This window comes from Streptomyces sp. NPDC038213, from assembly GCF_055600495.1.
The window spans coordinates 57317-108750 of the sequence record NZ_JBVJYM010000027.1 but is presented as its reverse complement, the minus strand read 5'-3'; the positions used below and the strand labels follow the sequence as shown (position 1 = coordinate 108750).

Below are 51434 nucleotides of genomic sequence, written 5' to 3'. Positions count from 1 at the left end.
TGCCCGGTCAGCGCGGCCCTGACCGGTACGACCATCACGCTGGACGCGAAGCTGGTCTGACGGTCCGTCCGGCCGCCGGGGGAACCCGGAGGCCGGAGGCCCGTTCCCGGCGGTCCGTCAGATACCGCACACCCGCGGCCGTCTGACGGATCGCCGTACGACATCCGAGGCACTGTGGCCGATCCGCACCGTTCCGTGTGCCGTGCACGCGTGGTACCAAGGCGGGTCACATTTCCTGTCCCCCAACAGGGAGTTGCCTCATGTCCGCAACACGACGTCAGATCCTCGCCGGTACGGGCGCGGCCGCCGCCATCGCCTTCACGGGATCGCTGGGCGAGCTGTTCACCGGCTCCGCGAGCGCCGCGGGCCGGCTGCGGCCCGCAGGCCCGGGCGGGTACGGGGGCGGCGGGTACGGGCCCCTGGTCCCCGACCCCGCCGGACTGCTCGACCTGCCCCGGGGGTTCCGTTACCGGGTGCTCTCCCGGACGGGCGACCCGATGCGCTCGGGCGAGGGCCCGGTCCCGCAGAACTGCGACGGCATGGCGGCCTTCGGGGCGCCGGGCCGCCGGATCCGGCTGGTGCGCAACCACGAGAACCGCCCGAGCGCCGAGCTGCGCGTCCCCGCCGTCCCCGGGCTCACCTACGACCCGGCCGCCCGCGGCGGCTGCACGGTCCTGGAACTGGGCCCGCGCGGCGAGGTCACCGGCGAGCGGGTGGGCGTGGCCGGTACGGCCGTGAACTGCGCGGGCGGCCCCACCCCCTGGCGCACCTGGCTGACCTGCGAGGAGACCGAGGACAAGGCGGGCACCGGCGGATACGCGAAGGACCACGGCTTCGTCTTCGAGGTGGACCCCGCCGATCCGCACCGCACGGGCGCCGTCCCGCTGACCGCCCTGGGCCGCTTCGCCCACGAGGCCGTGGCCGTGGACCCGTACACCGGGGTCGTGTACGAGACCGAGGACGCCTTCGTACGGCCCTTCGGCCTCTTCTTCCGCTTCCTGCCCGCCCGGCCGCTCGGCGGGCCGGGTTCGCTGCGGGCGGGCGGTGTCCTGGAGGCCATGCGGGTGCCGGGGGTGCCCGACCTGTCGGCGGTGGCCGAGCCGGGCGCGCAGTTCCCCGTCGAGTGGGTGCCGGTGCCGGACCCGCAGGCCGCCGGCACCCCGATCCGGCTCCAGGACTTCGGCCCGCGCGGGATCACCCACGCCCAGAAGCTGGAGGGCTGCTACTGGAGCAGCGCCCGGTCCGGGGGCGCGGTGTACTTCGTCTCCAGCTTCGCGCGCAGCCGGGAGGGCTCGGCGGCGGACCACCGGGGCCAGGTGTGGCGCTACGAGCCTCGGCGCTCCCGGCTGACGCTGGTGGTCGCCTTCGGCCCGGCGTCGGGCGTGGACCTGCCCGGGGAGTCCCCGGACAACATCTGCCTGGCCCCCGGGGGCGGGCTGATGGTCTGCGAGGACGGCGACGGCGCGCAGCACGTGTACGGGGTCGACCGGCGCGGCGGGGTGTACCCGGTGGCGCGCAACGCGCAGGACATCGGCGCGCCCGGGGCCCCGGAGTGGGGGGAGTTCGCGGGGGTGGCGTTCTCCCCGGACGGGTCCGTGATGTACGTCAACTGCTACTCCCCGGGGACCACGTTCGCGGTCACCGGGCCCTGGCGCCACTGAGTCGCGCGCACGTCCGTTCCGTCGGAGGATCGTACGGAGTCGAGACGGGCGGAAGGGGTGCGCGATGGCGGAGCAGGGCGGCAGGGGCCGCGAACCGGGCAGGCAGGGCGGGGCGGCCGGGAAGGGCGGCGGCCGGGGACGGCGGGACGGGCGGGGGCGGCCGGAGGGCGTGGGCGGGGAGCCCTCCCTGCGCAGTGTGCTGGCGGTCGGGGGCGGCCGGCGCGTGGACCTGTCCGCCCTCGACCCGGCCGCCGTCCCGGCGGGGCCCGCCGACAAGGAGGCGGGCCTGGCCGCGACCGCCGCGCTGGGCGCCCGGCTGGCCGGGCTCCAGGAGCGGCTGTACGCGGCGGGCACGGGCGGGGACCGCCGGCGGGTGCTGCTGGTGCTCCAGGGGATGGACACCAGCGGCAAGGGCGGCACGGTCAAGCACGTGATCGGCCTGTTCAACCCCTCCGGCTGCCGGATCACGGCCTTCAAGGCCCCCACCCCGCAGGAGCGCGACCACCCCTTCCTCTGGCGGATCATGAAGGCGCTCCCCCGGCCGGGCGAGATCGGCATCTTCGACCGCTCGCACTACGAGGACGTGCTCATCGCCCGGGTCCGCGGGCTGGCCCCGCGCCCCGTCCTGCGGGGGCGCTACGGGGAGATCAACCGCTTCGAACAGAGCCTCGCCGACGACGGGGTCACGGTGGTGAAGGTCTTCCTGCACATCGGGTACGGGCAGCAGCGGCGCCGGCTGCTGGAGCGGCTGGACGATCCGGACAAGCACTGGAAGTTCAACGAGGGCGACATCGCGGAGCGCGCGCTGTGGCCGGCGTACCAGCAGGCGTACGAGAAGGCGCTGGAGCGCTGCTCCACGGAGGCGGCCCCCTGGTACGTGGTGCCCGCGGACCGCAAGTGGTACCGCAACTGGGCCGTCAGCACCCTGCTGCTGGAGCACCTGGAGGAGCTGGACCCGCAGTACCCGGCGGCGGGGTTCGACGTGGAGGAGTGCCGTAAACGTCTGCTTGCCACATAGTCATATATGTTTCCCGCGTGACCATTTCCGTACGAAACGTAGTCGCCGCGGCTACTCTCTGTGCCGCTCTCGCGGGCTGCGGGGGCGGCGCCGGTTCCACGCCTGCCGCCCCTCCCGCGCCGCCCGTCGGCACCGGGCCCGCCCCGTCCGGGGCCCCGTCGGGCGCTGCGTCGGGCGCTGCGTCCACGGCCGGGTCCGCGTCCGGGTCCGCGTCCGGGTCCGCAGCGGGGGCCTCCGGCCGGTCCGCGGCCCCGCAGCCCGCCGCTCCCGCCCCGGGGCGCGCCGCCGGCCGGGCGCCGGTACTGCCGCCCGGGCCCGGCGGGCTCACCCCCGTCTTCGAGCGGGCCCGCGGCTCCGCGGGCCCGGGCGGCGCCGCCGACAAGACGGTCGCCCTGACCTTCGACGCCGATATGACGGCCGACCAGGGACCGCGCGCCGCCCGCGGCGAGCGCTTCGACAACCCGCAGCTCATCGCGGCCCTGCGCGCCCTCAAGGTGCCGTCGACGGTGTTCATGACGGGCCGCTGGGCGGAGGAGTACCCCGACCAGGCCCGCTCCATCGGCACGGACCCCGGCTTCGAGATCGCGAACCACTCGTACAGCCACCACGCCTTCAAGAGCCCCTGCTACGGGCTCCCCGCCCTGGACCCGGCCGCCGCCCGCGCCGATGTCGACCGGGCCTTCGAGGCCTTCCGCAGGACCGGGGCGCGCAACATCGTGCCGTACTTCCGCTTCCCCGGCGGCTGCTACGACGACGCGGCCCTGCGCGCGCTGTCCACCGCCCGGGTCACGGCCGTGCAGTGGGACGTGGTCAGCGGGGACGCCTTCGCGAAGGACCCGGACGCGGTCGCCGAGCAGGTCGTCGACGGGGTGCGCCCGGGGTCCGTCGTGGTGCTGCACTGCACCCGCAGCGCGGCCCCCGTCACCGAGCAGGCGGTCCGGCGGATCGTGCCGGAGCTGCGGGCCCGCGGGTACCGGTTCGTGAAGGTGTCCGAGCTCGTCGGGCGGTGACGCGGGCCCCGGCGGGGCGCCCGCCCGCACCCGCCGGGGGGCTGGCACCCGTACCCGCCGGATCCGGCCGTCAGCCGGAGGCGTGCCGCTCGACCAGCTCGCTGGGCCGGACGATCACGAAGCCCTCGCCCTCCAGCTTGAGCTGCACCGCCTCGCCGGAGCCGCCGCGCAGCATCGATCCCACGGACTGGGAGCGCTGGAGCCCGGTGCGCAGGGCGGCGCTCCAGCCGACGACGGCGTCGGTGTCCACGTACACCGGCGCCTGCGGGCCGACCGGGATGACGAGCGGGGTGCCGTCGCAGACCAGGGCGAGCTTGCCGTGGCCGGTGAAGACGCTGTTGAAGAGCCCGCCGCCGGTCATACCGGCGCCCTTCACGGTCTTTATCTCGTACGACAGCGTGGGGTCGAAGCAGAGCACGTTGCGCCCGTTGACGGTGAGGGCGTCGCCCGGCTCGATCTCCAGGATGAAGCAGTTGCCGGCCTCGTGCGCGAACCAGGCCTCGCCGCGGCCGCGCACGGTCATCAGCGCCAGGCCCTCGCCGGTGACCGCGCGCTTGAGCAGCCCGCCGATGCCCTGGCTCTTGTGCTCGAAGGCCAGTTCGCCGCGGTAGGCGACCATCGCGCCCTGGCGGGCGAACATCTCCCCGTCGACGGCGTACTTGACGGACTTGGCGTTCTGGAGGGTCATGCCGGGCGCGGTGGCCGGGCGGGCGGTGTTCTCGGCGGAAAAGAGATCGCTCTTCATGCCTCCGATCCTCCCGCGGCCCGCCGGCGGTTTCGTCATCCTCACGCACCCCTGGGCTCTCATCCTCCGGTCGGACACTGGCATCCTTGGCCGGATGAGCACCCCGATCAGCAGCCCCGCCGACAGCCCCTCCCCCGACCCCGCGGAGGACACCGCGGGCAGCCAGGACATGCGGGCCGCGCACCGCGACGAGGCCCCGCAGTTCGTCCTGCCGCTGGTGGTGCGGATCGAGAAGGCGGAGCCCCCGGCGCGCACGGACGCGCTGGAGACGGCCGCGCGGGCGGTGCTGGTGCTGCTCGCGGACGAGCGGGCGGCGGGCGAGGGCGAATGGGCCGGGGCCGTGAGCGCCTGGCAGGACGCCCGGATCCGCAAGGTCGTGCGGCGGGCGCGCGGCGCGGAGTGGCGCAAGGCGGGCACCCTGCCGGGGATCACCGTGGCGGGGCCCGGCGCGCCGGGCCCGGCGGCCGAGGTGCGCGTGTTCCCGCCGGTCCCGCTGGACGGCTGGCCCAAGGAGCTGGCGAAGCTCCAGGTGTCCGGAACCGACCTGGCCGACCCGGAGCCCGCGGGTCCGGCGGCGCCCGGGCTGCCGGTGCTGTGGCTCAACCCGGAGCTGGACATGTCCGCGGGCAAGGCCATGGCGCAGGCCGGCCACGGGGCGCAGCTCGCCTGGTGGCAGCTGACCGGGCCCGAGCGGGAGCGCTGGCGGGAGTCGGGCTTCGCGCTGGCCGTACGGACGGCTCCGGCCGCGGACTGGGCGGCGCTGGCGGGCAGCGGGCTGCCGGTGGTGCGCGACGCCGGGTTCACGGAGATCGCCCCGGGTTCGTGCACGGTGGTCGCCGACCACCCGGCGCTGCGGGGGCGGCTGGGCTGAGGCCGGGGCCGGGGGGCGGGGGGCGGGGGGCGGGGGCTGCATCGGGTCCGCGGTGGTGCGGGCGAAACCTCAAATGTTCCTCTGAACGTCCCCTGCCGTGGATTGGCCGTGCGGCTTCGGGGCCAACACTTCGGCAACGGGGAATCACGGCTGCACGGCAACGGCGCCGGTACAGCGCACACACGCGTACGTACGACACGGCAATCGGGGGAGGTACGGCATGGAGCCCATGGCACGCCTGGGGGTGGGGATCGGCTGGCGGCCGGAGATCGCGGAGGCGGTCGAGAGGCTGCCCGGCCTGGACTGGGTCGAGGCGGTGGCGGAGAACCTCTGCCCCGGGCATCTGCCCGAGTCCCTGGAGCGGCTGCGCGCCCGGGGCGTCACCGTGGTCCCGCACGGGGTCTCGCTGGGCCTCGGCGGGGCGGACCGCCCGGACCCGGGGCGGCTGGCCGACCTGGCCGAGCGGGCGGTGGCCCTGGGGGCGCCGCTGGTCACGGAGCACATCGCGTTCGTCCGCGCGGGCGGGGAGCTGACGGCCTCGCCGCGGCTGGAGGCCGGGCACCTGCTGCCGGTACCGCGGACCCGCGACGCCCTGGACGTCCTGTGCGAGAACGTCCGCATCGCGCAGGAGGCCCTGCCGGTGCCGCTGGCGCTGGAGAACATCGCGGCCCTGGTGTCCTGGCCCGGGGAGGAGCTGACGGAGGGGCAGTTCCTCGCGGAGCTGGTGGAGCGGACCGGTGTACGGCTGCTCATCGACGTGGCGAACCTGCACACGAACCGCGTCAACCGGGGGGAGGACCCCCTCGCCGTACTGGCCGCACTGCCCCCGCAGTCGCTGGCGTACGTGCACGTGGCGGGCGGGGTCGAGCGGGACGGGGTGTGGCACGACACGCACGCGCACCCGGTGCCGGACGAGGTCCTCGGGCTGCTCTCCGAGCTGGCCGGGCGGACCGAACCGCCCGGGGTGCTGCTGGAGCGCGACGACGCGTTCCCGCCGGAGGCGGAACTGGCCGCCGAGTTCGAGGCCATCCGCACGGCGGCCTTCGGCGCCCCGGCGGCCGCCGTCACCGCCACCCGGCCCGCCGCCTCCGGCGCCTGGCCGGGCGGGACCCAGGGGATTGCGACCGCGGGTGGGCCCGGGGGCCGACCCGCGGCCCTGGCTCCGGCTGCGGGCAGCGTCCCGCGCTCCGGCGCCCCGGGTGGTGGGGGCCCGGCTGCCGCCGCGCGACCGGCCGCGGGCGGACCGTCCGCCCCGGAGGGGGCCGGGGACCCGGATGCTCCCGGTACGGCGGCCCCGGCCGGGGCCCGGGAGCGGGTCGGGGTGGCGCAGGCCGCGCTGCTGTCGGCGCTGGTGGCCGGGACGCCCGTACCGGAGGGGTTCGACCCGCAGCGGATCCGGGTGCAGGCGCGGGCGCTGGCCGCCAAGCGGGCCGACGTGGTGCGCAAGGTGGCGCCGGAGCTGCCCGGGTTCCTCGGCGACGGGTACCGCGAGGCGTTCCTCGGGTACGCCCGGACCCGGCCCATGACGGGCGGCTACCGCCGCGACGCCCTGGACTTCGCCGAACACCTGCTGGTCAACGGCCTTCCGGAGGACCCGGCGGCCCGCCGCGCCCTGACCTACTGGTGGGAGGACCGCACCGGTCCCCGGCCGCCCGGGGCCCTGCGCCGGATGCAGCGCCGGGCGCGGACGCTCGTGGGGCGGTGGGCGGCATGATCTCCGAGGCCTTCCCCGCCTGGACGGTCACGACCGTCCTCGTGATCTGGGGTTCCGTCGCCCTCGCCACCGTGCTGCTGGGCACCGGGCTGGCCCGGTCCCGCCGGGGCCCGGGGCCCGCGGGCCCGCTGCACGACCCGGTCGAGGCGGCGTTCCTCTCCGGCGGACCGCGCCGGGTCGTGGACACCGCACTCGTCGGGCTCTGCCAGGACGGCCGGATGATGATCGGCGGACCCGGCATCGTGCAGGTCCGCTCCGGCGCCCGCGCCCAGGACCCCGCCGAGCGGGTCCTCCTGCGCGCCCACGCCGACGGGCCGAACGGCTCGCTGGACCAGCTGCGCGCCGCCGCCATGGCGGACCCCGTGGTCCAGGAGACCGGCGAGGTGCTGGCCGACCGCGGGCTGCTGGCCCGTCCCGGCAGCGCGGACCGCTACCGGCGCCTGGCGACGGTGCAGATCGTGCTGTGCATGCTGCTGCTCCCGGTGGCCTTCGTCGGGTTCGTGGTCGTGGCCGCCTCCGCGGAGGACCTGCCGGCGGGCGCCGTACTGTGCTTCGTCCTGACCCTCCCGGCCGCGTTCGCCGGAGCGGTGGCCGGCGGGATCGTACGGGCCTCGGCGGGACGCCGCGTGACGGCCGCCGGCCAGCTCGCACTGCTGCGGTACCGGCAGGCCGCCCAGGGGACCACCGACCCGCGGCTGCTGGTCGCCCTGCACGGACCGGGCCGGGTGCCGGACCCGCTCCTGCGGGCGTACCTGATGCGGCCGCCGACCCGCCCGTCCGGATCCCCGTCCGGCTCCCGCACGGGCCGCAGGCACGACCACGACGGCGCGGACGGCGACGACGGCACGGCGCCCGCGGTGGTGTGGTGCGCAACGAGCGACTCCGGGCAGAGCTGCGGAGGCTCTTCGGGCTCGGGCTGCGCAGGCTCCTCCGGCTCGGGCTGCGGCAGCTCCTCGGGCTCCAGCTGCGGCAGCTCCTCGGGCTCGGGCTCCAGCTGCGGCAGCTCGTCCAGCTCGAGCTCCAGCTGCGGCAGCAGCAGCTCCTGACAGCACGGCCAGCCGGGGCCCGGGCGGCCGGCCGAACCGGGCCCGGGGCGGCCGGGGCGCCGATGGCCGAACCCGGGCGCCCTGAGCCCGGCCGCGCCCCCGCACCGACCACGTGCGGGGGCGATCACCCGCCGCCAAGAGCCATCTGCGCCTATAGGCCGCAGGCCGCCAGGCCCGGCGGTGTGCCCCGGTGAGGACGGTCCGGGTGCCCGGTGTCGGTGGTCCGGATCCGGCGGGCGGGTGCGGTGCGGCGGGTGGGGGAAAGCGGTCCGGCGAGGGGGTTGTCGGGGGGCGACACCACGCGGGCCTCCTTTACTTCCGTACCTGCGCCGCCGAGCATCCCTCCACGATCCCCGTTCCCGGATCATCCGATGAACGCCGACGAGAGGGCCGGGATGCGGAAGTCCGTACGGCGCCGTTCCAGCTTCGCGCTGCTGTCGCTGCCCGTCTCCCTCGCCCTGACGCTGGGGCTGCCGGGTCCCGCCCCCGCCGCGGGCGCTCCCGCCGCGGCCGCCCCCGGTGCCGCCGAAGCCGTCGGGGCGGAGGCCGCCGCGCGGCGGGCCGCTGCCGCGGGGCTGGTGTTCGGGAGGTGTCCGGCCGTCGAGGAGCTGCCCGCACGGGTCGGCTGCGCCCGGCTCCGGGTCCCGCTCGACTACGCCCGCCCCGACGGCCCGCAGATCTCCCTCACCGTCAGCCGGCTGCCCGCCACCGGCCCGCGCGGCTCCCGCCAGGGCTCCCTGGTCTACAACCCCGGCGGGCCGGGCGGCTCCGGCATGTACTTCCCGGCCCTTGCGGGCTACCCCGAGTGGGAGCGGACGGCGAGGGCGTACGACCTGGTGGGCTACGCCCCCCGCGGGGTCGGCCGGTCCGCCCCCCTGTCCTGCCAGGACCCGGCCCGGCACGTGCAGGCGCCCACGCAGGTGCAGCAGCACCCCACCGCGGCCCACAAGAAACAGCGGATCGCGGCGGCCCGGGCGTACGCGCGCGGCTGCGCCCAGCGCGCGGGCGCGGCCCTGCGCCACTACACGACCCTCGCCAACGCCCGCGACCTGCACGTGCTGCGGGCCGCCCTGGGCGATCCGAAGCTGAACTTCGTCGGCGCCTCGTACGGCACCTACCTCGGCGCCGTCTACGCCACCCTCTACCCGGGCCGGGTCCGCCGGATGGTCTTCGACTCGGCCGTGAACCCCGATCCGCGCGCGATCTGGTACCGCAGCAACCTGGACCAGTCCCTGGCCTTTGAAGGCCGCTGGCAGGACTTCCTCGGCTGGGCCGCCCGGCACCACTCCGCGTACCGGCTGGGGACCACCGCGCGGGCGGTGCAGGCGAGTTACGACAAGGTGCGGGCGGCGGTGGCCCGCAGGCCGGCGGGCGGCCTGGTCGGCACCGGGGAGCTCCAGTCGGCGTTCCTGAGGACCGCGTACGACGACGAGTACTGGGCCCCGCGGGCCGCGGCGCTCGCCGCCTTCCTGCGCGGGGACCCGCAGCCGCTGGTCGGGCAGGCCGCCCCGGATACGGCCACGGCGGCGGCCGACGAGAACGCCACGGCGGTCTACACGGCGGTGCTGTGCAACGACGCCCCCTGGCCCGCGGACTGGGCGGTCTGGGACCGGGACAACACGGCGCTGGCCCGCCGGGCCCCCTTCGAGACCTGGGACAACGTCTGGACGAACCTGCCCTGCGCCTCCTGGCCGGCCGGGCCCCGGCAGCGGCCGGTGGACGTCCGGGCCGGGAAGGGCGCGCTGCCGTACACGCTGATCGCGGCGGCGGAGCGGGACGGGGCGACCCCGTACGCGGGGGCGAAGGAGCTCCAGCGCCGGCTGCACGGCGCCGCGCTGGTGACGGAGCGGGGAGCGGGCGCCCACGGGGTCGTGGGCGGCCGGAACCCGTGCGTGGACCGGCACGTGGAGCAGTACCTGCTCACCGGCCGCATCCCGGGGTGGCGGACGGCGTGTGCGCCGCATCCGGAGCCCGCACCGGTGTCGCTGGACCGCCGGGCGGCAGCCCCCTCGCGGGGCGAGGGCGTGCTGCCGCCGGGCGTCTGAACTTCCGGGCGGGGTCCGGCTGCGTCGTTTCGGGGGCAGGGCCTCCCGATCCGCCGGAGGAGGTCAGTCCTCCGGCCCGTCCCCCCAGGGGAGGTCTCAGGCGAGCCCGGCCACCAGGTCGGCGACGGACTTGCGGCGCCCGGTGTAGAAGGGCACCTCCTCGCGGACGTGCATGCGGGCCTCGGAGGCGCGCAGGTGCCGCATGAGGTCGACGATGCGGTACAGCTCGTCGGCCTCGAAGGCGAGGATCCACTCGTAGTCGCCGAGCGAGAAGGAGGCGACGGTGTTCGCGCGGACGTCGGGGTAGCCGCGGGCCATCTTGCCGTGGTCCGCGAGCATCCGGCGGCGGTCCTCGTCGGGCAGCAGGTACCAGTCGTACGAGCGCACGAAGGGGTACACGCTGACGTACTCGCGGGCCACCTCGTCGGCCAGGAAGGCCGGGATGTGCGACTTGTTGAACTCGGCGGGGCGGTGCAGGGCCATGTTCGACCACACCGGCTCCAGTGCACGGCCGAGCTTCGTGCGGCGGAAGAGGTTGTACGCGGTCTGCAGCTCGTCCGCAGTCTCCGCGTGCCACCAGATCATGACGTCGGCGTCGGCGCGCAGGCCGGAGACGTCGTAGCTGCCGCGGACGGTGATGTCCTTGGCGGCGAGCTGGTCGAACAGCTCCTGGACCTCGTCGGCGTAGCCGGTGCGGTCCTCGGGCAGCACGTCCTTCAGCTTGAAGACGGACCACAGCGTGTAGCGAATGACCTCGTTGAGGTCCTTGGCCTTCTTCCCCGCGTTGGGGATCTTCTCTGGTGCAGTCATGCGCCTATTGTCCCGTGTCCGATTCCGTGCTCTTCGCCAGGGTGCCCATGATCCGCTCGGCGGCCGCGACGGCGCTGCCGACGACGGCCGGGACGCCCACCCCGTCGTACACCGCCCCGCAGACCGCGAGCCCGGGCAGCGGCTCCACCGCGGCTCTGATCCGGGCCGCGCGGGCGAGGTGGCCGACGGGGTACTGGGGCAGTCCGCCGTCCCAGCGGGTCACGGTCCGGGCGACCGGGCGGGCGGCCAGGCCCACGGCCTCGCCGAGGTCGCGCAGGGAGGCCTCGACCAGCTCGGTGTCGTCCCGCAGGAGGTCGCCCTCGTCTCCGTGGCGGCCCACGGAGGTCCGCAGCAGGAAGAGGCCGGGCTCCTCCCGGCCCACCCAGTCCCACTTGTTGGCGGAGAAGGTGGAGGCCTTGATCGTGCGCCCGTCCACGGGCGGTACGAGGAAGCCGCTGCCCGCCCCGGGCCCGGCGACCGCCGCCGGCAGGTCGGCGCGGCGGAAGGCCAGGGTGACCAGGGCCATGGAGGCGTACTCGACGGCGGCCAGCTCGGTGGCCGCGGCCGGGCAGGCCCCGGCGAGCAGCCGGGCGGCGGGCCCGGCGGGGGTGGCGAGGACCACGGCGTCGGCGTCGAGGGCCTCGCCGGCGGCGGTCACGGCCCGCCAGCCGCCGGGGGTGCGGAGCAGTTCGCGCACCTCGGTGCCGGTGCGCAGCTCGGCCCCGGCCTCCCGCAGCCGTTCGGCCACGGCGAGGGGGAGGCGGCCGATGCCGCCGTCGATGCCCTGGAAGACGGGTCCGGCGGCCTCCTGCGACGCGGCCGCCGCGCGCCGGGCCTCCTCCTGGATCGCGCGGACGCCCTCGCCGAGGGTGCGGTGGGTGCGGGCGGCCTCGTAGAGCTTGGGCACGGCGGCGCGCAGCGAGATGCGGTAGGCGTCCCCGGCGTAGACGCCGCCGAGGAGGGGTTCGACGAGCCGGTCGACGACCTCGCGGCCGAGGCGGGCGGCGACGTACTCGCCGACGGCGATGTCCTCGCCGACCTCGGTGGCGGGCAGTTCGGCGTCGAGGGCGGTGCGGCGCAGGCCCTCGTCGGTGAGCACTCCGGAGGCGGCGAGCCTGCCGAGGTCCCCGGGTACGCCCATCACGTGGCCGGGGGGCATGGGGCGCAGGGCGCCGCGGGTCCACAGGGTGGCGGTCGCGGTCGCGGGGGGCCGGAGGGCGTCGGCGAGTCCGGCGGCGCGGGCGAGGTCGAGGGCCTCGGGGCGGCGGGCGAGGAGGGATTCGGCGCCGAGGTCGACGGGGACCCCGGCGAGCTCGCCGGCGTACAGCTTGCCGCCGAGGCGGGGGGAGGACTCCAGGAGGGTGATCCGGGCCCCGGTGCCGAGCAGGCGGTGCGCGGCGGCGAGGCCGGCGATGCCGCCGCCGATGACGAGTACGCGGCGGGCGCCGGGCGCCGCGGGGGCGCCGGGGTGCGGTGCGGCGGCGTCCCGCTCCGCACTCGTGTCCGTTTCTGGCATGGGCTCATCGTCTCATTTCCCGTAACGAGTCCGGACCGTGACCGCTTCGGGACCCCGCAGGGGCAACCCGGTGAGCGGGCCGGCACGTCCAACCGGCATCTGCACCGACCGCGTTCCGTCCGAAGACCTCGGGGGCATCATGAGAATCAGCAGCACCAGCCGTTACTCCGCGGGCGGTTCCGGCAGCCCGGCCGGCCGCCGCCCCGTACGGCGTTCCCCGGCCCTGGCCTCCGCCGCCCTCCTGGGTGCGCTCGTCCTGACGGGCTGCGGGTCCGGGGACCTGGACGGCGGCGCCAGGGGGGAGGCCGCACAGGCACCGCGGGCCGCCGACCGGGCGGGCGCGGAGCCCGGCGCGGCCGGGGCCGAGGGCTCGGGGTCCGCCGGTTCGGCGGCCCCGGGTAAGGCCCCGGCGGCCAAGCCGCCCGCCGTCCGCGCGCACATCATCCGTACGGCAGAGCTGGAGATCCGGGCGAAGAGCACGCAGGCGGCGCTGGCGGCGGCGCGGTCCGCGACGGTCGCCGCGGGCGGGTACGTGGGCACCGAGACCACGGACCGCGGCGAACTCGGCGGGATGTCCACCCGGGTGACGCTGCGGGTGCCGTCGGAGCGCTTCGACGCGGTGCTCGCCTCCCTGGAGGGCAGCGGCAAGCTGCTCTCCCGGAAGGTCGACGCGCAGGACGTCACCAAGCAGGTCGTGGACGTGGAGAGCCGGATCCGCTCGCAGCAGGCCAGCGTGGTCCGGGTGCGCGAGATGATGGAGCGGGCCTCGGCGCTGAGCGATGTGGTCATGCTGGAGGGGGAGCTGAGCCGCCGTCAGTCCGAACTGGAGGCGCTGCTCGCCCAGCAGGAGTCCCTGAAGGACCAGACCTCGCTGGCGACGATCACGCTGAAGGTCACCGAGCCGGCGCCCGCCCGCCCCGCGGCGCAGGAGGACCCGGACCCCGGCTTCACGGACGCCCTCGCGGGCGGCTGGGACGCGCTGGCGGCCGTGGCCCGGTGGATCGCCGTGGTCTTCGGTGCCCTGCTGCCGTTCCTGGGGGCGCTGGCGGTCCTGGGGGCGCTGGCGGCGGGGATCCGGCGGGCGTACCGCAGGGTCCGGCCCGCGCGGCCGGGGGCGCGCCCGGCGCAGGGCGGGGCACCGCGCCCCGCGCCCGCGGTGCCGGTGCAGGCGGGACCGCCTGCGGAGGCCGGGGCGGGGGCGGCCGGGGCGGTCGACGGATCCGGGGACGGCTCCGCCGGGGGTCCGGGAGCGGCCCCGCGCGGCTGACCGGCGGCCGTTCCTCCCCGCCCGTCGTAGCGTGGGCCGCGGCAGGCGCGCGCGGACGCGGACGGCGGCGGAGGGACGGACGGCAATGGCGGCGGAACGGCTCGTGGTGGTCGGGGGCGATGCGGCGGGCATGTCCGCCGCATCGCAGGCGCGGCGGCTCAAGGGCCCCGGGGAGCTGGAGATCACCGCCTTCGAGCGCTCCCGCTTCACCTCGTACTCGGCCTGCGGGATCCCGTACTGGATCGGCGGGGCGGTGGCGGAGCGCGGCGAGCTGATCGCCCGTACCCCCGAGGAGCACCGGGCCCGCGGGATCGACCTGCGGATGCGGACCGAGGTGGTGGAGCTGGACCTCGCCGGGCAGCGGGTCCGGGCCCGGGACCTGGACTCCGGGGCCGAGTCCTGGACCGGCTACGACAAGCTGGTGCTGGCCACCGGGGCCCGCCCGCTGCGCCCCCCGATGCCGGGCATCGGCGCGGAGGGCGTGTACGGGGTCCAGACCCTCGACGACGGGCAGGCCCTCCTCGACGCCCTGGAGCGGCTGGAGGAGGACGGCGGCGGGGCGGGGGCGCGGGGCCGGGGGCGGCGGGCCGTGGTCGTCGGCGCCGGGTACATCGGCGTGGAGATGGCGGAGGCGCTGAAGGTCCGCGGGTACGGGGTGACGGTGCTGCACCGCGGGGAGCAGCCGATGGCCACCCTCGACCCGGACATGGGCGGGCTCGTGTACACGGCGATGAACGCCATGGGGATCCGCACGGTCGCGGGCGCCGAGGTCACGGAGGTCCTGACCGGCGCGGACGGCCGGGCGCGGGGGGTCGCCACCGCCGACGGCACGCGGTACCCGGCGGACGTGGTGGTCCTCGGCCTCGGCGTGGAGCCGCGCACCGGGCTCGCGCGGGCGGCCGGGCTGCCGCTGGGGCCGTCCGGCGGGATCCTGACCGACCTGTCGATGCGGGTGCGGGGGTACGGGAACGTCTGGGCGGGCGGGGACTGCGTGGAGGTGCTGGACCTGGTGTCCGGCCGGACCCGGCACGTGGCGCTGGGCACGCACGCCAACAAGCACGGGCAGGTGATCGGGTCCGGGGTCGGGGGCGGGTACGCGACGTTCCCCGGCGTCGTCGGCACGGCCGTCAGCAAGGTCTGCGACCTGGAGATCGCGCGGACCGGGCTGCGGGAGAAGGACGCGCTCGACGTCGGGCTGCGGTTCGTGACGGCGACGGTCCGGTCGACGAACACGGCGGGGTACTACCCCGGGGCGGCCGGGATGACGGTCAAGATGCTGGCCGAGCGGGGGTCCGGGCGGCTGCTGGGCGTGCAGATCGTGGGTGGGGCGGGGGCGGCGAAGCGGGTGGACGTGGCGGCGGTCGCGCTGACCGCCGGGCTGACGGTGGAGCAGGTGGTGGCGCTGGACCTGGGCTACGCGCCGCCGTTCTCCCCCGTCTGGGACCCCGTCCTCGTCGCGGCCCGGCGCGCCGCGGCGGCGGTCCGCACACCCGCCCCGTAACGGGGCCCGCCCCGCACCCCGGTCCGCTGCGCGGAGCCCTTCCCCCACCCCGCCCCTTCCCGAAAGCGGGGGCTCCGCCCCCACACCCCCGCGCCTCAAGCGCCGGCGGGGCTGGATTTCGCTGGGGTGGGTGGGTCGAGTGCGCGCGGTGGGGAGTTTCGGGGCTCCGCCCCGGGCCCCGCGCCTCAAGCGCCGGCGGGGCTGGGGGTGGCTGATGGATTTGCGCAGCAAAACCCAGCCCGCGCGGCGTTTGAGCGCACCGGGTGCGGAGCGCACGGTGCGGGGGTCCGGGGGCAGGCCCCCGGTTTCGGGAAGGGGCGGGTAGGGGAAACGGCCCCGCGCAGCGGAGCCGGACGGTCAGCGGGTCGTCTTGGTGTGGACGTAGTCCACGAGGCGGGTGAGGGCGTCGGGGTCGGTGGTGGGGAGGACGCCGTGGCCCAGGTTGAAGACGTGGCCCTCCAGGCCGGCCGCCGCGGCCAGCACCTCGTCGGTCTTGGCCTCGACGGCCTCCGTCGTGGAGAACAGCACCGCCGGGTCCAGGTTCCCCTGGAGCGCCTTGCCCGGCCCGACCCGGCGCACCGCGTCGTCCAGCGCGACCCGGTAGTCGACGCCGACGACGTCCGCCCCGGCCTCGCCCATCAGGCCGAGCAGTTCGCCGGTGCCCACGCCGAAGTGGATCCGCGGGACGCCGTAGGAGGCGACGGACTCCAGGACCTTCGCCGAGGCCGGCATGACCGAGCGCCGGTAGTCCGCGGGGGACAGCGCGCCGACCCAGGAGTCGAAGAGCTGGACCGCGGAGGCGCCGGCCTCGATCTGGACCTTGAGGAAGGCGGAGGTGATCTCCGCGAGGCGGTCGACGAGGTCGGCCCACAGCTGCGGGTCCCCGTACATGAGCGCCTTGGTGTGCTCGTGGTTCTTGGACGGGCCGCCCTCGACGAGGTAGCTCGCGAGGGTGAAGGGGGCCCCGGCGAAGCCGATCAACGGCGTGCCGCCGAGTTCACCCGTGAGCATGCCGATCGCCTCGGTGACGTACGGGACGTCCTCCGGAGTGAGGTCGCGCAGCTGTGCGAGGTCCTCCCGGCGGCGGATCGGCTGGGCGACGACCGGGCCGATGCCCGGCTTGATGTCCAGGTCGATGCCGATGGCCTTCAGCGGGACCACGATGTCGGAGAAGAAGATCGCCGCGTCCACGTGGTGGCGGCGCACCGGCTGGAGGGTGATCTCCGTGACCAGGTCGGGCCGCATGCAGGACTCCAGCATGGCGGTGCCCTCGCGGACCTTGCGGTACTCGGGCAGTGAGCGCCCGGCCTGGCGCATGAACCAGACCGGCGTGTGCGGCACCGGCTCGCGGCGGCACGCCTTCAGGAAGGCGGAATCGTACGTCTGGCTCGGCTGGCCCGCGGGGCTGAGGTTGGCGCTCACGACCCGAATCTTCGCACGTGTGCCGAAGACGCGGCCCCGGGGCGGGTGTCCCTGCGCTGAACGGGCCCCGCTTCCGCCTATCGTTCCCCGCATGGCTGCGGCTCAGGGACGATTTTCAGATGGCGCCGACGGTGTGGACAGCGCGAAGGAGAGCTCCGTCCCGCTCCCGTTCCGGCGGGCTGTCGACGGCTTGAAGAAGGCGCGGCTGCGCCCGGGGATCGAGATCGACCCCACCCGGCCGCCGCAGCGGCTCGCCCCGCACGCGTACGCGCTGGAGGCGGCGGTCGTGGAGGACGACGAGGACCTCGCCGACGGCCGGCTCGTCCTGCTGCACGACCCGCAGGGCCACGAGGCCTGGCACGGCTCCTTCCGCCTGGTGACGCTCGTACGGGCGGAGCTGGAGCCCGAGATGGCCGCGGACCCCCTCTTCCCCGAGGTCTGCTGGTCCTGGCTGACGGGGGCGCTGGACGCGCGCGGGCTGACGTACGGGGAGCCGAGCGGCACCGTGACCCGGGCGAGCTCGCACTACTTCGGCGGGCTGTCGGAGCGCCGGCCCGCCACGCAGATCGAGATCCGGGCCTCGTGGACCCCCCGGGAGGGGATCGGCGGGGTGCCGGACACCGCGGCGCACCTGTCGGCCTGGTGCGAACTGCTGTGCCAGGTGGCCGGGCTGCCGCCGGCGGGGCCGCCGGACACCGCCGTGGTCTCCCTGCCACAGCGGCGCGGACCGCACCACCCGTAGGCGTGCGCGGGCGCGCCGGGATCCGCAGGTCAGGGCCCTCCGCCGGCAGCACGGCAGGCGAAGCCAACACTGTCTGCGATGTGAGCGATGTCGGATTTGGTCGATGAAAGACCGGTCCAGCCCGCTGCGGGGCGTCAAACGACACGTCCGCTACGGGGTTCCGATCGCCGCGCGATCGATCGCGCGTCCGAATTGCCCGAATTGTTACTCACCAAATCGTGATCATTCCCTAAAGCCGGGCGGGTGACGTGCCGAAGGAGTCAGTGACCATCCGCACGGTTCGCACCGGCTTCTCTTCCCCGAGCCGGCCGTCCCGCCACTCCCCCAGGAGGCCTAGGTGTCCGTTCTTCTCGAGCAGCCCGCAAGCCTGGTCGCCTACCGCCCGAACAAGCCGACGGCCATGGTCGTCGTGGCCGACCCGCGCGTCCGTTCCACCGTGACCCGCCATCTGTGGGCCCTCGGAGTCCGCGACGTGATCGAGGCGTCGTCCATCGCGGAGGCCCGTCCCCGCGTCGGCAGCCCGCGCGACATCTGCGTGGCCGACGTACACCTGCCCGACGGCTCCGGCCTCACCCTGCTGTCCGAGACCCGCGCTGCGGGCTGGCCGAACGGCCTGGCCCTGTCCGCCGCCGACGACATCGGCGCGGTCCGCAACGCCCTCGCCGGCGGGGTCAAGGGCTACGTCGTCACCGGTACGCGCACCAACATCGGCCTGCCCACCCGGCCCGGCGCCGCGCCCATCGGCTCGGCCGCCGCCCGGATGCACCGCCGCCCCCCGGGTGCCCCGAGCCACCCGGGCGGCTACCGCGAGCTCTCCGGCCGCGAGGTCGAGGTCCTGCGCCTCGTGGCCGAGGGCCAGTCCAACAAGGCCATCGGCGTCTCGATGGGCCTGTCCGCCCTCACCGTCAAGTCCCACCTCGCCCGGATCGCCCGCAAGCTGGGCACGGGCGACCGCGCCGGCATGGTGGCGGTCGCCCTGCGCACCGGGATCATCCACTGACCCCGGGACCGGTCCGGGGCGGCACCGGCCCTCCCCGGGCCGCCCCCGAACCACCCCTCATAGCGATCGCGCCCGTCGACGGAACGTTCCGGCGACGGGCGCGGCGTTTCCGCGGATACCCTTGACAGGTGACCGACGCCCAAGAGACCGCAGCAGAACTGCGCACCACCACCGGGGGCGGCCCCCCGGACGACGTCGTTGTTCAGTCCGATGGGCTGCCGAGCGCGCCGCGGGCGCAGACGTCGAATCCGGCTCCGGAATCCGCCCCGGCCCCGATCCCCCTGCTCGAACCCCGCGAGGGCATCCCGCCGGTGGTCGCCGACGAGGAGGCCCTCGCCGCCGTCGTCGCCGCCTTCGCCGCGGGCACCGGACCGGTGGCCGTGGACGCCGAGCGGGCCTCCGGCTACCGCTACGGCCAGCGCGCCTACCTGGTGCAGCTGCGCCGCGAGGGCGCCGGGTCCGCGCTGATCGACCCGGTCGGCTGCCCGGACCTGTCGGCCCTCGGCGAGGCCCTGTCCGGCACCGAGTGGATCCTGCACGCCGCGACCCAGGACCTGCCGTGCCTGCGCGAAATAGGCATGGTCCCCACCTCCCTCTTCGACACCGAGCTCGCCGGCCGGCTGGCGGGCTTCCCGCGGGTCGGCCTGGGCGCGATGGTCGAGGGCGTGCTCGGATACGCCCTGGAGAAGGGGCACTCGGCCGTCGACTGGTCCACCCGCCCGCTGCCCGAGCCCTGGCTGCGGTACGCCGCGCTGGACGTGGAGCTCCTGGTCGACCTGCGCGACGCGCTGGAGGAGGAGCTGGAGCGGCAGGGCAAGCTCGACTGGGCCCGCCAGGAGTTCGACGCCATCGCCTCGGCCCCGCCCGCCCCGCCGCGCAAGGACCCCTGGCGCCGCACCTCCGGGATGCACAAGGTGCGCCGCCGCCGCCAGCTGGCCGTGGTCCGCGAGCTGTGGACCGCCCGCGACCGGATCGCGCAGCGCCGGGACGTCTCCCCCGGCAAGGTGCTGGGCGACGCCGCCATCGTGGAGGCGGCCCTCGCCCTGCCCGTCAACGTGCACGCCCTGTCCGCCCTGCCCGGGTACGGGCAGCGGATGGGCCGGCGCCAGCTCGACCAGTGGATGGCGGCCGTGGACCGGGCCAAGGCCCTGCCCGAGAGCGAGCTGCCGCTGCCCGGCGCCGGTCCGGCCGGACCGCCCCCGCCGCGCTCCTGGGCGGACAAGGACCCGGTGGCCGCGGCACGGCTGTCCGCGGCCCGCACGGCCGTCACGGAGCTCGCCGAGCGGCTGAACCTGCCGCAGGAGAATCTGATCACCCCGGACACCGTCCGCCGGCTGTGCTGGGAGCCCCCTGCCCGGGTGGACTCCGGGACCGTGGCCGAGGCCCTGGCCGCCCACGGCGCCCGGCCCTGGCAGATCGAGCAGGTCACCCCGGTGCTGGTCGGTGCGCTGACCGCCGCGGCGCTCTGACGGCCGCCCGCCGCCCTCCGGGGGCGGGTCCCCTCCCGGTCCGGGCGGGGGCCCGCCCCCTTCCCCGTTTCCGGGGCAGCCGCGCGGCGGATCCCGGGCCGCGGGCGGTGTGACCTTCACCGCTCCTGCCGGAGGGGGTGTGCACATTGGTTACCCGCAAGTAGCATGGCGGGGTGAGCGCGCGCTCAGCCGATGGGCGCGCGAGCTCGCGCAGCAGTGCCACCCCGCACCCTGGAGGAGAGCCATCGTGCCTCGTACCGTCAGGGACGTCGTCTTCGTCGACGGCGTCCGCACCCCGTTCGGCAAGGCGGGCCCGAAGGGCATCTACCACGAGACCCGCGCCGACGACCTCGTCGTGAAGGCGATCCGGGAGCTGCTGCGCCGCAACCCGGACCTCGACCCCAAGAAGATCGACGAGGTCGCCATCGCCGCGACCACGCAGATCGGCGACCAGGGCCTGACGCTGGGCCGCACGGCCGGCATCCTCGCGGGTCTGCCGCAGTCCGTCCCGGGCTACTCCATCGACCGCATGTGCGCCGGCGCGCTGACCGCCGTGACCGCCGTCGCGGGCGGCGTGGCCTTCGGTGCGTACGACGTCGCCGTCGCCGGCGGTGTCGAGCACATGGGCCGCCACCCCATGGGCGAGGGCGTGGACCCGAACCCGCGCTTCGTCTCCGAGAAGCTGGTCGACGAGTCCGCCCTGTTCATGGGCATGACCGCCGAGAACCTGCACGACCGCTACCCGGCGATCACCAAGCTCCGCGCCGACGAGTACGCCGTGCGCTCGCAGGAGAAGGCCGCCAAGGCGTACGCCGACGGCAAGATCCAGCAGGACCTGGTCCCGATCTCGGTGCGCCGCACCAACCCCGAGGCGGGCGAGACCGGCTGGGGCCTCGTCACCTCCGACGAGCCGATGCGCCCGGGCACCACGCTGGAGAACCTGTCCGGTCTGAAGACGCCGTTCCGCGTCCACGGCCGGGTCACCGCGGGCAACGCCGCCGGTCTCAACGACGGCGCCACGGCCGCCCTCATCGCGTCCGAGGACTTCGCCCGCGAGAACAACCTGCCGGTCAAGATGCGCCTGGTCTCGTACGCCTTCGCCGGCGTCGAGCCCGAGGTGATGGGCTACGGCCCGATCCCGGCCACGGAGAAGGCCCTGGCCCAGGCCGGCCTGTCGATCTCGGACATCGGCCTCTTCGAGGTCAACGAGGCCTTCGCGGTCCAGGTCCTCGCCTTCCTGGAGCACTACGGCATCGCCGACGACGACGCCCGCGTGAACCAGTACGGCGGCGCCATCGCCTTCGGCCACCCGCTCGCCTCCTCCGGCGTCCGCCTGATGACGCAGCTGGCCCGCCAGTTCGAGGAGCAGCCGCACGTCCGCTACGGCCTGACCACCATGTGCGTCGGCTTCGGCATGGGCGCGACGGTCATCTGGGAGAACCCGCACTTCACCGCCGAGGGAGACGCCAAGTGAGCACCACCGCTGAGCTCCTGAAGGGCGCGGCCGAGCTGTTCCCGGACGAGGTCGTCACGCAGGCGCACGTCCGCCACCTCGACCTGCCGTACGGCGCCGGGCGCTTCGCGCTCATCACGCTGGACAACGGCTTCGACCACACCAAGCCGACCACCTTCGGCCCCCAGTCGCTGGCGAACCTGAACGCCGCCGTCGACCAGGTCGAGAAGGAGGCCGCCGAGGGTGCGATCACCGGCGTCGGCCTGACCGGCAAGCCGTTCATCTTCGCCGTCGGCGCCGACCTCAAGGGCGTCGAGCTGCTGAAGGCGCACGAGGAGGCCCTCGCCATCGGCAAGGGCGGCCACGACGTGTTCAAGCGCCTGTCGGCGCTGGCCGTCCCCACCTTCGCCTACTACAACGGCGCGGCGATGGGCGGCGGTGTCGAGGTCGGCCTCCACTGCACGTACCGCACCGTCTCGAAGGCCATCCCGGCCTTCTCGCTGCCCGAGGTCTTCCTCGGCCTGGTGCCCGGCTGGGGCGGCTGCGCGATCCTGCCGAACCTGATCGGCGCCGAGCGCGCGATCTCGGTGATCATCGAGAACTCGCTCAACCAGAACCGCCAGCTCAAGGGCAAGCAGGTCTTCGAGCTCGGGATCGCCGACGCGATCTTCGAGGGCGCGGACTTCCTGGAGCAGTCCCTGCTGTGGACCGCCCGCGTGCTCACCGGCGCGACCGAGGTCGTCCGGGCCGAGATCGACCGCGGCGAGGGCTGGGACGCGGCCGTGGCCAAGGGCCGCGCCGTCGCGGACTCCAAGGTGCACGGCGCGGCTCCGGCGGCGTACCGCGCCCTGGACATCATCGCGGCGGCAAAGGACGGCGACCTGCAGGCCGGCTTCGACGCCGAGGACGCGGCGCTGGCCGACCTGATCATGGGCGGCGAGCTGCGCGCCGGGATCTACGCGTTCAACCTGGTCCAGAAGCGCGGCAAGCGCCCGGCCGGCGCCCCGGACAAGTCCCTGGCCCGCCCGGTCACCAAGGTCGGCGTGGTCGGCGCGGGCCTGATGGCCTCGCAGCTGGCGCTGCTGTTCCTGCGCCGCCTGGAGGTGCCGGTGGTCCTCACCGACATCGACCAGGAGCGCGTGGACAAGGGCGTGGGCTACGTCCACGCCGAGATCGACAAGCTGCTCGGCAAGGGCCGCATCAACCAGGACAAGGCCAACCGCCTCAAGGCCCTGGTGACCGGCGTGCTCGACAAGGCCGAGGGCTTCGCGGACGCGGACTTCATCATCGAGGCCGTGTTCGAGGAGATGTCCGTCAAGCAGAAGGTGTTCGCGGAGGTCGAGGCGGTCGCCCCGGCGCACGCGGTCCTCGCCACCAACACCTCCTCGCTGTCGGTGTCGGAGATGGCCTCGAAGCTCCGGCACCCCGAGCGCGTGGTCGGCTTCCACTTCTTCAACCCGGTCGCGGTCCTCCCGCTGCTGGAGATCGTCCGCGGCGAGCAGACGGACGAGGCCTCGCTGGCCACGGCCTTCGGCGTGGCGAAGAAGCTGAAGAAGACCGCGGTCCTCACCAAGGACGCCCCGGCGTTCGTCGTGAACCGCATCCTGACCCGCTTCATGGGCGAGATCCAGAACGTCATCGACGAGGGCACCCCGGTCGGGACGGCCGAGAAGGCCGTCGAGCCGCTCGGCCTGCCGATGTCGCCGCTGGTGCTGCTGGAGCTCGTCGGTCCGGCGATCGGCCTGCACGTCTCCGAGACCCTGAACCGCGCCTTCCCGGAGCGCTTCACCGTCTCCCCCAACCTGAAGCGGGTCGTCGAGGCCGGCAAGCGCGGCTTCTACGTCTACAAGCCGGAGAACGGCTTCAAGCCGGAGCTGGACCCCGAGGTCGCCGCCCTCCTGGTGCAGGGCGACTCCGTCCTGACCGAGGAGCAGGTCCGCGACCGCGTCCTCGACGCGGTGGCCCAGGAGATCGGCCTGATGCTGGAGGAGGGTGTCGTGGCCGAGGCCCAGGACATCGACCTCTGCCTGATCACGGGCGCCGGCTGGCCCTTCCACCTGGGCGGCATCACGCCGTACCTGGACCGTGAGGGCGTCTCGGAGCGGGTGAACGGCAAGAAGTTCCTCGCCCCCGGCCTCGCGAGCGTCCCGGCCTAGTCCGTACGCCTGCGCGCCCGCGCACAGCCGCACCGCTGCCCGTCCCCGGTCCTCCGGGGGCGGGCAGCGGCCGTTGCGGGGGCCGGGCGGGGCGGCCGCCGCGGGGCCGGGGGCGGTCCGCGAGCATTGCGGGAAGGGTGACAGAATGTCAGCCATGAGTTCCCGCACCGCCCGCACCGGAATATCCCGACCGAGCCGCCGGAGCCTGCTTCTGGCGGGCGGCTCCGCTCTCGCCGGCATGGCCGGGGGTTCCCTCCTGACCCTCGCCCTCCAGGATCCGGCGGAAAACCCGGAAAAGGACGGCGGAAAGGACCGCGCGGACGATTCCGGCTCGCGTGCCGGTGAATTCGACATTTCGAAGGCATCGGAATTCATGCCGCCCACTGCGCTCTACAACAAAACCGGCCCGCAGTCCTTTGCATTCGACGACCTGAACGGTTTCGTCTACGCGCTCCAGCTGGTCCAGGGCGGAATAGAACTCCGCGGAGAGGCGGATAAACTCTCCACCGCCGAGCGCCGCAGGAACGGCGACATGTGCGTCACGCGCCTCAACCGCGCCGGGGAGATCCTCGGCTACATGTACCTGCGCGGATTCGGCCACGGCATCTCGCTGGGCGTGGAGCCCGCGGGCCGCAAGACGTACCTGTGGGTCGAGGGCGAGGCCACGGGCCGCACCGGGTACGGCCGCACGGTGACCCGCGTGCCCTTCAAGGACGGCGCCGTCCTCGACTCCGCGCACCCCGACGTGCGCCACCAGGTCCCCCTGCCCGGGGCGCTCGTCACCCACCCCGCCCTCGACCTGGAGCGCGGCCGCGTGCTGGTGAGCCACCGTGAGCAGGGCGAACAGCGCTACGCCGTCTACCGTATGGACAAGTTCCGCAAGGGCGGCCACGGGCCGCTGTACGAGCTCGCGGACGTCTACCAGCGCGAGGGCGAGTCCTTCCAGGGCTGCGCGCTGTACGGGGACTACATCTACCGGCTGACCGGCAGCCCCTACACGGACGAGGAGGGGGAGAACCCGCCCTCCGGCGGCGGCAACACCTACGTCTCGGCCATCGACCTGCGCACCGGCCGGCGGGCCGGGCGGCGGCTGGTGACGGCCGCCCCGGACCTGGAGTTCCGGGAGCCCGAGGGAATCGCGGTGAGCCTCACGGGGCGCCCGCAGCTGTGCATCGGCTTCTCCGTGAAGGACGGGGACCGCAGAAAACTGGCTGTGTATCGCTTCACACACTGAAGCCGGGAACCGAAGGGGGCATTCCGCTATCGCATCGGCCGACCGTAGCCGAGCGGACACGGAGCGTCACCTTTTGCTACGGGCAGATCACACACGGGTCAGGTCTCGATTACCGGCGGCCATCCCCGTTTGCCGGACGTTTCCCCGGCCGCTATTCGGCGGTTCAGCGGGGGCGACTTTGATGCCTATACTACTGCGGCACTTAACAAGATCCTTACAGCAGGAGGCCCGGCCGCATGGGCAGGCAAAGCCGGCAGGCAGCGCTCGGTGTTCTCATCTCTTGCGCCCTGGTGCTCAGCTTCCTGGGCATGATGGCCGCGGTGGCCATGGCCTCGCTGCCGATCTTCGTCTACTCGGCGGCGGTCAGCTACGGCGCCGACCTGATGCTGCACAGCGCCGAGTCCTCCACGCTCGACCGGCTGCGCGACTCGCGCTTCGGCCTGACGATGCGCTTCCTCATCCGGCAGTTCCTGCTGCTGGCGCTGTGCGGCTCGATCGCCGTCCTCGACTCCTTCGTCGCCAAGATGGCCTCGCTCGGCCTGCTGCTGCTCTTCGTCCTGCAGCTGACGTACGGCGCCATCCTCAAGCGGGTCCGCTCCAAGCGCGCCGAGCTGCCGTACACCACCCGCGGGCTGGACATGGAGCTGCTCGGCATCCGCCGCATGCCGCACCCGTTCCTCATGGAGAAGCACGTCCGCAAGATGCTGCACCTGGACGTCCCACTGGTCGCGGGCGCCCTCGGCACCATCGCCACGGACGACTGGCGGTACGTGACCTTCGGGTCCATCGCCACCGTGTGGATCGCCTTCGTGGCCGTGCTCGTCCTGCTGCCCGGCGCCTGGAACGCCCTGTTCCTGCCCACCGGCGACGAGGCCCTCGAAGAGCTCAACCGCCAGCTGGACATCTACCGGCCCCAGGTCGCCCTCTACTTCACCTTCGCCGCCATCTCCAAAGACTTCATGTACCAGGTGAACATGTGGCTGGAGGCCCTGGAGGCGCTGGACCTGCGGCCCATCATCGTGCTCCGCGAGCGGGCCACCCTGCGCTACCTGGACGCGACCTCCGTCCCCGTCATCTGCGTACCCAAGGCCGACAACCTGGCCCGGGTCGAGATGCCGGAGCTGCGCGTGGCCCTGTACCCGGGCAACGCCGGCAAGAACGTGCACATGCTCCAGCGCGCCGAGGTCAAGCACGTCTTCATCGGCCACGGCGACAGCGACAAGCTCGCCAGCTCCAACCGCGTCAGCAAGGTCTTCGACGAGATCTGGGTGGCCGGCCGGGCCGGGCGCGACCGCTACGAGCGCATCAAGCACGCGGTCACCCCGCGGCAGATCGTCGAGGTCGGCCGCCCCCAGCTGATGACCCTGCACCACTGGACCGGCAAGGTCTCCAACAAGGTCCCGACGGTCATCTACGCCCCCACCTGGGAGGGCTGGACCGACGACGCCTGCTACACCTCCGTCATCCCGGCGGGCGAGAAGCTGATCAACACCCTGCTCGACCACAAGCAGCAGATCCGCATCATCTACAAGCCCCACCCGCTGACCGGCACCCGCTCCCCCGCCGCCGCCGCGGCGCACCGGCGCATCATCGCGCTGCTCAACGAGGACAACGCGAACCGCTTCGGGCGCAACATCGCCGACTCCAAGACCGCGGCCCGCAAGCTGGCCCGCATCGACAAGCGGATCGCCGAGCTGTCCGAGCGCGGCGTCCGCTCGAAGTACCCGGACCTGTCCGAGGAGGAGCGCACCGCGCGCATCCGCGGCAGCCGCAACCAGGCCGGAGCCCTGTACTGGGAAGCACTTCCGGACGAGGCCCACCACGTCGTCACCGAGCGGATCCCCGCCCTGTACGACTGCTTCAACCACTCCGATCTGCTGATCGGCGACATGTCGAGCGTCGTCTCCGACTTCGTCGCCACCCGCAAGCCGTACGCCATCTTCAACCTCGAAGGGCTGCCCGACACCGATTTCCGGAACGAGCAGCGCACGGCATACGCCTCGTACCTCCTCGACGCGGACTGCAACGGTCTGGACGAGGCGATCGACGCGATGCTGTTCCCCGAGAACGACGTGATGGCGCACTACCGCGAGCAGCTGAAGGAATATCTCCTCGGCAAGGATTTCCCGCCGTCCACCGTCCGTTTCAACAACGCGGCGAACGACCTCTACCGGCGCGGACTCCAGGATTTCCCCATCGAGTACCCGGAACTCCCGGCCCTCCCGGCCTAGGAGTTCCCCCTCCCAGCCGCTCCCCTTGCGGAACCCCCATCACATCTAAGGAAGCAGGAGACCTTGTCCCACAGTGCAACCCGACGCCGTACCGTCGCCGTCGTCCTCGCAGGTGGCACCGGGCAGCGCATCGGACTCGAGATCCCGAAGCAGCTTCTGAAGATCGCGGGCAAGCCGATCCTCGAGCACACGCTGCACATCTTCGAGCACGCCCCGGACATCGACGACGTGATCGTCCTGATGACCCCGGCGTACACCGGCGAGGCCGAGAAGATCGTCGCCCGCGCCGGGCTCAAGAAGGTCTCCCGGGTGCTGGCCGGCGGCTCCACCCGCAGCGAGACCACCAACATCGCCATCCGCGCGATCGCCGAGACCCTCGGCGCGGACGAGGACTGCAACCTCCTCTTCCACGACGCCGTGCGCCCGCTGCTGTCGCAGCGCGTGGTCAAGGAGTGCGTGGACGCGCTGGACCGCTACCAGGCGGTCGACGTGGCGATCCCGTCCTCCGACACGGTCATCGTCACCCGCACCCACGGCGACGACGGCGAGTTCATCACCGAGGTCCCGGACCGCTCCCGGCTGCGCCGCGGCCAGACCCCGCAGGGCTTCTGGCTGTCGACGATCCGCCGCGCGTACGAGCTCGCGGGCGCGGACCCGGCCTTCCAGGCCACCGACGACTGCTCGGTCGTGGTGCGCTACCTGCCCGACGTCCCGGTCCACGTGGTCATGGGCGACGAGTACAACATGAAGGTCACCCAGCCCGTCGACGTGTTCATCGCCGACAAGCTGTTCCAGCTCGCCTCCTCCCTCGCGCCCGACCAGGCCGGGGACGAGTACTACCGCGAGCAGCTGGCCGGCAAGACCATGCTGGTCTTCGGCGGCTCGTACGGCATCGGCGCCGACATCGCGCAGATAGCCGAGGGCTACGGCGCCCGCGTCTACGCCCTGGGCCGCTCCACCACCGGTACGCACGTCCAGAACCCGGACCACGTCGACGAGGCCTTCGCCAAGGCGTACGCCGAGACCGGGCGGGTGGACTTCGTCGTCAACACCGCGGGCATCCTGCGCGTCGGCCGGCTCGCGGAGACCGACAACGACGCGATCCGCGAGGCGCTGGAGGTCAACTACCTCGCGCCCGTGAACATCGCCCGCTCCGCGTTCAAGTACCTGAGCGAGACCAACGGCCAGCTGCTGCTGTTCACCTCCAGCAGCTACACCCGCGGCCGCGCGGACTACAGCCTGTACTCCTCCACCAAGGCCGCCATGGTCAACCTGACCCAGGCGCTGGCCGACGAGTGGGCGGGCGACCGCGTCCGCGTCAACTGCATCAACCCGGAGCGCACCGCCACCCCGATGCGCACCAAGGCCTTCGGCCAGGAGCCCGAGGGCTCGCTTCTGTCCTCCGAGACCGTGGCGCGCAGCTCGCTGGACGTGCTGCTGTCCGAGATGACCGGCCACGTGATCGACGTGCGCCAGCAGGACCCGACGGCGGTCGCCGCCCAGCGCTCGGGCTTCGAGCAGGCCATCGCCTCCGTGCTGAGCCGCACGGAGCACCAGGAGCTGTAGGCCCTCCGGTGCGGGGTCCGGGCGCGCGCGTGCCCTGGCCCCGCACCGGCGAGTTCCGCTCACAGGACAGGGAGAGGCATGACGTACGCACCCGAGCAGCCTTCGGGGCAGGCCCGGATCTTCGTGGCCGGTGACTCCACCGCGGTCACCCGCCCGGCGAGCCACCTGCCGATGGCGGGCTGGGCCCAGGCCCTGCCGCTCTTCCTGAGCGATGCGGTGGAAGTGGTCAACTGCGCCCGCGCACGGGCCAGTTCGAAGAGCTTCCGGGAGCGCGGCCGGCTCCAGTGGATCCTGGAGAACATGTCCCCCGGCGACTACCTGGTCTTCGGCTTCGGCCAGATCGACTGGAAGCCGGACCCGGGTCTGCACACCAAGCCCTTCACCACCTTCACGGAGCACATGCGGGCGTACGTCACCGGGGTCCGCGAGGCCCAGGGCCACCCCGTGATCCTGCTGCCCTTCGAGCGGCGGCGCGTGGACCGGCACGGCAACGTGGCCCGCTTCCTGGGCGACTACCCCCTCGCGATGCGGCAGCTGGCCCGCGAGGAGCACGTGCCGGTCGTCGACCTGTACGGCCAGAGCCTCGCGTGGTGGGAGGAGCTCGGGCCCGAGAACTCCAAGCACGCCTTCACCTACCTGCGCCCCGGCGAGCCGCTCCAGCCGATCGTGCAGGACGCGGACAACGTGCACGTACGCGCCGAGGGCGCCGTCGAGTGCGCCCGCTTCGTGGCCCGCAGCCTCCACGAGCAGCGGATCATCCCGCCGCACTGGGCCAGGGACCTGGACCGGCGCAGCTTCTCGTACGACGAGCTGGGCTGGCTCGACGACGCCACCTTCGCCCACCGCACCAAGTCCCGCGTGTCCACCTTCCCCGGCCAGGAGTCCGGCGCATGAACCACCTGCTGTGCCGGGGCCAGGCCCTCGGACTCGAACCGGAGCAGGGCGCCGTCTACGCGGCCCTGTACAGCTCGGCCGACCCCTGGCAGGGGGTGTCCCCCGGCGAGCAGGTGCAGCTGGCGCTGTCCGTCGCCCCCGACGGCGGCGCCCCGCGCGGGTACGCCTACCTGCTGGAGGCCCCGCTCGCCAAGGGCGCCGAGATCCTCGCCGTGCAGGGGCTGGAACACTTCCCCGAGCAGGGCTGGTTCCGGGTCCGGGCCGGCCGCGGCGAGAACGCCACGGGCATCGTGGTGCTGCGGGTGCGCCAGCCCGCCGCCGTCCCGCGGCTGCGCCCCCAGATCATGGTGGCCGTCCCGGACGCGAGCGGCCGCAAGCTGCTGCGTACGGGCAAGCTCTCCGACACCGCGCTGCCGGTGCGCAAGCCGGCCGCGCCCGGGCTGCGCCTGGGCGTCTCGCCCGGTACGCAGGGCACGGTCAACGTGCTCGCGGCGGCCCCGCCCGGCAGCAGCGCCGCCGGGGTGACCCGGCCGCGGCACGGGCAGGCCCGGCTGTCCCCGGACGGCTGGGTGACGTACACCCCCGAGCCCGGGTTCAGCGGCTACGACCGCTTCGAGTACACGCTCGGCACCCCGGAGGCGGGCAAGCTGACCGCTCCCGTCAACGTGCACGTCGGGGCGCCGGGCCAGATCCCGGGCGCCTTCCCCGAGCGGCCGGGCGCCGTGGAGTTCCGCCGCTGGGAGTGGCCGGAGCTCACCGGGGAGATGCCCTGGCCGCAGCAGTCCGTGCACCCGCAGAGCCGATAGGGCGAGCCGATGATGAACACCGCAGCCGTACGCCCCGGCGACATCAAGGACGTCACCGTCGTCGTCCGGGTCGCCAACCACGCCCAGACCGTGGACGCCTGCCTGGTCTCGGTGCTGGAGCAGTCCATCGGGCTCGACCGCCTCCAGCTGATCGCCGTGGACGACGGCTCCACGGACGACAGCGGTGCGCGGATCGCGCGCGCGGCCCACGAGCACCCCGGGGTGATCCGCGCGGGTGCGCAGCAGCGCGGGCTGAGCCCGGCCGCGGCCCGCAACTGGGCGCTGAGCCAGGCCACCGGGCGGTACCTGATCTTCCTGGAGGGCACCGACCGGCTGGCGCCGCAGGCGCTGGAGCGGATGGTGGGCGCGGCCGACCGCAACGAGGCCGACGTCGTCCTGGGCAAGCTGGAGAGCTCCGGGCGGCACACCGTCGCCACGTCGATGTTCCGGCGCAGCTCGGCGCACACCGACCTGTACTCCTCGCGCGTGTACTGGTCGCTGACCCCGGACAAGCTGTTCCGCACCAGCATGGTGCAGCGCGAGGGCCTGCAGTTCCCCACGGACATGCTGATCGGCGAGGACCAGGTCTTCACGGCCGCGGCGTACATCGCGGCCGACAACATCTCCGTGGTCGCCGACCAGACCTGCGTGCTGAAGGGCCCGTCCGCCGCGGCGAAGGTCTCGCTGGCCGAGCGGGTCTCCATGGCGGCCCGGATGATGGCCCTGGTGGGCGGCCGGCTGCCGGCGGGCGAGCAGCGGGACTGGCTGCTCTCGCGCCACCTGGAGGCCGAGCTGGGCAAGCCGACCGGGCCGGCGCTGCTGGCCTCCCAGGACCCCTCGGACCGCGAACAGGCCCTGTGGGCCGCCTCGGAGGTGCTGCGCACGCACGCCACGCCGGGGGCGCTGGACCTGCTGGCGCGGCCGCTGGCCGTGCGGTTCGCGCTGCTGGCGGCGGGGCGCTTCGAGGAGGCCGTCGAGATGGCCGCGTACGAGGCGGACAAGTCCCGTCCCGTCGCGACCAAGACGGTGGAGGACGGCCGGGTCTACACGAACCTGCCGCACTTCCGCAGCGGCGCCAACCCGCTGCCGGACGCGCTGTTCGACATCACGCGGCAGATGACGGTCTCCCACGAGCTGTCGAAGATGCAGTGGAACGCGCCGCTGCTGGTGCTGGAGGGCTACGCGTTCTACGAGCAGCTCTCGACGCGGGACCGGGCCACGAAGGTGGTGCTGCGCAACCGGCTGACGGGGGCGGAGGAGCGGTTCTCCGTGACGGCGCGCCGGGACGAGACCCTGCTGAACGCGAAGGGCAAGCCGCGGGCGATGGGGCGGTTCTCGACCCGGGTCAACCTGCGGCAGACGTCGAACGGCTGGCCGGTCACGCCGGGGGTGTGGGACCTGTTCCTGTCGGTCAGCTTCGAGGGGGTGACGCAGGAGGTGCGGCTCGGGCGCCGGACCGGGGCCGAGGTCGACTCCGTCTCGCGGCGTCCCGTCGTCATCGCGCCGGATCCGCAGCACCAGGGTCTGGAACTGGTCGCGACCCCGGTCTACAGCGCGGAGGGCGACCTGAGCCTGGAGATCTCCTCCCGCCTCCCCCTCCCGACGGCGTAACCCCCCGCTGCGCGGGGCCTGTTCCCCACCCCGCCCCTTCCCGAAACCGGGGCTCCGCCCCGGACCCCGTTCCGTGCGCTGCGCGCCCGGTGCGCTCAAACGCCGCGCGGGCTGGATTTGCCGCGTAGCGGCAAATTTCCAGCCCCGCCAGGGGGTCCCCCCGGACGAAGTCTGGGGGAGTTTGAGGCGCGGGGGTGTGGGGGCGGAGCCCCCGCTTCGGGAAGGGGCGGGGTGGGGAAGAGCCCGCGCAGCGGACCCGGTCGGTCAGGTGGTCCGGGTCCACGGGCCGAAGGTCAGGCCCTCCTGGGCGGGGTCCTGGCGGGTCAGGACGAGGGTTCCCGCCGCGTCCAGGCCGGCCACGACGATCCGCCCGGCCCCGTCCACGACGACCTGGAGGAAGCGGACGTCCCGCCCCCCCAGCGGCGCCCACCACGCCCCGTACCCCTCGTTCTCCGTGACGTACGCGGCGAGTTCCACCTCGCCCCCGGCCCCGGTCTGCGCCAGCACCGTGCAGTCGTAGCCCCCGAGCACGGTCCGCGCCGCCCCCACCGGCCCGCGCCCGCCCGCCCCGCCGAGGGACATCAGCCCGCCCTGCGCGTCGCGCGACTGCGCCCGCCAGGCGACGAGCTGCCCGTCGCCGGGGTAGCGCCAGAAGTACGTGGTGCGCTTCGGGCCGGTCTCCAGGGCCACCGCCGTGCCGGGGACCACGGCCGTGCCGACCTGGTCGCCGAGTTCGAAGCGGCCCTTGGCGACGCCGACCCAGCGGTCGACCCCTCCGGAAGCCGCGGGTTCGTTCTGCGCGAGGACCTCCAGGACCCCGCCCTCCGGCATGGCGGCGGCCAGTTCGCCCTCGTACGCGGTGGTGCTGACGCCCTTCCAGCCGCCCCAGGCGCCGTCGGCGTTGCGGCTGCGCCGCAGGATGCCGCTCTGCCGCAGGGAGACGAGGACGTGCACGCTGCCGGCGACCGGGTTGACCACGACAACGGGCGGTCCGGTGAGCGGGTCGGCGGCGGGTCCGCCGGGGAGTGCGGGGGTGCCGAGGCTGAGCCAGTCGGTGAGTCCGCGGCGGTTCTGGAACTGGGTGGCGAAGGCTATCTCGGGGGTGCCGGACGGGTTCTGCGGAGGACGCCGTACGGTGACGAAGTGGACATATCCCTCGCGGTTTTGAGCCATCGCGAGGGCCCCGCCGCACCAGCCGGGTATGGGGAGCAGTTCGGGGCCGCTCCAGGCGCCCCCTGGGGCCCCGCCCTCGGTCCAGCGCAGGAGACCGCCGTGGCCGCCCGCATAGGCGGCCAGCAGGCCGTCACGGCCCCTGAAGAGCCACCGCCCGGCCGGCGGGCGCGGCCGGGAAGCCCCCGGGTCCTGCGGACCGCCGTCCTGAAGGGCGCTGGAGTCCGCGGAACTGCCGCTTCTGCCACGGATCACGACGCCTGCTGCCTTTCTCGGAGACCAGACCCTCGCCTCTCGAACGCTTCGAAAGTCTGTCTATTATTCACACCATCCTCAGGCAGACGGCCGGGCAGGTTCAGGTTCGCTCCACCGCCCCCTCCGCCCGCACGCCAACCCTAGTCCCGACGGAAGGGCCCGACGAGCCATGACCCAGCAGAGCGGCCGCTCCCGGCGCCGCCCCAAGAGCCGCGGCCGCCGGGCACTGAAGATCGTCCTGCTGTCGCTGGCGGTGCTCCTCGTCGGCCTCGGCGGCCTCGGCTGGTGGGCGTACAGCAACCTGAACGGCAACCTCGACAGCGTGGACCTGGACCAGGCCATCGGCGACAACCGGCCGAAGAAGGTGGCCACCGGCGCCCAGAACATCCTGATCCTCGGCTCCGACTCGCGCAGCGGCGCCAACGCCGAACTGGACCACGGCGACGTCGGCGGCACCGCCCGCTCCGACACCGCGATGCTGATGCACATACCCGAGGGCCGCGCCAAGGCGACCGCGGTGAGCATCCCCCGCGACACCCTGGTGACCCGGCCCGACTGCAGGAAGAAGGACGGCAGCACCGTGCCCGGCAAGGAGCGCGTGATGTTCAACAGCATCTACACGCTGGCCGGCCCGGCGTGCGTGGTGAACACCGTCGAGCAGATGTCGAACGTGCGCATCGACCACTTCGTCGAGGTGGACTTCGCCGGTTTCAAGGGCCTGGTGGACGCCCTCGGCGGCGTGACCGTCACCGTCGACGAGCCCATCAAGGGCGGCAAGGGCGGCCTCCAGCTGGAGCCCGGCACCCACAAGCTCGACGGCACCGACTCGCTCAAGTTCGTCCGTACCCGCTACGGCTACAAGGACGGCAGCGACCTCGGACGCATCGGCCTCCAGCAGCAGTTCATGCTGGCGATGCTGACCGAGATCAAGAGCCAGAACGCCCTCGGCAACCCGGCCCGCCTCTACAAGCTCGCCGACGCCGGCACCAAGTCCCTGACCACCGACTCCGAGCTGGGCTCCCTCACCGCGCTCGCCGACTTCGCCAAGAGCATGAAGGGCGTGGACGCGAACACCATGGAGACCATCATGCTCCCGGTGGCGTACGACAGGATCGACCCGAACCGCGTGGTCGCCGCCGAGCCGCAGGCCTCGCAGCTGTGGGAGGCCGTGCGCAACGACACGCCGATCCCGGCCTCCGCCAAGAAGTCCCCCGCGACCGGCGGCTGAGCCGCCGGCCGCCTCCGGACTCCAGCCCCCCCCGGAGCCCCGTCCGTCACCTGGTGGCGGGCGGGGCTCCGGCCTGTGCGCGCTCCCTGCCCAGGCGGCTGTTCTTGCGCCCGTAGAGGTAGTAGACGACGACGCCGAGCGCCATCCAGAGGCCGAAGCGCACCCAGGTCTCTGCGGGCAGGTTCAGCATCAGCCACACCGAGGCCGCGATGGACACGATGGGGATGAACGGCACCAGCGGGGTGCGGAAGGCCCGGTGCAGGTCGGGCCGGGTGCGCCGCAGGATGATCACGCCGAGGGCGACCACCACGAAGGCGAACAGGGTGCCGATGTTCACCAGGGTCGCGAGCTCGTTGATGCTGGTGAACCCGGCGATCACGGCGATCGCCACGCCCAGCAGGATGGTCGGCCGGTACGGGGTCCCGAACCGCGGGTGGGTCTTGGAGAAGAACCGCGGCAGCAGCCCGTCGCGGCTCATCGCGAAGAACACCCGGGTCTGGCCCAGCAGCAGGATCATGCAGACCGTCGTCAGGCCCACGGCCGCGCCGAAGCTGATGGCCCCGGCGAAGAAGGGGTGCCCGACGGATTTGAAGGCGTCCGCGAGCGGGGCGCTGGTCGACAGCTCGGTGTAGTGCTGCATGCCCGTGACGACCAGCGACACGGCCACGTACAGCACCGTGCAGATGAGCAGCGAGCCCAGGATGCCGCGGGGCATGTCGCGCTGCGGGCGCTTGGTCTCCTCGGCGGCGGTGGCGACCACGTCGAAGCCGATGAAGGCGAAGAAGACGACGGAGGCGGCCGTGAAGATGCCCATGATGCCGAAGTTGGTGGGCTCGTAGCCGAAGATCAGCTGGACCAGCGGGGCGTCGAGCCCGGAGCCGCCCTCCTGCTTCTGCGCCGGCGGGATGAACGGCTTGTAGTTGGCGGCCTTCACGAAGAACAGGCCGGCGACGATGACCATCAGGACCACGGCCACCTTGATGGCGACGACCACGGCCGTGACCCGGGCGGACAGCTTCATGCCCACGACGAGGATCGCGGTCAGCGCCAGGACCAGCAGGAAGGCCAGCAGGTCGAAGGTGCCGCCGGCGACGTCGGGGCCCTGGAGGGCGTCCGGCAGGTGCCAGCCCGCGTTGTCCATCAGGGAGCGCACGTACCCCGACCAGCCGACGGCGACCACCGCCGTGCCGAGGGTGAACTCGAGGACGAGGTCCCAGCCGATGATCCACGCGGGCAGCTCGCCGAGGGAGGCGTACGAGAAGGTGTACGCGGACCCGGCGACCGGGACGGTGGAGGCGAACTCGGCGTAGCAGAGGGCGGCCAGGGCGCAGACCACGCCGGCGGCCACGAAGGCGAGGGCGGTGGCGGGTCCGGCGGTCTCCTTGGCCACCTTGCCCGTGAGGACGAAGATGCCGGTGCCGATGATCACTCCGACGCCGAAGACCGTGAGGTCCCAGGCCGAGAGGGATTTGCGGAGGCTGTGCTCCGGCTCCTCGGTGTCGCGGATGGACTGCTCGACCGACTTGGTGCGGAACGGGCCGTTGGTGCCCGACGGGGGCCCCTGGGGGCCCCGATCCTGCTGCGTGCTCACCGGATTACCTCCACGCGGGGTGGACGTCGCGGTTTCCGCCCCCTGGCGGGGCGGGTACGCGAATGGGCCGGTCGGACCACCCTTCCAGGGTGACCAACCGGCCCGTCGCGTGCAACGCGGGGCGATCACCGCCGCCCGTACGGCCCCCGCCGCGCGGCCCCGGCCGCGTGCGGCCTCAGTCCCGCGCGGCCTCGGCCGGCTCGCTGTCGAAGCGGCCGTCGAGCTTGGCTACCAGGCCGGTGACCTGGCGGGCGATGTCCGGGGCGGTCAGCCCGATCTCGGCCAGGATCTCCTTGCGGAGCGCGTGGTCGAGGAAGCGGGCCGGGATGCCGAAGTCGCGCAGCGGCACGTCCACGCCCGCGTCCCGCAGGGCCTGCGAGACCGCGGAGCCGACGCCGCCGGCCCGGCTGTTGTCCTCGACGGTGACGACCACCCGGTGCCGCTCGGCGAGCGGCGCCAGGGCCTCGTCCACCGGCTTGACCCAGCGCGGGTCGACCACGGTGGCGGAGATGCCCTGCTTGTCGAGGAGGTCGGCGACCTCCAGGCACATCGGGGCGAGCGCGCCGACCGAGACGATGAGCACGTCCGGCTTGAGCACCTCGGCCGCCGGGGTGCGCAGCAGGTCCATGCCGCCGATCCGGCCCACGGCCGGGACCGCGGGGCCGACGACGCCCTTGGAGAAGCGGACGACGGTCGGGGCGTCCTCCACGGCCACGGCCTCGCGGAGCTGCATCCGCAGCTGCTCGGCGTCGCGCGGGGCGGAGATCCGCAGGGTCGGCACGCACTGGAGCACGGACATGTCCCACATGCCGTTGTGCGAGGCGCCGTCGTCACCGGTGACCCCGGCCCGGTCCAGGACGAAGGTGACCCCGCACTTGTGCAGGGCGACGTCCATGAGGACCTGGTCGAAGGCGCGGTTGAGGAAGGTGGCGTAGACCGCGAAGACCGGGTGCAGGCCGCCGGTGGCCAGGCCGGCGGCGGAGACCGCGCCGTGCTGCTCGGCGATGCCCACGTCGTAGATCCGGTCCGGGTAGGCCTCGGCGAACTTGTTGAGGCCGACCGGGTGGAGCATGGCCGCGGTGATGGCGACCACGTCCTCGCGGTCGCGGCCGATCTTGACCATCTCGTCGGCGAAGACGGAGGTCCAGCTCGCGGCGGCCGTCTTCACCGGCAGGCCGGTGTCCGGGTGGATGACGCCGACCGCGTGGAAGCGGTCCGCCTCGTGCTCCAGGGCCGGGGTGTAGCCGCGGCCCTTCTGGGTGAGGCAGTGGACGATGACCGGGCCGCTGAAGCGCTTGGCGCGCTGCAGGGCGGACTCCAGGGCCTCGATGTCGTGGCCGTCGATGGGGCCGATGTACTTCAGTCCGAGGTCCTCGAACATGCCCTGGGGGGCGATGAAGTCCTTCAGGCCCTTCTTGGCCCCGTGCAGGGTCTCGTAGAGCGGCTTCCCGACGACCGGGGTGCGCTCCAGGATGTCCTTGCCGCGGGCGAGGAAGCGCTCGTAGCCGTCCGTGGTGCGCAGGGTGGCCAGGTGGTCGGCGAGGCCGCCGATGGTGGGGCCGTACGAGCGCTCGTTGTCGTTGACGACGATGACGAGCGGGCGGTCCTTGGCGGCGGCGATGTTGTTCAGCGCCTCCCAGGCCATGCCGCCCGTGAGCGCGCCGTCCCCGATGACGGCGGCCACGTGGTGGTCGGCCTTCTTCAGGACCTGGTTCGCCTTGGCGAGGCCGTCGGCCCAGCCGAGCACGGTGGAGGCGTGCGAGTTCTCGATCACGTCGTGCTCGGACTCGGCGCGCGAGGGGTAGCCGGACAGGCCGCCCTTGGAGCGCAGCTTGGAGAAGTCCTGGCGGCCGGTGAGCAGCTTGTGGACGTAGGCCTGGTGGCCGGTGTCGAAGAGGACCTTGTCCTTGGGCGAGTCGAAGACCCGGTGCAGGGCGATCGTCAGTTCGACGACGCCGAGGTTGGGGCCGAGGTGCCCGCCGGTCTTGGAGACCGCGTCGACGAGGAAGGACCTGATCTCTGCGGCCAGCTGGTTCAGCTGCTCCGGGCCGAGCAGGTCCAGATCGCGCGGTCCCTTGATGCGGGTCAGCAGCACCCGTGCCTCCTTGCAGTTGCTTGCTGGTCTGTCGAGTCTAATGTTCCGCTCGCGGCGGACGTCATCGGGCGGTACCGGCAGGGTCACATCCTTGTCATACCTGTACGTATTTCCGCACCGTCACACAACTCGTACGAGTGGACGGACGCACATGTGCCCGGTGCCACACCAGGTGGCACCGGGCACTGGGCCGAACAGGTGAGCGCAGGGGCGCCCGCCGGCAGGATGCGCCGCTAGGCGCGGCCCGCCGTCTTCTGGGTCTTGCGGGTGACCGAGTCGATCACCACGGTGGCGAGCAGCACCGCGCCCGTGATCATGTACTGGATCGGCGTGGCGATGCCCTCCAGGGCCAGACCGTACTGGATGGAGGTGATGACCATGACACCGAGCAGGGCGTTCCAGGTCCGGCCGCGGCCGCCGAAGAGGCTGGTGCCGCCGATCACGGCCGCCGCGATCACGTTCATCAGCAGGTCGCCGGCGCCGGCGCTCTGGTTGGCCGCCGCGATCTTGGAGGCCCAGAAGAGGCCGCCGACCGCCGCGAAGGTGCCCGCGATCGAGAAGACCGCGATCCGGACGCCGGTGACGTTGATGCCCGCGCGGCGGGAGGCCTCGACGCTGCCGCCGAGCGCGAAGACCTTGCGCCCGAAGGCGGTGCGGCGCAGCAGCAGGTCGGTCCCGACCAGCACGGCCAGGAAGAGCAGCAGCGCGAGCGGCAGGCCCTTGTACTGGTTGTAGACGGCCGCGGCCCCGAAGGCGACCACGGCGAGCAGGACGGAGCGCAGGACGATCTCGCCGACCGGCCGGGAGGGCACGCCGGCGGCGGTGCGGCGGCGGGCGTCCAGGAAGGAGGAGGTGAAGTAGACCGCGACCGCGACCAGCGCCAGCCCGTAGGCGGCGGCGACGTCGCCGAAGTAGTACGTGGTCAGCTTGCCGACCACGCCCTCGGAGTCCAGGTTGATCGTGCCGTTGCTGCCGAGGATCTGGAGCATGAACCCGGACCAGAACAGCAGGCCGGAGAGGGTGACGGCGAAAGCGGGGGCGCCTATCCGGGCGAAGAAGAAGCCGTGGATGGCCCCGATCACCGCGCCGCCCGCGATGGCGGCGGCCACGGCGAGCCACTCGTTGACCCCGTGGGTGACGGCCAGGACGGCGACGATCGCCCCGGAGACGCCGCTGACGGAGCCGACGGACAGGTCGATCTCGCCGAGCAGCAGCACGAAGATGATGCCGACGGCCATCATGCCGGTGGCGACCATCGTGACCGTGATGTTGCTGAGGTTCTCGGCCGACAGGAAGTTGGAGTTCAGGCCCTGGAAGATCGCGCAGATGACGATCAGACCGATGACGACCGGCAGGGAGCCGAGGTCGCCCGCGCGCATCTTCCGCTTGAACTCGCCGACGTAGCCGGCGAGGCCCTGCTCGCGGACCAGCAGCCGGGGGTCGACGGCGGGCACGGCGTCGGCCGGCACCTCGTCCGCGGCCGTCTTGGGGCCGGGTACCTCGGCCGGGGCGGCCTTCTTCTCGGTGTTCACGAGCGGGCCTCCCCCGTACGCGCCGCACGGCGGGTCACGGCGTTGTCCGTGGCGCCCGTGATGGCGGAGATGATCTCTTCCTGCGAGGTGTCGGCGACGCTGAAGACGCCGTTGTTGCGGCCGAGCCTCAGGACGGCGACCCGGTCGGCCACGGCCTTGACGTCGGCCATGTTGTGGCTGATGAGGATCACGGCGTGGCCGCGCTCGCGCAGCCGCTCGACGAGGTCGAGCACCTGTGCGGTCTGCTCGACGCCGAGGGCCGCGGTGGGCTCGTCGAGGATGACGAGCCGGGGGTCGCCGAGCATCGAGCGGGCGATGGCCACGGTCTGGCGCTGGCCGCCCGAGAGCGAGGCGATGGGGATCCGCACGCTGGGGATCCGGATGGACAGGGTGGTGAGCAGCTCGCGGGCGCGGCGCTCCATCTCCACCTCGTCGAGGATTCCGCGGCGGCTCAGTTCGCGGCCGAGGAAGAGGTTGCCGACGACGTCGATGTTGTCGCAGAGCGCGAGGTCCTGGTAGACCGTCGCGATCCCGAGGTTCTGGGCGTCGTGGGGCTTGTTGACCTGCACGGGGCGGCCCTCCCACTCGATGACTCCGTCATCGATGGGGTGCACTCCGGCGATCGTCTTGACGAGCGTGGACTTGCCGGCGCCGTTGTCGCCGACGAGGGCGACCACCTCTCCGGCGTGGATCTCGAGGTCTACGTCGGTGAGCGCCTGGACGGCACCGAACCGTTTCGAGACGCCTCGCAACGCCAGCACGGGCGCAGCGGACACATGAACCATCTCCTTCGCCGCCTGACCGGCGGGGATGTCGAACTCTGAGCGTCTGAAGCTTCTGGGCAGGGGTTCTGGCCAGGGAGTTCCGGCAGGAGTTCCGGGGCTGTGGAGTGAATGCGGTGGACTGAAACGTTTCTGCCCGGCGCCCCGCGGTGGCGGGGTGGGAGGGGCGGGGCGCCGGACAGAGTTCGGGGGCCTACTTGAGGCCGGCCGCGGCGCAGGCGGCGGCGTACTTCGCCGTGCAGATCTCGTCGACGGTGTAGACACCGTCCTTGACCACAGTGTCCTTGATGTTGGCCTTGGTCAGCGAGACCACCGGGACCAGCACCGAGGGGACGCCCTTGGTGGTCGGGCTGTCGACCGAGGACTTGGCGATCGCGTCGAGCTTCTGGCCCTTGGCGAGGGCGACGGCCATCTCGGCGGCGGCCGCGGCCTCGGGGGCGTACGGCTTGTAGACGCTCATGAACTGCTCGCCCGCGACGATGCGCTGGACACCGGCGAGTTCGGCGTCCTGGCCGGTGACGGGGGGCAGCGGGGTGACACCGGCGGCCTTGAGGGCGGTGATGATGCCGCCGGCCATGCCGTCGTTGGCGGAGTAGACGCCGACGATCTTGTCCTTGCCCAGGGCCGAGATCGCCGCCTCCATGTTGGCGTTGGCGTTCTCGGGCTTCCACTCCTTGGTGTCGTACTCCTTGCCGACGGTCACCTTGCCGTCGAGCTGGGAGTGCGCGCCCTTCTTGAAGAGTGCGGCGTTCGGGTCGGTGACCGAGCCGTTCATCATGACGACCTGGCCGGCCTTGGCCTTGTCGCCCAGGGCCTCCAGCAGGGCCTTGCCCTGGACCCGGCCGACCTCTTCGTTGTCGAAGGACGTGTAGGCGTCGATCGGGCCCTCGGCCAGGCGGTCGTAGGCGACGACCGGGATGCCGGCGTCCTTGGCCTTCTTGACCGAGCCGGCGATGGCCTTGGAGTCGACGGCGTCGATGATCAGGACGTCCACCTTGTTGGTGATCATCGTGTCGACCTGCGAGTTCTGCGTGGTCGCGTCCTGCTTGGCGTTGGCGTAGACGACCTGGCCCTTGCCGCCGGTGAGCTCCTTGACCTTCGCCTCGATGAGCGGCTGGTCGAACTTCTCGTAGCGCGCGGTCTGGTTCTCGGGCAGCAGCAGCCCCACCCGGATCTCGTCGCCCTTGGCGGCGGCCGACCCGGTCTCCGTCTTCTTCTCCCCCGCTTCCTTGGCGCTGCCACAGGCGGCGAGGGACACGGCCATCGCGCTGGCCGACAGGACTACGGCTACACGGCGGATACGCGTGTTCATGAGTTGAACCTCCCTGACGAGGCCGCGTCCTTGCGGCCGAGGTGTGACGTGAGTCAACTCGGCCGCAAGGTTGTCGTCAAGCAGTGAATACCTAACGAGATGACAACGGTGCCATTCGTTATCTACCTGAACTCAAGCCGTCCGCACCGAAGAGGTGGGAACCAGCCCGACAGATGCCGCCGAACCGCCCAGAACAGTCGAATCTCCCATCTCCGAAAGGACGAGCGCGAGCGCGCCCAGCACCTCCGCCCTGGCCCCCAGCGCCCCCGTCAGCACCGACAACTGCCGTGCCGCGCTGGGGATCGCGTACCGGGACACGGAGTCCCGTATGGGGGCCAGGACCAGTTCTCCGGCCTCGGCGAGGCTGCCGCCCAGCACCACCCGGCGCGGGTTGAGCAGATTGCAGAGGTTGGCGACACCGCTGCCGATGTGGCGGCCCACGTCCGCGATGACGCGGCGGCACCCCGGGTCGCCCTCGCGGCCCAGCTCCACCACCCGCTCCATCGTCAGATCGGGCCCGTGGCCCGGCTGGAGCAGCGGCAGGACGTACCGGGCGGCGGCGAAGGTCTCCAGGCAGCCGCGGTTGCCGCAGCGGCAGACCGGGCCCGACTCGTCGAGGGTGATGTGCCCTATCTCCCCCGCCGTGCCGCCGGGCCCGCGGTAGATCTGCCCGTTGATCACCAGGCCGGCGCCCACACCGCTGGCGACCTTGATGTACGCGAGGTCCTTGACCCCGCGGCCGCTCCCCCAGACCAGCTCCCCCAGCGCGCCCAGGTTCGCGTCGTTGTCGACGTACACGGGCACGCCCAGCCGGCGCGAGAGCTCCTCGCGGGGGTTGATCCCGGCCCAGCCCGGCAGGATCGCCGTGGAGCCGAGGGTGCCGGACTCCACGTCGATCGGGCCGGGCACGCCGAGGCCCACGCCGATGACCTTGTCCCGGCCCACGCCGGTGCTCTCGATCAGCCGCCCGACCAGCGCTTCCGCCCGGTCGAACCCGTCCGCCCAGGAGGCGTCCACGTCCAGCGGCTCGGCCTCCTCGGCCAGCACCTGGTGGGCCAGGTTGCCCACGGCCACCCGCAGGTGCTCGTGCCCGAAGTCGACGCCGATCACGATGCCCGCGTCACCGCTCAGCGAGACGCTGCGCGCGCGCCGGCCGCCCGCCGAGGTCGGCGTGACCTCCACGGTGCCGCCGTCCTTCAGCTCCCGCACGATGTTGGACACCGTGGCCGCCGACAGACCGGTGGTACGGGCGATCTCCGCCTGGGTCAGCGAACCGGCGAGCCGGACAGCCCGCACGACCCGTTCCAGATTGGCCCGGTGCAGGGACGACTGCGAACCCGGAGTCTCCACGACTCATCCACTCCTGCCCATAAGCGACGGCCGGGCCGTCGCCCCCCATGCCGGGACGCTGGTCGCAGGCGGACCTCACGACGCAGACCCCGGCGTCTCTCCAACTTGTGAACCCTAAGTCGAGCCTTTGCCCTTCCAGACGTCAAGAGGCTGACGGAGCCCGCAGGGACCCCAAAACGGTCACTTCCGACCATAAGGACGAGAGCGGCAGCCTGCGAGTCCGTGTTACGGTCGGCCAGGCGCCCCACTTCTGCGGCTTTCCGGCCGGAGGGCGCCCCGTACCGGCAGCACGACGCGAGGAGGTGTTCGGGATGAGTCCCGACCGAAGTCCCCTCCGCCGCGCCCTCGCCGGCTGACGCCTCACGGCGCCCTCCTTCCTGATCCCCGTTTCACCCCTTTTTCCTGTTTCCCCCTTTTTCCTTCCGCACGCCCTGCCGCGCCCGTACCCGGCCGCCCCAAGGGCTGCGGCACACCCATGCCCGTCGGCTCCGGTCCGGCCGCTCCGCGCTGCTGGCCCACCGACCCATGATCACTCTGCGTGACAGGTGGCTCCGTGCTGCCCGGACGCGCCAGAGGGAGGCAACCGACATGACCATGCTCACCCCCCGCACCCCCCGGACCCTCGCTCCGCCGGGCCGGGCCCGCCGCGAGCGCCGGGCCGCCGAACTGGCCGCCCGTACCCGCTCCGTCGGCGTACGGCTCGCCGGGGCCAGCGCCGCCCCGGCCGCCGCCGTGCTCCAGCAGGCCGACACCTCGCTGCTGGGCCTCACCCGGGCCGAGGCCGTCCGCAGGCACGAGCGGCACGGCGCCAACGTGATCGTGCAGGAGCGCACCCCGCACTGGTCCGTCCAGCTGGCCAAGGCCTACTGGAACCCCTTCATCCTCGTCCTGGTCTTCCTCGCCGGGATCATGTTCTGGCAGGACCCGGCCGACCCCGGGGTCGTCATCCTGTCCGTCATGGTCGCCGTCAGCGGGCTGCTGCGGTTCTGGCAGGAGTACCGCTCGGGCCGGGCCGCCGACGCCCTCAAGCAGCTGGTGACCACCACCTGCGCGGTGCAGCGCCGGGCCGGTACGGGCAGCGCGCCCACCACCGTCGAGCTCCCCATGGACAAGGTGGTCCCCGGCGACCTCGTCAAACTCGCCGCGGGCGACCTGGTCCCCGCCGACCTGCGGCTGCTCACCGCCAAGGACCTGATGGTGAGCCAGGCCGCGCTGTCCGGCGAGTCCCTTCCGGTGGCCAAGGCCGACACCCGGCCCGACGGCCGCGGACAGCTGGAGACCACCGACCCCGTCGAGGCCGACAACCTGTGCCTGACGGGCACCTCGGTGACCTCCGGCACCGCCACCGGCGTGGTCGTGGCCACCGGCTCCGACACCTACTTCGGCTCCATGGCCGGCTCGCTCGCCGGGGAGCGCCCGCAGACCAACTTCGACCAGGGCGTGCGCCGGGTCAGCTTCCTGCTGATCCGCTTCATGGCGGTCATGGTCCCCGTGGTCTTCGCGATCAACGGGCTGACCAAGGGCGACTGGGACGAGGCCTTCCTCTTCGCCGTCGCCGTCGCCGTGGGCCTGACCCCCGAGATGCTCCCCATGGTGGTCTCCGCCAACCTGGCCCGCGGAGCCGTGGCCATGGCCCGGCGCAAGGTGGTCGTCAAGCGGCTCAACGCGATCCAGAACCTCGGCGCGATGGACGTGCTGTGCACGGACAAGACCGGCACCCTCACCGAGGACCGGATCGTCCTGGACCGCTACCTCGACGTGCACGGCCGGGAGGACGCGGAGGTCCTGGAGTACGGGTACCTCAACGCGCACTTCCAGACGGGCCTGCGCAACCTCATGGACCAGGCGGTCGTCGACCGCGTCACCGAGGCCGAGGAGGTTGTCGTCGACGCACGGTTCACGATGGTCGACGAGATCCCCTTCGACTTCGCACGGCGCCGGATGTCCGTGGTCCTCGCCCGGGAGGGGCTGGCGGGCGCCGCGGGCCGCCCCGAGCACGTCCTCATCACCAAGGGCGCGGTCGAAGAGGTGCTCGACCTGTGCACCCACGTGGTCGAGGACGGCCGTACGGTCACCCTGACCGAGTCGGCCCGGATCCGGGCCGGCCTGACCGCCGTCGAGAACAACCGGCAGGGCCTGCGCGTCCTGGCCGTGGCCACCCGCACCGTGGCGGCCCCCCGCGACACCTACACCATCGCCGACGAGTACGGCCTGACCCTGGTCGGCTTCCTCGCCTTCCTCGACCCGCCGAAGGCCAGCGCGGCCGCCGCGCTGCGGGGCCTGGCGGACAAGGGGATCACCGTGAAGGTGGTCACCGGCGACAACGAGCTCGTCGCGGCACGGGTCTGCGCGGACGTCGGCCTGGACGTCGGCGAGGTGGTCACCGGCGCCGCGACCGACCTCCTCGACGAGCAGGAGCTCCGCGCACTGGCCGCCCGTACCACGGTGTTCGCCAAGGCCAACCCGGTGCAGAAGGCCCGGATCGTACGGGCCCTGCAGGCCGGCGGGCACACGGTCGGCTTCCTCGGCGACGGGATCAACGACGCCGCCGCGCTGCGCGACGCCGACGTCGGCATCTCCGTGGACACGGCGGTGGACATCGCCAAGGAGTCGGCGGACATCATCCTGCTGGAGAAGGACCTGACCGTCCTGGAGCAGGGCGTGCTCCAGGGCCGGACCACCTTCGGCAACACCGTCAAGTACATCAAGATGACGGCGTCCTCGAACTTCGGCAACGTCTTCTCGGTGCTGGTGGCCTCCGCCTTCATCCCCTTCCAGCCCATGCTCGCGATCATGCTGCTGGTGCAGAACCTGGTCTACGACATCGCCCAGCTGGCCACGCCGTGGGACCGGATGGACGAGGAGTACCTGCGCAGGCCGCGGAACTGGGACGCGAAGGGCATCGGCCGGTTCATGCTGACCGTCGGGCCCATCAGCTCGGTGTTCGACATCGCCATGTTCGTGGTCATGTGGAACGTGTTCGCGGCGAACACCGTGGACCAGCAGTCGCTGTTCCAGACCGGCTGGTTCGTCGAGGGGCTGCTGTCCCAGACCCTGGTCGTGCACATGATCCGCACCCGGAAGATCCCCTTCGTGCAGTCCCGCGCCTCCTGGCCGGTGATGGCCATGACGGTGCTCGCGGTGCTGACGGGGCTGTGGCTGCCGTTCTCCCCGCTGGCCCCGGCCCTCGGGTTCACGGCCCTGCCGCTGTCGTACTTCCCGTGGCTGGTCGCGGTGCTTCTGGCGTACTGCGCGCTCACCCAGTACGTGAAGACCCGCTACATCCGCCGCTTCGGCACCTGGCTCTGACCGGCCGACGGGAACGGGCGGTCCCCCGCACGAGGGGGGACCGCCCGCTGCCGTGTCCGGACCGCCCGCAGGCGGCCGGAGGCCTACTTCAGGGTGGCCGAGGTCAGGCCCGCCTGGATCTGGCGCTGGAAGGAGAGGTACACGACCAGCATGGGGATCATCGCGATGGTGACGCCCGCGAACAGCACGGGCAGGTCGGTCTCGTAGCCCATCTGGTACTGGAGCTGCACCAGCCCCTGGGTGAGCATGTAGCGCTCGGGGTCGCTGCTGCTCTGCGGCTGCATCAGCACGGCCGGGAGGATGTACTGGTTCCACTGGCCCAGGGTGTTGAATATCCCGACGCTGATCAGGCCGGGCTTGGCCATCGGCAGCATCACCTGGAAGAAGATCCGGGTGTGCGAGGCCCCGTCGATCACCGCCGCCTCGTGGACCGCCGTGGGCAGGGTGCGGAAGAACGAGTGCATGAAGAAGACGGTGAACGGCATCGAGTAGGCGACGTACACGAGGATCAGCCCGTGGTACGAGTTCAGCATGTCGAAGCGCTTGACCATGAAGAACAGCGGTACGAGCGCCAGGAACACCGGGAACATCGCCCCGCTGACGAAGAAGTAGTAGACGAACCGGTTCCCGCGGAAGGGGTAGCGGGCCAGCACGTACGCGGCCATCGAGCCGAAGAGCATGGTCAGCGGCACCGAGAAGGCCATCACGATGACGGTGTTGGCGAAGTAGTCGCCGACGCCCTTGTCCCAGGCCCGCCCGAAGGCGTCGAAGTTCCAGTTCGCCGGCCAGCTCAGGGCCGAGGTGCCGATCTGGGCGTCCGTCTTGAAGGAGCCGAGCGCGAGCCAGATCAGCGGCAGGACGATCAGTATCGCCCACAGGGCCAGGAAGCCGTGGGAGAAGACGTTGAGGACCGCGCCCTCGGAGCGGCGGGTCTCGCGCTCGCGCTCCCCGGTCCGCCCGGAGCCGCCCGTCCGCTCCGCGGCCGCCTCGCCCGGCGCCTTGATGACAGTGGACTCAGTGGTCATGACAGGTCTCCCGCCTCAGTACTCGATGTGGTCGCGGCGGGTGGCGCGCAGCGTGATGACGGACAGGATCATGGTGAGGACCAGCATGACCACGCCCATGGCGCAGGCGTAGCCGCTGTTGCCGAGGTAGAGGAAGTTGCGCATCAGCACCGTCGCCATGACCTCGCTGTGGTGGTCGGGGCCGCCGCCGAACTGCCCGGAGGTCATCGTGGAGACCAGGACGAACATGTCCATGGCCACGATGCCGAGGTAGACGGCCGAGGTCTGCACCGAGTCCCACAGCAGCGGGAGGGTGACCTTGAAGAAGGTCTGGCCGCGGCCCGCGCCGTCCAGCAGGGCCGCCTCGTAGATGTCCTTCGGCACCGACTGCATCGCCGCCGAGAAGAGGACCAGGTAGAAGCCCACCCCGTGCCAGACCACGACGAGCAGCAGGCACCAGAGCACGAAGTTCGGCTCGTTCAGCCATTCGATCGGGGCCTGCGGGTCGACCAGGCCGATCTTGATCAGCACCCCGTTGAGCAGGCCGCCCTCGTCGCTGCGGTACACGGCTCCGAAGAGCACCGCGAGGATGGTGAGGGAGAGGACCTGCGGGAAGAAGTAGACGATCTTGTAGAACGCCGATCCCCGCACGCCCTGCACCCCGCCGGCCCCGCTCTTGCCGCCCGCGTTCACCATGAAGGCGAAGAAGAGGGCGAGCAGGATGGTGATCACCGGGACGAACACCAGGAGCAGCAGGTTGTGCCAGATCGCGCCGAGGAAGACGTCGTCCTTCAGCAGCGCCTGGTAGTTCTCCAGGCCGACGAAGTCGAACGTCGGCGACTGGCCTGTCCAGTTGGTGAAGGAGTAGCCGAATGTCTGCACATACGGCCAGATGACGAATGTCAGGTACAGCGCGAGTGGTACGACGAGGAAGCCGGCGATGAAGCCGCCCCGTCCCCTGCTCTTGGCTACGTGGCTCATGGTGTCCGTCCCTGGTGTCCCGGGCTTGGCGGTGGCGCGGCCTGCAGCCGTCAGTCGCGGCGGTTGTTCTTGGCGTTCGGGTCCTTGGCGGCCTTGTCGACGGCCGCCTGGGCCCGCTTGATCCACTCCTTGGGCTGGATGCGCTTGGCCATCAGCTCGTTGGACGCGTTCTGGATGTCCAGGTCCATCTGGCTGTACCAGTCCGGGTAACGGTAGTTGAACGTGTTGTCCCCGGCCGCCTTCAACGCCTCGACCGCCGACTTCGTACCCGCTCGGAGCTGTACGTTCGGGTCCACGCCGTCCTTGACGATGGTCAGGGAGTTGGCCTGCTGGGCGAAGAGGGTGGACCACTCGCGCGAGAGCATGGAGCGGATGAACTCCAGACCGCCGGCCTTGTTCGCGGCCTTCTCCGGGACGATGAAGGGCTCGCCGGCCCCGGCCCGGATGGCCTCGAAGGGCAGCTTGCTGCCGGCCAGCACCGGCATGGGCAGGAAGCGCATGTCGAAGTCGGCCGGGGTCTGCTTCAGCTGCTCGTTCTCCAGCCAGGAGCCGCAGGTGATGAAGGCGGCCTTGTACTGGTTCCAGCGGGTCTGCGAGTCGGTGTGCGTCAGGCCGTTGGTGCCCGGCATGAGCAGGCCCTTCTCCACCACCTCGTACACGGCCTCGACGGCCTCCAGCGCCACCGGGTTGTCGGCGAAGGCGTTGGGCTCCAGGTGGTCGATCGCCTTCATGGAGTCCAGGCCGCCCTTCTTGGCGATCAGGTCCATGATGGCGACGTTGATGTAGTACGGGAACTTGCCCTGGTGGGCGAGGCCGCCGAGGCCGGCTGCCTTGGCCTTCGTACACACGTCCAGGAACTCGTCCCAGGTCTTCGGCGGGGTCCAGCCCTTCTCCTTGAAGAGCTTGCCGGAGTACCACAGGCCCCAGACGGTGTAGACGTAGTTCACCGAGACGAACTTGCCGCCCTGCATGCCCTGTTCCACGGTGCCGGGGATCAGCATGTCCCGGACCTTCTTGGTGGGGTCGTCCAGGGACGGGGCGTCGAGGACCGCCGTCAGGTCGGCGAGCTGGCCGCCCTTGAAGAGCACGTCGAGCTTGATCTGCTGGGCGCCGGAGTTGTCCACGACGTCCGGCGGGTTGCCTCCGTTGAAGCGGGGCTGGAGCTTGGCGGTGATCTCCTGGGTGCCCAGGTGCGAGGAGGTGGTGCCCCACTTCTTGTCGAAGGCGGCCTCCCAGGCCTTGGCGTAGTCGTCGCCGTACCCGCCCTTGAAGACGACCACGTCGAGCTTGCTGCCCTTCGCGACGCCGAAGGGGTTGTTCTTGTCGGTCTTGCCCGACGGTGCGGCCTTGGGCTTCTCCTCGCCGCCGCCGGAGGCGCACGCGGAGAGCAGGCCCATGGAGGGCACCGCGATCAGGCCGAGCGCCGCGGAGCGCTTGATGAGGTCGCGGCGGCCGACGCCGGCCGTACCGGCCGCGCCGGGTCCGGTCTGCTGCTCGCCGTGGGCGGAGGTGGATCCCATGCTCATGTCCTCGCCTTCGTCAGGGTTGTGAAGGAGGCCGGAAGTCACGGCAGTTGCCGTGTATGCGGACATCGCCGCAGGTGCCCCGCCGTCCCGCGGTCCGGGGCCGCTCGTACCGCGGTGGGCCGGACGGGCACAGGTATAGTCCACTTGCCTTCGGCTGAGCAAGATCGTGCACAAGGATGGGCACCGGCTTTTCCGAGTTGAGACCGTTCCGTCACACGGGAACCCTTCCCCGAAAAGCGGAAGGGCCGTACCCCCGTTACGGGGATACGGCCCTCTTTGTCCGGCTCGGCGCGCGCGGCGCCGGTGGCGTGCCTAGCCGCGGATCAGGTTGCGGAGCACGTACTGCATGATGCCGCCGTTGCGGTAGTAGTCCGCCTCACCGGGGGTGTCGATGCGGACGACCGCGTCGAACTCCACACCGGTGTCGGTGGTCACCTTGACGGTGCGCGGGGTGGTGCCCTCGTTGAGCTCCGCCACGCCGGTGAAGGAGAAGGTCTCCTCGCCGGTGAGGCCCAGGGAGGCCGCGGAGGCGCCCTCGGGGAACTGCAGGGGCAGGACGCCCATGCCGATCAGGTTCGAGCGGTGGATGCGCTCGTAGGACTCGGCGATGACGGCCTTGACGCCCAGGAGCGCGGTGCCCTTGGCCGCCCAGTCGCGGGAGGAGCCGGAGCCGTACTCCTTGCCCGCCAGGATGACCAGCGGGATGCCGGCGGCCTGGTAGTTCTGCGAGGCGTCGTAGATGAAGGAGACCGGGGCGCCCTCGACGGTGAAGTCGCGGGTGAAGCCGCCCTCGGTGCCCGGCGCGATCTGGTTGCGGAGGCGAATGTTCGCGAAGGTTCCGCGGATCATGACCTCGTGGTTGCCGCGGCGGGAGCCGTAGGAGTTGAAGTCGCGGCGCTCGACGCCGTGCTCCGTGAGGTACTTGCCGGCCGGGGTGTCGGCCTTGATCGCACCGGCCGGGGAGATGTGGTCGGTGGTGACCGAGTCGCCCAGCTTCGCCAGCACGCGGGCGCCGGCGATGTCGGAGACCGGGGTGGTCTCCATGGTCATGCCCTCGAAGTACGGGGGCTTGCGCACGTAGGTGGACTGCGGGTCCCACTCGAACGTGTTGCCGGTCGGGATCGACAGGGCCTGCCACTGGGCGTCGCCCGCGAAGACGTCCTGGTAGGACTTGCTGAACATGTCCTCGCCGATGGCGTTGGCGACGACGTCGTTCACCTCGGCCTCGGAGGGCCAGATGTCCTTGAGGAAGACCGGGTTGCCCTCGGTGTCGGTGCCGATGGCGTCCTTGGTGATGTCCACCTTCATGGAGCCCGCGATGGCGTAGGCGACGACCAGCGGCGGGGAGGCCAGGTAGTTCATCTTGACGTCGGGGTTGATCCGGCCCTCGAAGTTGCGGTTGCCGGAGAGCACCGAGGTGACCGCGAGGTCGTGCTCGTTGATCGCCTTCGAGATCTCCTCGTCCAGCGGACCGGAGTTGCCGATGCAGGTGGTGCAGCCGTACCCGACGA

At 72.6% G+C, this 51434-nt stretch carries 37 protein-coding genes (1 of these 37 cut by a window edge); 22 read left to right on the top strand and 15 right to left on the bottom strand.

The features are described 5' to 3' along the window. Window positions 1–260: 260 nt before the first annotated feature. From ACZ7JZ_RS28375 to ACZ7JZ_RS28365, 3 genes are all read left to right on the top strand, one after another. A complete protein-coding gene (locus ACZ7JZ_RS28375) occupies window positions 261–1661 on the top strand; it encodes an alkaline phosphatase PhoX (RefSeq protein ID WP_470944060.1) in 1401 nt (466 codons plus the stop codon). Between the two features lie 64 nt (window positions 1662–1725). Continuing rightward, window positions 1726–2679: a PPK2 family polyphosphate kinase gene (locus ACZ7JZ_RS28370; protein WP_470944057.1), complete on the top strand. Its 954-nt coding sequence runs from the start codon at window positions 1726–1728 to the stop codon at window positions 2677–2679. A gap of 17 nt (window positions 2680–2696) precedes the next feature. Beyond that, window positions 2697–3689 carry a polysaccharide deacetylase family protein gene (locus ACZ7JZ_RS28365; RefSeq protein ID WP_470944054.1) on the top strand — a complete coding sequence of 331 codons (993 nt, stop codon included), beginning with the start codon at window positions 2697–2699 and terminating at the stop codon, window positions 3687–3689. A gap of 70 nt (window positions 3690–3759) precedes the next feature. On the opposite strand, the gene ACZ7JZ_RS28360 is transcribed toward ACZ7JZ_RS28365, so the two are convergent. Then, window positions 3760–4434, bottom strand: coding sequence for an AIM24 family protein (locus ACZ7JZ_RS28360; protein ID WP_470944053.1), 675 nt, complete (start codon window positions 4432–4434; stop codon window positions 3760–3762). A 94-nt stretch (window positions 4435–4528) separates the two neighbouring features. Between ACZ7JZ_RS28360 and ACZ7JZ_RS28355 the strand changes: the two genes are divergently transcribed. The 4 genes from ACZ7JZ_RS28355 (at window position 4529) to ACZ7JZ_RS28340 (ending at window position 10110) form a co-directional block, all read left to right on the top strand. Further along, window positions 4529–5305, top strand: coding sequence for a peptidyl-tRNA hydrolase (locus tag ACZ7JZ_RS28355; protein WP_470944051.1), 777 nt, complete (start codon window positions 4529–4531; stop codon window positions 5303–5305). A gap of 229 nt (window positions 5306–5534) precedes the next feature. Continuing rightward, window positions 5535–7019, top strand: coding sequence for an MbnB/TglH/ChrH family RiPP precursor modification enzyme (locus ACZ7JZ_RS28350; RefSeq protein WP_470944072.1), 1485 nt, complete (start codon window positions 5535–5537; stop codon window positions 7017–7019). Further along, a complete protein-coding gene (locus ACZ7JZ_RS28345; protein ID WP_470944048.1) occupies window positions 7016–8065 on the top strand; it encodes a TIGR04222 domain-containing membrane protein in 1050 nt (349 codons plus the stop codon). The genes ACZ7JZ_RS28350 and ACZ7JZ_RS28345 overlap by 4 nt, the downstream gene beginning before the upstream one ends. A 395-nt stretch (window positions 8066–8460) precedes the next feature. Further along, window positions 8461–10110, top strand: a complete 1650-nt coding sequence (locus tag ACZ7JZ_RS28340; RefSeq protein ID WP_470944069.1) for an alpha/beta hydrolase — start codon at window positions 8461–8463, stop codon at window positions 10108–10110. 96 nt (window positions 10111–10206) lie between these two features. Here ACZ7JZ_RS28340 and hemQ read toward each other — a convergent pair whose 3' ends face one another. Continuing rightward, window positions 10207–10920, bottom strand: a complete 714-nt coding sequence (hemQ, locus tag ACZ7JZ_RS28335) for a hydrogen peroxide-dependent heme synthase (protein ID WP_470944047.1) — start codon at window positions 10918–10920, stop codon at window positions 10207–10209. Window positions 10921–10924: 4 nt separating this feature from the next. After that, window positions 10925–12436: a protoporphyrinogen oxidase gene (gene hemG, locus ACZ7JZ_RS28330; protein ID WP_470944046.1), complete on the bottom strand. Its 1512-nt coding sequence runs from the start codon at window positions 12434–12436 to the stop codon at window positions 10925–10927. A gap of 139 nt (window positions 12437–12575) precedes the next feature. On the opposite strand from hemG, the gene ACZ7JZ_RS28325 reads away from it, so the two are divergent. Continuing rightward, window positions 12576–13703, top strand: coding sequence for a DUF4349 domain-containing protein (locus tag ACZ7JZ_RS28325; RefSeq protein ID WP_470944043.1), 1128 nt, complete (start codon window positions 12576–12578; stop codon window positions 13701–13703). 85 nt (window positions 13704–13788) lie between these two features. Beyond that, window positions 13789–15204, top strand: a complete 1416-nt coding sequence (locus tag ACZ7JZ_RS28320) for an FAD-dependent oxidoreductase (protein WP_470944041.1) — start codon at window positions 13789–13791, stop codon at window positions 15202–15204. Between the two features lie 357 nt (window positions 15205–15561). Here the strand turns inward: ACZ7JZ_RS28320 and hemE are convergent, their stop codons facing one another. Beyond that, on the bottom strand, window positions 15562–16626 hold the full coding sequence (gene hemE, locus ACZ7JZ_RS28315; RefSeq protein WP_470944039.1) for a uroporphyrinogen decarboxylase: 1065 nt from the start codon (window positions 16624–16626) through the stop codon (window positions 15562–15564). 91 nt (window positions 16627–16717) lie between these two features. Here hemE and ACZ7JZ_RS28310 point away from each other — a divergent pair, with 91 nt between their 5' ends. The 11 genes from ACZ7JZ_RS28310 (at window position 16718) to ACZ7JZ_RS28260 (ending at window position 31788) form a co-directional block, all read left to right on the top strand. Next, a complete protein-coding gene (locus ACZ7JZ_RS28310) occupies window positions 16718–17368 on the top strand; it encodes a DUF3000 domain-containing protein (protein WP_470944036.1) in 651 nt (216 codons plus the stop codon). Between the two features lie 337 nt (window positions 17369–17705). Then, window positions 17706–18368 (top strand): response regulator transcription factor, encoded by a 663-nt coding sequence (locus ACZ7JZ_RS28305; RefSeq protein ID WP_030202492.1) that lies wholly within the window; start codon window positions 17706–17708, stop codon window positions 18366–18368. Window positions 18369–18496: 128 nt separating this feature from the next. Further along, window positions 18497–19837 carry an HRDC domain-containing protein gene (locus ACZ7JZ_RS28300; RefSeq protein ID WP_470944033.1) on the top strand — a complete coding sequence of 447 codons (1341 nt, stop codon included), beginning with the start codon at window positions 18497–18499 and terminating at the stop codon, window positions 19835–19837. A 247-nt stretch (window positions 19838–20084) separates the two neighbouring features. Beyond that, window positions 20085–21311, top strand: a complete 1227-nt coding sequence (locus ACZ7JZ_RS28295) for an acetyl-CoA C-acyltransferase (protein ID WP_470944031.1) — start codon at window positions 20085–20087, stop codon at window positions 21309–21311. Further along, entirely contained in the window at window positions 21308–23446 is a 2139-nt protein-coding gene (locus ACZ7JZ_RS28290) for a 3-hydroxyacyl-CoA dehydrogenase NAD-binding domain-containing protein (protein WP_470944029.1), read from the top strand. Before ACZ7JZ_RS28295 ends, ACZ7JZ_RS28290 begins: the two co-directional genes overlap by 4 nt. Before the next feature lie 373 nt (window positions 23447–23819). Continuing rightward, window positions 23820–24680, top strand: a complete 861-nt coding sequence (locus ACZ7JZ_RS28285; protein WP_470944027.1) for a phage baseplate protein — start codon at window positions 23820–23822, stop codon at window positions 24678–24680. Window positions 24681–24916: 236 nt separating this feature from the next. After that, entirely contained in the window at window positions 24917–26911 is a 1995-nt protein-coding gene (locus ACZ7JZ_RS28280) for a hypothetical protein (RefSeq protein WP_470944024.1), read from the top strand. A gap of 63 nt (window positions 26912–26974) precedes the next feature. Next, the gene (locus ACZ7JZ_RS28275; protein WP_470944022.1) at window positions 26975–28477 is read left to right on the top strand and encodes an SDR family NAD(P)-dependent oxidoreductase; all 1503 of its coding nucleotides are present in this window, start codon (window positions 26975–26977) and stop codon (window positions 28475–28477) included. Window positions 28478–28555: 78 nt separating this feature from the next. Continuing rightward, entirely contained in the window at window positions 28556–29371 is an 816-nt protein-coding gene (locus ACZ7JZ_RS28270) for a rhamnogalacturonan acetylesterase (protein ID WP_470944020.1), read from the top strand. Further along, a complete protein-coding gene (locus ACZ7JZ_RS28265) occupies window positions 29368–30177 on the top strand; it encodes an Ig-like domain-containing protein (protein ID WP_470944017.1) in 810 nt (269 codons plus the stop codon). Before ACZ7JZ_RS28270 ends, ACZ7JZ_RS28265 begins: the two co-directional genes overlap by 4 nt. Window positions 30178–30186: 9 nt before the next feature. After that, on the top strand, window positions 30187–31788 hold the full coding sequence (locus tag ACZ7JZ_RS28260) for a glycosyltransferase (RefSeq protein WP_470944015.1): 1602 nt from the start codon (window positions 30187–30189) through the stop codon (window positions 31786–31788). Window positions 31789–32052: 264 nt separating this feature from the next. Here ACZ7JZ_RS28260 and ACZ7JZ_RS28255 read toward each other — a convergent pair whose 3' ends face one another. Continuing rightward, window positions 32053–33213, bottom strand: coding sequence for a hypothetical protein (locus tag ACZ7JZ_RS28255; protein WP_470944012.1), 1161 nt, complete (start codon window positions 33211–33213; stop codon window positions 32053–32055). 169 nt (window positions 33214–33382) lie between these two features. On the opposite strand from ACZ7JZ_RS28255, the gene ACZ7JZ_RS28250 reads away from it, so the two are divergent. Continuing rightward, the gene (locus ACZ7JZ_RS28250; RefSeq protein WP_470944009.1) at window positions 33383–34441 is read left to right on the top strand and encodes an LCP family protein; all 1059 of its coding nucleotides are present in this window, start codon (window positions 33383–33385) and stop codon (window positions 34439–34441) included. 46 nt (window positions 34442–34487) lie between these two features. On the opposite strand, the gene ACZ7JZ_RS28245 is transcribed toward ACZ7JZ_RS28250, so the two are convergent. From ACZ7JZ_RS28245 to ACZ7JZ_RS28220, 6 genes are all read right to left on the bottom strand, one after another. After that, window positions 34488–36032 carry an amino acid permease gene (locus ACZ7JZ_RS28245; protein ID WP_470944006.1) on the bottom strand — a complete coding sequence of 515 codons (1545 nt, stop codon included), beginning with the start codon at window positions 36030–36032 and terminating at the stop codon, window positions 34488–34490. A gap of 175 nt (window positions 36033–36207) precedes the next feature. After that, entirely contained in the window at window positions 36208–38127 is a 1920-nt protein-coding gene (dxs, locus tag ACZ7JZ_RS28240; protein WP_470944003.1) for a 1-deoxy-D-xylulose-5-phosphate synthase, read from the bottom strand. A 233-nt stretch (window positions 38128–38360) separates the two neighbouring features. Further along, complete coding sequence (locus tag ACZ7JZ_RS28235; protein WP_470944000.1) at window positions 38361–39659, bottom strand: sugar ABC transporter permease; 1299 nt, start codon at window positions 39657–39659, stop codon at window positions 38361–38363. After that, a complete protein-coding gene (locus tag ACZ7JZ_RS28230) occupies window positions 39656–40444 on the bottom strand; it encodes an ATP-binding cassette domain-containing protein (RefSeq protein WP_470943998.1) in 789 nt (262 codons plus the stop codon). Before ACZ7JZ_RS28230 ends, ACZ7JZ_RS28235 begins: the two co-directional genes overlap by 4 nt. A gap of 190 nt (window positions 40445–40634) precedes the next feature. Then, on the bottom strand, window positions 40635–41753 hold the full coding sequence (locus ACZ7JZ_RS28225; RefSeq protein ID WP_470943995.1) for a substrate-binding domain-containing protein: 1119 nt from the start codon (window positions 41751–41753) through the stop codon (window positions 40635–40637). Window positions 41754–41885: 132 nt separating this feature from the next. After that, on the bottom strand, window positions 41886–43103 hold the full coding sequence (locus ACZ7JZ_RS28220) for an ROK family transcriptional regulator (RefSeq protein ID WP_470943992.1): 1218 nt from the start codon (window positions 43101–43103) through the stop codon (window positions 41886–41888). A gap of 588 nt (window positions 43104–43691) precedes the next feature. Between ACZ7JZ_RS28220 and mgtA the strand changes: the two genes are divergently transcribed. Further along, window positions 43692–46412 (top strand): magnesium-translocating P-type ATPase, encoded by a 2721-nt coding sequence (gene mgtA / locus ACZ7JZ_RS28215; protein ID WP_470943990.1) that lies wholly within the window; start codon window positions 43692–43694, stop codon window positions 46410–46412. Between the two features lie 83 nt (window positions 46413–46495). Here mgtA and ACZ7JZ_RS28210 read toward each other — a convergent pair whose 3' ends face one another. The 4 genes from ACZ7JZ_RS28210 to acnA all read right to left on the bottom strand — a co-directional run. After that, a complete protein-coding gene (locus ACZ7JZ_RS28210) occupies window positions 46496–47437 on the bottom strand; it encodes a carbohydrate ABC transporter permease (RefSeq protein WP_470943988.1) in 942 nt (313 codons plus the stop codon). A gap of 15 nt (window positions 47438–47452) precedes the next feature. Further along, the gene (locus tag ACZ7JZ_RS28205) at window positions 47453–48397 is read right to left on the bottom strand and encodes a carbohydrate ABC transporter permease (RefSeq protein WP_470943986.1); all 945 of its coding nucleotides are present in this window, start codon (window positions 48395–48397) and stop codon (window positions 47453–47455) included. A gap of 50 nt (window positions 48398–48447) precedes the next feature. Beyond that, window positions 48448–49917, bottom strand: a complete 1470-nt coding sequence (gene ngcE / locus ACZ7JZ_RS28200) for an N-acetylglucosamine/diacetylchitobiose ABC transporter substrate-binding protein (RefSeq protein ID WP_470944067.1) — start codon at window positions 49915–49917, stop codon at window positions 48448–48450. Between the two features lie 318 nt (window positions 49918–50235). Then, window positions 50236–51434 carry the end of an aconitate hydratase AcnA gene (gene acnA, locus ACZ7JZ_RS28195; protein WP_470943984.1) on the bottom strand. It continues 1516 nt past the right edge of the window, so 1199 of the gene's 2715 nt are visible here — the last part of the coding sequence; its start codon lies beyond the right edge, outside the window; it ends in the stop codon at window positions 50236–50238.

Excerpts from the sequence above, each read along its gene's own strand:
- ACZ7JZ_RS28375 (WP_470944060.1), top strand. The coding sequence starts at position 261 with ATGTCCGCAACACGACGTCAGATCCTCGCCGGTACGGGCGCGGCCGCC.
- ACZ7JZ_RS28370 (WP_470944057.1), top strand. The coding sequence starts at position 1,726 with ATGGCGGAGCAGGGCGGCAGGGGCCGCGAACCGGGCAGGCAGGGCGGG.
- ACZ7JZ_RS28360 (WP_470944053.1), bottom strand. The coding sequence starts at position 4,434 with ATGAAGAGCGATCTCTTTTCCGCCGAGAACACCGCCCGCCCGGCCACC.
- ACZ7JZ_RS28355 (WP_470944051.1), top strand. The coding sequence starts at position 4,529 with ATGAGCACCCCGATCAGCAGCCCCGCCGACAGCCCCTCCCCCGACCCC.
- ACZ7JZ_RS28350 (WP_470944072.1), top strand. The coding sequence starts at position 5,535 with ATGGCACGCCTGGGGGTGGGGATCGGCTGGCGGCCGGAGATCGCGGAG.
- ACZ7JZ_RS28345 (WP_470944048.1), top strand. The coding sequence starts at position 7,016 with ATGATCTCCGAGGCCTTCCCCGCCTGGACGGTCACGACCGTCCTCGTG.
- ACZ7JZ_RS28340 (WP_470944069.1), top strand. The coding sequence starts at position 8,461 with ATGCGGAAGTCCGTACGGCGCCGTTCCAGCTTCGCGCTGCTGTCGCTG.
- hemQ (WP_470944047.1), bottom strand. The coding sequence starts at position 10,920 with ATGACTGCACCAGAGAAGATCCCCAACGCGGGGAAGAAGGCCAAGGAC.
- hemG (WP_470944046.1), bottom strand. The coding sequence starts at position 12,436 with ATGCCAGAAACGGACACGAGTGCGGAGCGGGACGCCGCCGCACCGCAC.
- ACZ7JZ_RS28325 (WP_470944043.1), top strand. The coding sequence starts at position 12,576 with ATGAGAATCAGCAGCACCAGCCGTTACTCCGCGGGCGGTTCCGGCAGC.
- ACZ7JZ_RS28320 (WP_470944041.1), top strand. The coding sequence starts at position 13,789 with ATGGCGGCGGAACGGCTCGTGGTGGTCGGGGGCGATGCGGCGGGCATG.
- ACZ7JZ_RS28310 (WP_470944036.1), top strand. The coding sequence starts at position 16,718 with ATGGCTGCGGCTCAGGGACGATTTTCAGATGGCGCCGACGGTGTGGAC.
- ACZ7JZ_RS28285 (WP_470944027.1), top strand. The coding sequence starts at position 23,820 with ATGCCGCCCACTGCGCTCTACAACAAAACCGGCCCGCAGTCCTTTGCA.
- ACZ7JZ_RS28280 (WP_470944024.1), top strand. The coding sequence starts at position 24,917 with ATGGGCAGGCAAAGCCGGCAGGCAGCGCTCGGTGTTCTCATCTCTTGC.
- ACZ7JZ_RS28270 (WP_470944020.1), top strand. The coding sequence starts at position 28,556 with ATGACGTACGCACCCGAGCAGCCTTCGGGGCAGGCCCGGATCTTCGTG.
- ACZ7JZ_RS28265 (WP_470944017.1), top strand. The coding sequence starts at position 29,368 with ATGAACCACCTGCTGTGCCGGGGCCAGGCCCTCGGACTCGAACCGGAG.
- ACZ7JZ_RS28260 (WP_470944015.1), top strand. The coding sequence starts at position 30,187 with ATGATGAACACCGCAGCCGTACGCCCCGGCGACATCAAGGACGTCACC.
- ACZ7JZ_RS28250 (WP_470944009.1), top strand. The coding sequence starts at position 33,383 with ATGACCCAGCAGAGCGGCCGCTCCCGGCGCCGCCCCAAGAGCCGCGGC.
- ACZ7JZ_RS28230 (WP_470943998.1), bottom strand. The coding sequence starts at position 40,444 with ATGGTTCATGTGTCCGCTGCGCCCGTGCTGGCGTTGCGAGGCGTCTCG.
- ACZ7JZ_RS28225 (WP_470943995.1), bottom strand. The coding sequence starts at position 41,753 with ATGAACACGCGTATCCGCCGTGTAGCCGTAGTCCTGTCGGCCAGCGCG.
- mgtA (WP_470943990.1), top strand. The coding sequence starts at position 43,692 with ATGACCATGCTCACCCCCCGCACCCCCCGGACCCTCGCTCCGCCGGGC.
- ACZ7JZ_RS28210 (WP_470943988.1), bottom strand. The coding sequence starts at position 47,437 with ATGACCACTGAGTCCACTGTCATCAAGGCGCCGGGCGAGGCGGCCGCG.
- ACZ7JZ_RS28205 (WP_470943986.1), bottom strand. The coding sequence starts at position 48,397 with ATGAGCCACGTAGCCAAGAGCAGGGGACGGGGCGGCTTCATCGCCGGC.
- ngcE (WP_470944067.1), bottom strand. The coding sequence starts at position 49,917 with ATGGGATCCACCTCCGCCCACGGCGAGCAGCAGACCGGACCCGGCGCG.